At 45.8% G+C, this 56452-nt stretch carries 58 protein-coding genes and 7 tRNA genes (2 of these 65 only partly in view); 15 read left to right on the forward strand and 50 right to left on the reverse strand.

Translation table 11 applies throughout. From position 1 onward, the window contains the following. Positions 1-719, forward strand: partial view of an oxygen-dependent tRNA uridine(34) hydroxylase TrhO gene (gene trhO, locus A7sIIA15_RS05085; protein WP_095686086.1) — the 3' portion only. It extends 190 nt beyond the left edge of the window; the window shows 719 of its 909 coding nt (coding positions 191-909); its start codon lies beyond the left edge, outside the window; it ends in the stop codon at positions 717-719. A 1-nt stretch (position 720) separates the two neighbouring features. Beyond that, positions 721-1608: a BadF/BadG/BcrA/BcrD ATPase family protein gene (locus A7sIIA15_RS05090; RefSeq protein ID WP_223298239.1), complete on the forward strand. Its 888-nt coding sequence runs from the start codon at positions 721-723 to the stop codon at positions 1606-1608. A 113-nt stretch (positions 1609-1721) separates the two neighbouring features. Here A7sIIA15_RS05090 and A7sIIA15_RS05095 read toward each other — a convergent pair whose 3' ends face one another. The 30 genes from A7sIIA15_RS05095 to A7sIIA15_RS05240 all read right to left on the reverse strand — a co-directional run bounded on the left by A7sIIA15_RS05095 (position 1722) and on the right by A7sIIA15_RS05240 (position 31896). Continuing rightward, positions 1722-3326: an alkaline phosphatase PhoX gene (locus tag A7sIIA15_RS05095; protein ID WP_095686088.1), complete on the reverse strand. Its 1605-nt coding sequence runs from the start codon at positions 3324-3326 to the stop codon at positions 1722-1724. 190 nt (positions 3327-3516) lie between these two features. Continuing rightward, positions 3517-3592 (reverse strand) — tRNA-Glu (locus A7sIIA15_RS05100). 29 nt (positions 3593-3621) lie between these two features. Then, positions 3622-3693, reverse strand: a tRNA-Gln gene (locus A7sIIA15_RS05105). A 31-nt stretch (positions 3694-3724) separates the two neighbouring features. Next, entirely contained in the window at positions 3725-5182 is a 1458-nt protein-coding gene (gene gltX / locus A7sIIA15_RS05110) for a glutamate--tRNA ligase (RefSeq protein ID WP_095686089.1), read from the reverse strand. Then, positions 5179-5964 (reverse strand): fumarylacetoacetate hydrolase family protein, encoded by a 786-nt coding sequence (locus A7sIIA15_RS05115; RefSeq protein WP_095686090.1) that lies wholly within the window; start codon positions 5962-5964, stop codon positions 5179-5181. The genes gltX and A7sIIA15_RS05115 overlap by 4 nt, the downstream gene beginning before the upstream one ends. Positions 5965-5980: 16 nt before the next feature. Continuing rightward, complete coding sequence (locus A7sIIA15_RS05120; RefSeq protein ID WP_223298240.1) at positions 5981-7258, reverse strand: hemolysin family protein; 1278 nt, start codon at positions 7256-7258, stop codon at positions 5981-5983. After that, a complete protein-coding gene (ybeY, locus tag A7sIIA15_RS05125; protein ID WP_095686092.1) occupies positions 7255-7692 on the reverse strand; it encodes an rRNA maturation RNase YbeY in 438 nt (145 codons plus the stop codon). Before ybeY ends, A7sIIA15_RS05120 begins: the two co-directional genes overlap by 4 nt. Continuing rightward, entirely contained in the window at positions 7693-8673 is a 981-nt protein-coding gene (locus tag A7sIIA15_RS05130; RefSeq protein WP_095686093.1) for a PhoH family protein, read from the reverse strand. It abuts the gene before it with no gap. A 17-nt stretch (positions 8674-8690) separates the two neighbouring features. Next, on the reverse strand, positions 8691-9038 hold the full coding sequence (locus A7sIIA15_RS05135; RefSeq protein ID WP_095686094.1) for a histidine triad nucleotide-binding protein: 348 nt from the start codon (positions 9036-9038) through the stop codon (positions 8691-8693). Positions 9039-9042: 4 nt separating this feature from the next. Next, complete coding sequence (locus A7sIIA15_RS05140) at positions 9043-9753, reverse strand: 16S rRNA (uracil(1498)-N(3))-methyltransferase (RefSeq protein WP_095686095.1); 711 nt, start codon at positions 9751-9753, stop codon at positions 9043-9045. Continuing rightward, a complete protein-coding gene (gene dnaJ, locus A7sIIA15_RS05145; protein ID WP_190279115.1) occupies positions 9753-10868 on the reverse strand; it encodes a molecular chaperone DnaJ in 1116 nt (371 codons plus the stop codon). The genes A7sIIA15_RS05140 and dnaJ overlap by 1 nt, the downstream gene beginning before the upstream one ends. After that, a complete protein-coding gene (locus tag A7sIIA15_RS05150; protein WP_095658199.1) occupies positions 10855-11583 on the reverse strand; it encodes an HrcA family transcriptional regulator in 729 nt (242 codons plus the stop codon). The genes dnaJ and A7sIIA15_RS05150 overlap by 14 nt, the downstream gene beginning before the upstream one ends. Positions 11584-11598: 15 nt before the next feature. Then, positions 11599-12720: a radical SAM family heme chaperone HemW gene (gene hemW, locus A7sIIA15_RS05155; RefSeq protein ID WP_095686097.1), complete on the reverse strand. Its 1122-nt coding sequence runs from the start codon at positions 12718-12720 to the stop codon at positions 11599-11601. Beyond that, positions 12717-14597 (reverse strand): translation elongation factor 4, encoded by a 1881-nt coding sequence (gene lepA, locus A7sIIA15_RS05160; protein ID WP_095686098.1) that lies wholly within the window; start codon positions 14595-14597, stop codon positions 12717-12719. The genes hemW and lepA overlap by 4 nt, the downstream gene beginning before the upstream one ends. A 32-nt stretch (positions 14598-14629) precedes the next feature. Next, positions 14630-14899 (reverse strand): 30S ribosomal protein S20, encoded by a 270-nt coding sequence (gene rpsT, locus A7sIIA15_RS05165; protein WP_018225984.1) that lies wholly within the window; start codon positions 14897-14899, stop codon positions 14630-14632. 71 nt (positions 14900-14970) lie between these two features. After that, entirely contained in the window at positions 14971-17061 is a 2091-nt protein-coding gene (locus tag A7sIIA15_RS05170) for an Rne/Rng family ribonuclease (protein WP_095686099.1), read from the reverse strand. 163 nt (positions 17062-17224) lie between these two features. Next, complete coding sequence (gene rodA / locus A7sIIA15_RS05175) at positions 17225-18385, reverse strand: rod shape-determining protein RodA (protein ID WP_190279116.1); 1161 nt, start codon at positions 18383-18385, stop codon at positions 17225-17227. Continuing rightward, entirely contained in the window at positions 18382-20472 is a 2091-nt protein-coding gene (gene mrdA / locus A7sIIA15_RS05180) for a penicillin-binding protein 2 (RefSeq protein WP_095686100.1), read from the reverse strand. The genes rodA and mrdA overlap by 4 nt, the downstream gene beginning before the upstream one ends. Next, entirely contained in the window at positions 20469-20990 is a 522-nt protein-coding gene (mreD, locus tag A7sIIA15_RS05185) for a rod shape-determining protein MreD (protein ID WP_095686101.1), read from the reverse strand. The genes mrdA and mreD overlap by 4 nt, the downstream gene beginning before the upstream one ends. A 6-nt stretch (positions 20991-20996) precedes the next feature. After that, positions 20997-21920 (reverse strand): rod shape-determining protein MreC, encoded by a 924-nt coding sequence (mreC, locus tag A7sIIA15_RS05190; protein ID WP_095686102.1) that lies wholly within the window; start codon positions 21918-21920, stop codon positions 20997-20999. Positions 21921-21932: 12 nt separating this feature from the next. Beyond that, a complete protein-coding gene (locus tag A7sIIA15_RS05195) occupies positions 21933-22952 on the reverse strand; it encodes a rod shape-determining protein (RefSeq protein WP_095686103.1) in 1020 nt (339 codons plus the stop codon). Positions 22953-22996: 44 nt separating this feature from the next. Continuing rightward, positions 22997-23416, reverse strand: a complete 420-nt coding sequence (gene ndk / locus A7sIIA15_RS05200; protein ID WP_018225977.1) for a nucleoside-diphosphate kinase — start codon at positions 23414-23416, stop codon at positions 22997-22999. A 12-nt stretch (positions 23417-23428) separates the two neighbouring features. Further along, complete coding sequence (locus A7sIIA15_RS05205) at positions 23429-23764, reverse strand: DUF4233 domain-containing protein (protein ID WP_095686104.1); 336 nt, start codon at positions 23762-23764, stop codon at positions 23429-23431. Beyond that, positions 23761-25107 (reverse strand): bifunctional folylpolyglutamate synthase/dihydrofolate synthase, encoded by a 1347-nt coding sequence (locus tag A7sIIA15_RS05210; RefSeq protein WP_095686105.1) that lies wholly within the window; start codon positions 25105-25107, stop codon positions 23761-23763. Before A7sIIA15_RS05210 ends, A7sIIA15_RS05205 begins: the two co-directional genes overlap by 4 nt. Then, entirely contained in the window at positions 25104-27680 is a 2577-nt protein-coding gene (locus tag A7sIIA15_RS05215; RefSeq protein ID WP_095686106.1) for a valine--tRNA ligase, read from the reverse strand. Before A7sIIA15_RS05215 ends, A7sIIA15_RS05210 begins: the two co-directional genes overlap by 4 nt. Positions 27681-27695: 15 nt before the next feature. Next, positions 27696-28982 carry an ATP-dependent Clp protease ATP-binding subunit ClpX gene (gene clpX / locus A7sIIA15_RS05220; RefSeq protein ID WP_095686107.1) on the reverse strand — a complete coding sequence of 429 codons (1287 nt, stop codon included), beginning with the start codon at positions 28980-28982 and terminating at the stop codon, positions 27696-27698. A 184-nt stretch (positions 28983-29166) separates the two neighbouring features. Further along, the gene (locus A7sIIA15_RS05225) at positions 29167-29790 is read right to left on the reverse strand and encodes an ATP-dependent Clp protease proteolytic subunit (protein ID WP_095658184.1); all 624 of its coding nucleotides are present in this window, start codon (positions 29788-29790) and stop codon (positions 29167-29169) included. After that, positions 29790-30368 (reverse strand): ATP-dependent Clp protease proteolytic subunit, encoded by a 579-nt coding sequence (locus tag A7sIIA15_RS05230; RefSeq protein ID WP_095686108.1) that lies wholly within the window; start codon positions 30366-30368, stop codon positions 29790-29792. The genes A7sIIA15_RS05225 and A7sIIA15_RS05230 overlap by 1 nt, the downstream gene beginning before the upstream one ends. 120 nt (positions 30369-30488) lie before the next feature. Further along, positions 30489-31784, reverse strand: a complete 1296-nt coding sequence (gene tig / locus A7sIIA15_RS05235; protein WP_095686109.1) for a trigger factor — start codon at positions 31782-31784, stop codon at positions 30489-30491. Positions 31785-31820: 36 nt separating this feature from the next. Next, positions 31821-31896 (reverse strand) — tRNA-Pro (locus tag A7sIIA15_RS05240). A 76-nt stretch (positions 31897-31972) separates the two neighbouring features. Between A7sIIA15_RS05240 and A7sIIA15_RS05245 the strand changes: the two genes are divergently transcribed. Next, positions 31973-32046: transfer RNA gene (locus A7sIIA15_RS05245), tRNA-Gly, on the forward strand. A gap of 5 nt (positions 32047-32051) precedes the next feature. On the opposite strand, the gene A7sIIA15_RS05250 is transcribed toward A7sIIA15_RS05245, so the two are convergent. Beyond that, positions 32052-33203: a collagen-like protein gene (locus A7sIIA15_RS05250; RefSeq protein WP_095686110.1), complete on the reverse strand. Its 1152-nt coding sequence runs from the start codon at positions 33201-33203 to the stop codon at positions 32052-32054. Positions 33204-33452: 249 nt separating this feature from the next. Between A7sIIA15_RS05250 and A7sIIA15_RS05255 the strand changes: the two genes are divergently transcribed. Then, positions 33453-34094 carry a hypothetical protein gene (locus tag A7sIIA15_RS05255; protein ID WP_095686111.1) on the forward strand — a complete coding sequence of 214 codons (642 nt, stop codon included), beginning with the start codon at positions 33453-33455 and terminating at the stop codon, positions 34092-34094. Positions 34095-34194: 100 nt separating this feature from the next. After that, the gene (locus tag A7sIIA15_RS05260; RefSeq protein ID WP_095686112.1) at positions 34195-34650 is read left to right on the forward strand and encodes a ribose-5-phosphate isomerase; all 456 of its coding nucleotides are present in this window, start codon (positions 34195-34197) and stop codon (positions 34648-34650) included. On the opposite strand, the gene trmB is transcribed toward A7sIIA15_RS05260, so the two are convergent. After that, entirely contained in the window at positions 34622-35281 is a 660-nt protein-coding gene (gene trmB, locus A7sIIA15_RS05265) for a tRNA (guanosine(46)-N7)-methyltransferase TrmB (RefSeq protein WP_095686113.1), read from the reverse strand. The two genes, A7sIIA15_RS05260 and trmB, sit on opposite strands and share 29 nt — an antisense overlap. Positions 35282-35347: 66 nt before the next feature. Between trmB and pepN the strand changes: the two genes are divergently transcribed. After that, entirely contained in the window at positions 35348-37885 is a 2538-nt protein-coding gene (gene pepN, locus A7sIIA15_RS05270; RefSeq protein ID WP_095686114.1) for an aminopeptidase N, read from the forward strand. Here the strand turns inward: pepN and A7sIIA15_RS05275 are convergent. Then, entirely contained in the window at positions 37882-38067 is a 186-nt protein-coding gene (locus tag A7sIIA15_RS05275; RefSeq protein ID WP_095686115.1) for a hypothetical protein, read from the reverse strand. The genes pepN and A7sIIA15_RS05275 overlap by 4 nt on opposite strands. A gap of 18 nt (positions 38068-38085) precedes the next feature. Beyond that, entirely contained in the window at positions 38086-38601 is a 516-nt protein-coding gene (locus A7sIIA15_RS05280) for an HNH endonuclease (RefSeq protein WP_095686116.1), read from the reverse strand. Between the two features lie 112 nt (positions 38602-38713). On the opposite strand from A7sIIA15_RS05280, the gene A7sIIA15_RS05285 reads away from it, so the two are divergent. Further along, positions 38714-39262, forward strand: a complete 549-nt coding sequence (locus tag A7sIIA15_RS05285) for a mechanosensitive ion channel family protein (protein WP_095686117.1) — start codon at positions 38714-38716, stop codon at positions 39260-39262. Here A7sIIA15_RS05285 and A7sIIA15_RS05290 read toward each other — a convergent pair. From A7sIIA15_RS05290 to ettA, 5 genes are read right to left on the reverse strand one after another with little or no spacing between them, the layout of a single operon-like run. Continuing rightward, positions 39250-39624, reverse strand: coding sequence for a globin (locus A7sIIA15_RS05290; protein ID WP_095686118.1), 375 nt, complete (start codon positions 39622-39624; stop codon positions 39250-39252). The two genes, A7sIIA15_RS05285 and A7sIIA15_RS05290, sit on opposite strands and share 13 nt — an antisense overlap. A 21-nt stretch (positions 39625-39645) precedes the next feature. After that, positions 39646-40863, reverse strand: coding sequence for an MFS transporter (locus A7sIIA15_RS05295; RefSeq protein ID WP_095686459.1), 1218 nt, complete (start codon positions 40861-40863; stop codon positions 39646-39648). Continuing rightward, positions 40863-42539, reverse strand: coding sequence for a glycoside hydrolase family 13 protein (locus A7sIIA15_RS05300; protein WP_095686119.1), 1677 nt, complete (start codon positions 42537-42539; stop codon positions 40863-40865). The genes A7sIIA15_RS05295 and A7sIIA15_RS05300 overlap by 1 nt, the downstream gene beginning before the upstream one ends. 2 nt (positions 42540-42541) lie before the next feature. Further along, a complete protein-coding gene (locus tag A7sIIA15_RS05305) occupies positions 42542-42916 on the reverse strand; it encodes an acyl-CoA thioesterase (RefSeq protein WP_095686120.1) in 375 nt (124 codons plus the stop codon). Next, complete coding sequence (gene ettA, locus A7sIIA15_RS05310; RefSeq protein ID WP_095686121.1) at positions 42917-44584, reverse strand: energy-dependent translational throttle protein EttA; 1668 nt, start codon at positions 44582-44584, stop codon at positions 42917-42919. Positions 44585-44640: 56 nt separating this feature from the next. Between ettA and A7sIIA15_RS05315 the strand changes: the two genes are divergently transcribed. After that, a tRNA-Arg gene (locus tag A7sIIA15_RS05315) sits at positions 44641-44714 on the forward strand. 79 nt (positions 44715-44793) lie between these two features. Here the strand turns inward: A7sIIA15_RS05315 and A7sIIA15_RS05320 are convergent. From A7sIIA15_RS05320 to pstC, 4 genes are all read right to left on the reverse strand, one after another. After that, the gene (locus A7sIIA15_RS05320) at positions 44794-45942 is read right to left on the reverse strand and encodes a substrate-binding domain-containing protein (protein WP_095686122.1); all 1149 of its coding nucleotides are present in this window, start codon (positions 45940-45942) and stop codon (positions 44794-44796) included. A gap of 114 nt (positions 45943-46056) precedes the next feature. Further along, positions 46057-46899, reverse strand: coding sequence for a phosphate ABC transporter ATP-binding protein PstB (pstB, locus tag A7sIIA15_RS05325; protein WP_420021910.1), 843 nt, complete (start codon positions 46897-46899; stop codon positions 46057-46059). A gap of 49 nt (positions 46900-46948) precedes the next feature. Next, the gene (gene pstA, locus A7sIIA15_RS05330) at positions 46949-47998 is read right to left on the reverse strand and encodes a phosphate ABC transporter permease PstA (RefSeq protein WP_095686124.1); all 1050 of its coding nucleotides are present in this window, start codon (positions 47996-47998) and stop codon (positions 46949-46951) included. Continuing rightward, entirely contained in the window at positions 47995-48987 is a 993-nt protein-coding gene (gene pstC / locus A7sIIA15_RS05335) for a phosphate ABC transporter permease subunit PstC (protein ID WP_095686460.1), read from the reverse strand. The genes pstA and pstC overlap by 4 nt, the downstream gene beginning before the upstream one ends. A 101-nt stretch (positions 48988-49088) precedes the next feature. Here pstC and orn point away from each other — a divergent pair, with 101 nt between their 5' ends. The 3 genes from orn (at position 49089) to A7sIIA15_RS05350 (ending at position 50271) form a co-directional block, all read left to right on the forward strand. Continuing rightward, the gene (gene orn, locus A7sIIA15_RS05340; RefSeq protein ID WP_095686125.1) at positions 49089-49649 is read left to right on the forward strand and encodes an oligoribonuclease; all 561 of its coding nucleotides are present in this window, start codon (positions 49089-49091) and stop codon (positions 49647-49649) included. Positions 49650-49671: 22 nt separating this feature from the next. Next, positions 49672-49747: transfer RNA gene (locus tag A7sIIA15_RS05345), tRNA-His, on the forward strand. A 35-nt stretch (positions 49748-49782) separates the two neighbouring features. Then, on the forward strand, positions 49783-50271 hold the full coding sequence (locus A7sIIA15_RS05350; RefSeq protein ID WP_095686126.1) for an inorganic diphosphatase: 489 nt from the start codon (positions 49783-49785) through the stop codon (positions 50269-50271). Position 50272: 1 nt separating this feature from the next. Here A7sIIA15_RS05350 and A7sIIA15_RS05355 read toward each other — a convergent pair whose 3' ends face one another. Continuing rightward, positions 50273-50920, reverse strand: a complete 648-nt coding sequence (locus tag A7sIIA15_RS05355) for an HNH endonuclease family protein (protein ID WP_095686127.1) — start codon at positions 50918-50920, stop codon at positions 50273-50275. Positions 50921-51015: 95 nt separating this feature from the next. Between A7sIIA15_RS05355 and A7sIIA15_RS05360 the strand changes: the two genes are divergently transcribed. Together A7sIIA15_RS05360 and A7sIIA15_RS05365 are read left to right on the forward strand one after the other, a co-directional pair. Beyond that, positions 51016-51088: transfer RNA gene (locus A7sIIA15_RS05360), tRNA-Lys, on the forward strand. Between the two features lie 39 nt (positions 51089-51127). Continuing rightward, positions 51128-51403, forward strand: a complete 276-nt coding sequence (locus tag A7sIIA15_RS05365) for an ArsR/SmtB family transcription factor (RefSeq protein WP_095686128.1) — start codon at positions 51128-51130, stop codon at positions 51401-51403. Positions 51404-51444: 41 nt separating this feature from the next. On the opposite strand, the gene A7sIIA15_RS05370 is transcribed toward A7sIIA15_RS05365, so the two are convergent. Beyond that, a complete protein-coding gene (locus A7sIIA15_RS05370; protein WP_095686129.1) occupies positions 51445-51804 on the reverse strand; it encodes a hypothetical protein in 360 nt (119 codons plus the stop codon). 658 nt (positions 51805-52462) lie between these two features. After that, positions 52463-52837 carry a VOC family protein gene (locus A7sIIA15_RS05375; protein ID WP_095686461.1) on the reverse strand — a complete coding sequence of 125 codons (375 nt, stop codon included), beginning with the start codon at positions 52835-52837 and terminating at the stop codon, positions 52463-52465. 50 nt (positions 52838-52887) lie between these two features. Here A7sIIA15_RS05375 and A7sIIA15_RS05380 point away from each other — a divergent pair, with 50 nt between their 5' ends. Both A7sIIA15_RS05380 and A7sIIA15_RS05385 read left to right on the forward strand, forming a co-directional pair. After that, positions 52888-53814: an alpha/beta hydrolase gene (locus A7sIIA15_RS05380; protein ID WP_095686130.1), complete on the forward strand. Its 927-nt coding sequence runs from the start codon at positions 52888-52890 to the stop codon at positions 53812-53814. Beyond that, entirely contained in the window at positions 53814-54551 is a 738-nt protein-coding gene (locus tag A7sIIA15_RS05385) for a sulfite exporter TauE/SafE family protein (RefSeq protein WP_095686131.1), read from the forward strand. Before A7sIIA15_RS05380 ends, A7sIIA15_RS05385 begins: the two co-directional genes overlap by 1 nt. Here the strand turns inward: A7sIIA15_RS05385 and A7sIIA15_RS05390 are convergent. The 4 genes from A7sIIA15_RS05390 to argG form a co-directional block, all read right to left on the reverse strand. Next, a complete protein-coding gene (locus A7sIIA15_RS05390) occupies positions 54548-54949 on the reverse strand; it encodes an arsenate reductase ArsC (protein ID WP_095686132.1) in 402 nt (133 codons plus the stop codon). The genes A7sIIA15_RS05385 and A7sIIA15_RS05390 overlap by 4 nt on opposite strands. Then, positions 54939-55586 (reverse strand): aquaporin, encoded by a 648-nt coding sequence (locus A7sIIA15_RS05395; protein ID WP_236855945.1) that lies wholly within the window; start codon positions 55584-55586, stop codon positions 54939-54941. The genes A7sIIA15_RS05390 and A7sIIA15_RS05395 overlap by 11 nt, the downstream gene beginning before the upstream one ends. 92 nt (positions 55587-55678) lie before the next feature. Further along, on the reverse strand, positions 55679-56173 hold the full coding sequence (locus A7sIIA15_RS05400) for an FKBP-type peptidyl-prolyl cis-trans isomerase (RefSeq protein ID WP_190279117.1): 495 nt from the start codon (positions 56171-56173) through the stop codon (positions 55679-55681). Between the two features lie 9 nt (positions 56174-56182). Beyond that, positions 56183-56452, reverse strand: partial view of an argininosuccinate synthase gene (gene argG, locus A7sIIA15_RS05405; RefSeq protein ID WP_095686134.1) — the end only. It continues 1056 nt past the right edge of the window; the window shows 270 of its 1326 coding nt (coding positions 1057-1326); its start codon lies beyond the right edge, outside the window — the gene reads right to left on this strand; its stop codon occupies positions 56183-56185.

Genomic DNA, 56452 nt, shown 5'->3' on the forward strand with positions numbered 1-56452 from the left:
GCCAATATCCGGGCTTTAAGAAGATTGATTTCAAGTGGTCTGAGGGAACTGGCAATGATTTTCCAAAGCTAAAGATTAAGGTCAAGGATGAACTGGTTGCATTTGGTAATCCAGGTGAAATTAAAGTCGATGAAAACGGTGTAATCGGCGGCGGTATTCATTTAAGACCAGAGGAAGTCAATAAGCTAGTTGAAGAGCGCGGTGATGAAGTTGTTTTCTTTGACGGTCGTAATGCATTTGAAGCCAAGGTGGGTAAATTCAAAGATGCAGTGGTGCCAGATATAACAACATCACATGACTTTGTTAAAGAGATTGAAAGTGGAAAATACGATCACATGAAGGATAAGCCGGTTGTTACATACTGCACCGGTGGAATTCGCTGTGAAATCCTTTCGGTTGTCATGAAGAACCGTGGCTTTAAAGAGGTTTATCAGATAATGGGCGGAATCGTCCGCTACGGAAACGCTTTTGGTGATGATGGTCTGTGGGAAGGCTCTCTCTATACATTCGATGATCGTTTGACTATTGATTTCAGCGATCACACAAAGCTCATTGGCACATGCGCCCACTGCGATGGGCCAACTAAGGAGTTTAGAAACTGCCAAAAACCTGAATGCCACCAGCTAGTTCTGCTCTGTGATCCATGTTATGACAAGCATTTAGATATGCCGTGTAAGCATGATCGCGAGATTAAACGCAACCGCGATCTCGTTGGTTGACATGCTCGCAGTAGATTTGGGTCAATCTGGAAGCCGTATTATTTCTGGTCAAACATTAATTAATTCCACTCGCGGTAAATTAGCTGGAGAACCTCCGCTTTCATCATTACGTGCAGTTTTTGAAAGTATTGAAAAATTGCAAGCAGATACGGTTGCACTCTCTTGTACGGGATTTCGCGGCGTTGTCACAGATCCACAACCATTTCTAGCTATATGTAATGAGTTTTTTGGAGCAAGCAAAGTGGCAGTTATGGATGACGGTCTAGCTGGCTTCATTGGAGCTCTTGGTGGCGGCAATGGTGTTGTTCTTTCCATTGGTGGTGGGGTCGTAAGTGTTGGTAGAAATGACACACACTTTGCTCACCGTGATGGATTGGAAAGCACGTTCGGCGATGAAGGCGGCGGTTTCTGGCTCGGAAAATTAGGTCTAACAAGAGCGCTAGGTATTCGCCAAGGTCGCGGTAACGATCAAATTCTCTTGAATACTTTTAAAGATCAAGTTCTGGCATATGACGCCCTCGCCATAAAAAATGCAGTAGATGCAGCATCTCTTGCCATTGCCTCAGCTAAAACTCTACTTGCTGCAGCAGATGCTGGAAGTCCAACTGCAATTGCAATTCGCAATGAAGGTGCAGCACTTCTTGCACAGACAGTTATTGCAACATGGTTAGGTGCGGGTGGTTCACTTGGGGATGCACCTGAGATTGCGATTCAAGGCGGACCCTCTAAGAATCCTGCTTACGTGAGTGCCATACAGAGCAATATCTCTCGTTCACTTCCACACGCTAAATTTGTAACTGCTCGTGGAGACAACTTAGATGGAGCGCTTTGGATTGCAAATAATATGTTGAGTGATGCCGATCCACTGCTTCGCTGGGCAAGCAAATAAGCTTTAGAACATCTAGCAACAGATTAAAGCAGCCCGTACTCACCAGCTTTAGAGATTAGCCAAAGGCCAGGCTTATAGCCCGGCCTTTGGCTTCCTATCCCCTCGATATAAAGCTACTTCGTGTAAACAGCTGTCCAATCAGAGATTTGCATGATGTACCACTGTCCACCTTCGATTGCCTTTGGCAATGTCAAATCACCTTCGGCCACATCTGGGCGAGCCTTAGCAATTGGCCCATGAACTTGGGCAACATACATGTAGTAACGACTCTTGTCGGTTTTACCCTTTGATAAAAGATCAGTCACATCAATAATGCCGCTGGACTCTTCATCCTTAGAAATAAATGAAGCTGCACCTTCTGCGAAGTACTCATCCTTGAACTTTGCAACTATTCCAACCGCACCATCCTTAATGCGGTAAGAAACTATCCGTGCAACCAAAGCGTTATTGCCTGGATCTTCTTGGATTAATACATTTCCAGCACCGTCAACTGTGATGTTGTCAGGCTTGCTCAAAAGCGGTGCTTCGCTACCATCAAGTAGAAGCTCAAGCGTTCCACCCTTGGCTGGATTGCTAATGTCTGTAAAGCGCAAACGCCATAGCGCTCCACCATCACGTGAAACTGTAGGTGTTGCAGGATTTGGGGCTGTTGCCTTTGGGTCCTTGTTTGACTCTGTAGTCACAAAGTAGAAATCATTTGGATTCTTTGGGTCAAAAGATCCATCTTCAACTCGGGCAAGTTCAATTCCCTTTTCACGAGCCTGGTCATTTTGAAGCTTTCCATTGACTGTTGTGTCAATCTTTGTGAATTTAACTTTAAATGCCTTGTTCTTTCCGTGATTTGCACGGATTTCGTTGTCATTTGCAACTGGTGCAGATGGATCTTGCGCTAAAACATATCCAGAACCATTTGTAAGTCCAGCTTTCTCATACCAGGTGCCCGTTTTTGTCTTAGTTCCCTGGTACATCCAAAGTTGGCTGTCAGTTGCTGAACCGTCTTCCATTCCCATAACAGCAGTTGTCTTTCCTTTATTTGGTGTTGGAATCAAGTTTTCCCATGCAGCAAGTCCAAAGCCAGGAATCTGAACTAGTTGACCATTCATATCACTGACGAAACCACGAGACTCATCTCCACCTTCTTCACCTGTTAGAAAAACTGCGCCTTGGTAACCAAGACCTGAGCTCTTGTCATAGAAAGAACCTTCTGGGGCAAGAGTTGCTGAGCAAAAACGATTTAAAAGTAAGGAATGATTAGGAGTCTTATACTCATCGAGAACTGCTGCATCCGTTGGCGCACTAGGCTTATTTCCAAACTTGGCTAATGCGTAGTTATACCAAACCACATCCGTGATGAAATCTTTTGCCTTAGTGACCGACTTCGTGGTTAAGTCATAATGCATTTCGCTAATGAAGGATCCCTGAGTCAATCCACCTGCAGAGTTGCGCCCTGCTGCGATTGCATTAGTTCCACTCCACTCATGGTTAGTAATTATGCGGAGCTTATTTCCAGACTTGACCACACCTAATCCATCAGGAATTCCTGGAACTAGATAAGTACCAACAATATCTCCAGCTGAAACAACTGGAGTCAACTTCACGGTGCTTGCAACACCTTCCATGTAAACTGGCGCGGCTGAATTTGCGCCAGCTAAGCTTCCTGAGAATGCAGTTACAAATGCAGTTAAAATCACTGCAGTACGCACTGTTGATTTTTTCACTATAACTCTCCCACTTGTAAGGTTGACTAATATCAACGGCAGTAGTTAATTGAATAGAAGTTAACTGTGGGACTGCATTGGGATAATGCGAGATTAAGAGTTGGCTTCAATCTAGAAAATCTAGGTGAATACGAAGAGTCACAAATTAACAATTGCTGACAGATGGTTAACATCTGCCAGCAATGTGCTGTGGTAGCCCCGACGGGATTCGAACCCGCGTAGCTGGCTTGAGAAGCCAGAGTCCTAGGCCGCTAGACGACGGGGCCCTAGTGTTTCCATTTAAATCTTTACATCGCTGGGGTACCAGGACTCGAACCTAGACTTACTGAACCAGAATCAGCAGGGCTGCCAATTACCCCATACCCCAAAAACAGCAGGAGCAAAGAATACCAAAGGATTTAGAGCTCTAACCCCGCGCGAATACGGGCCAATGAAGCCTCTTTGCCAAGTAATTCCATAGATTCAAATAACGGTGGTGAAATCGTGCTACCTGTTGTTGCAATACGTACTGCACCAAATGCAATACGTGGTTTTAATCCCATCTCTTCAATCAAAGATGATCGCAGCGCAGCTTCGATACTGTCGTGATTCCATGCAGCCAGTGGTTCCAACTCTTTAAGTGAGCGCTGTAATACCTGCTTTGAGGCATCATCAGTAATCTTTGCAACACTATCTGCCTCAACAGCAAAGTTTTTAACAAATAAGAACTTGAGCATTGCTGGCACTTCACTGAGCATGATGATTCGCTCCTGAATGAGTGGCAGAGCTAGCTTTACTAGTGCAATCTCATCTGCGGTACCTGTAATGACTCCGGCCTTAGTCAAAAATGGCAGAGACCAATCTAGGAATTCATCGATAGTTAAGGCACGGATCTTGTCACCATTGATTGCTTCAAGCTTTTTCATATCAAAGCGCGCAGGTGAAGAGTGAACCTTTTCAACAGTGAAAAGCTCGGTGAGCTCCTTCATTGTTACGTTCTCGTGATCATCGCCAGGTGACCAACCCAGAAGGGCTAAGTAATTACAGATTGCCTCAGGCAAGAATCCCTTATCTCTATACCAAGCAATTGAAACTTCACCATTTCGCTTTGAAAGCTTTGCATTGTCTTGGCCCATAACAAATGGCAAGTGAGCAAATACTGGGTAGTCCTCTAACGCTAAGCCCATAGCCTGATACACACGGATCTGACGTGGTGTGGAAGAGAGAAGATCCTCACCGCGTAGAACGTGTGTGACCTTCATTAAAACATCATCAACTGCAACGGCTAATGTGTACAGAGGTGAGCCATCACCGCGTACTAATACAAAGTCAGGAACGAATTTATGATCAAAGGAGACATCTCCACGGATTAAGTCATTAAAGGTTGTTCCACCATCAGGCATACGCATACGCACCACAGGCAAGCGTCCTTCTGCCTTATATGCTGCGATTTGATCAGAAGTTAAGTCACGGCAGTGACCGTTATATCCCGGTGCAACATTTGCTGCACGTTGTGCTTCCCGAACTGCTTCTAACTCATCAGCTGAGCAATAGCAGTGATAGGCATCTTTTTGATCAAGAAACTTTTGTGCCCATTCGGCATATATTCCTAAACGCTGTGACTGTAGGTACGGGCCGTTATCGCCACCAACTTCAGGACCCTCATCCCAGTTCAGGCCAAGCCATTTCAACGTATCGATTGCAGCTTGAATGTATTCATCTGTAACGCGGGTGGTGTCTGTATCTTCAATTCTAAAAAGGAAAGTTCCACCTGTATGGCGGGCATAGGCCCAGTCAAAGAGTGCTGTGCGGATATTTCCCACATGCAAATCCCCAGTTGGAGATGGTGCGAAGCGAACCTTTACTTTTTTGGTCAATTTTTTCTCACTTTGTTTGTTAGTTCGCCTAAACCTTCAATAGCCATTGTCGCATCTGCCCCAGCAACCATTGGGCCAATACCTGCTGGTGTTCCAGTCAAGATAACATCACCTGGGAGCAAAGTCATGACACGAGAGACAAAGTTAATGATCTCTGGGACTTTAAACATCATGTCACTCAATTGAGCAGACTGCTTAATTTCACCATTTACTGTTGCTGTGATTTTCTGTGTGCCAGGAATAAAGTCTGTATCAATCCATGGGCCAACTGGGCAGAAAGTGTCAAAGCTTTTTGCACGAGTCCACTGACCGTCTTTTTTCTGTAAATCTCTTGCCGTTACATCATTTGCGATGGTGTAACCAAAGATCACGTCATTAACGCGCTCGATAGGAACATCCTTGCAAAGGCGACCAATAACAATTGCTAACTCAGCTTCATGGTCAACTCGCTCTGACATCTCTGGCCAAACAATGGTGTCATTTGGTCCGATAACAGAAGTGTTAGGTTTTAAAAAGATGATTGGTTCATCTGGCACAACCCCACCCATTTCAGCTGCGTGATCTGCATAGTTCTTGCCGATGCAAACAACCTTAGAGCGAGGAATAACTGGTGCTAATAGGCGCACTTTAGAAACAGGAACTGTGGCTGCAGTCTTTTGAATCCCTGAGTAGATGGGATCTCCGGTAATGACTGTGATTGTGGCATCGTCTTCTAGAACACCAAAGAGTGGGTCGGTTCCGAGTCCTGAGTCAGGGCCTGGAGAAAAACGGACGATGCGCATTGGGAGATTCTATCTCTTACTCGTGGTCTTCAATCTCTTTCTCAAGACGCTCGATTAACACGCTACTAATTCTTCGACGGCGGCCCAAAGGGCGCTCTGAAGTGATTGACCAACCATGTAATGAAACTGTTGATCCAGCAATTGGCACACGGCCCAGCTTTTGCGCCATTAATCCACCGATTGTGTCGACATCCTCGAAATCAGATTCATTGATTTCAATCTTCAATTCATCAGCAAGGTCCTCGATGTGAAGAGAAGCATTTGCGCGTGCTTTATCTGGTGACAACCAAACAAAGTCATCCTCTCCATCATCAAACTCATCTTCAATCTCGCCCACGATTTCTTCAATAATGTCTTCAATTGTGATGATTCCAGCGGTTCCGCCATATTCATCAACCACTACAGCTAAGTGAATCTGATTGCGCTGCATCTCTTTTAGGAGCTCATCGGCCATCTTGATTTCAGGAACAAAGGTGGCTGGGCGCATGTGTTGTTCAATGTTTTCTGTTTGTTCAGCCTCATGGTGATCAAGTGCGCGACGAGCTAAGTCTTTAACATAAACAATTCCGATGATGTTATCTGGGCCTGTTCCGACTACTGGAATACGTGAGAAACCAGAGCGAAGTGCAAGGGAAAGGCCTTGACGTAGAGTCTTGTCCTTTTCAATCCAGACCATGTCTGTGCGAGGAACCATCAGTTCGCGCACCAATGTATCACCCAGTTCAAATACTGAGTGAATCATTTCGTGCTCATCTGACTCCACAAGACCACGTTCATGCGCTTGATCCACTAAATCCCGAAGTTCTGCTTCTGATGTAAATGGGCCAGAGCGAAAACCTTTACCAGGAGTTAAGGCATTACCAACTGCAATAAGAATCTTTGTTACTGGACCTAGTGCAAATGCAAGGCCATAAGCCACGATAATTCCATAGCGCGCGTACTTGTGAGGCTGTTGTTTACCCAGAGTACGTGGACCAACTCCCACTACAACATAGGAAAGCACAACCATGATTGCAACCGTTATTGCCATCGCTTGTGCGGAAGAGTAATTGCGCAGCAAAATCACTGCTAATAAAACCGTGGCAGTGAACTCACAGAGCTTTCGAACCAGAAGAATCACATTGAGATACCTAGCTGGCTGGGCGCTGTATTTGCGAAGTAGTAATCCCCCACGCTTGCCCTCTAGCTCTTCAACGACGATGCGAGAGATTGATGTAAGAGCAGACTCAGATGCAGCTAAAAATCCTGCAAAAGCCAACAATAAAATGATGCTAACAATAGCTATCGGACTCATTGAGTTTGCTTCCACTTTTCTACGATTTGTTCCTGCAGGGCAAACATAATCTTTTCTTCTTCTGGTTCTGCATGGTCGTAGCCAATTATATGCAGTAAACCGTGTGTGGCCAGAATATAAATCTCATGCTCAGTTGAATGCCCAGCAGTTAGCGCCTGAGCTGCAGCAAAAGTTGGGCTAATCATGATGTCGCCAAGAGTGACAATCTCACCTTCTGATTCTGGCATGTCCATAGGAAATGAAAGAACATCTGTACTGCCGGGTTCATCCATCCATTTAATGTGAAGTTCAGTCATGTATTGATCATCAATAAAACCAAGATTGAGATCGCACTCAGGATTGAGTTTTAGCTCACCCATGGCAAATGTAAGCAGTGAAGTAACTTCCGCACTTGGGACTAACTGCCCCGAACTATTTGTGACTTCTATTGTCATCTATTTGCGAATCGGACGAAGGGCTTGCTTCGCCTCATCAAATTTGTCATAAGCCTTCACGATGTCGCCAATCAAGCGGTGGCGAACAACATCCTCAGCGGTGAGTTCAAGGAAGGCAATGTCATCAATGTCTTTCAAGATATCTCTCACAACTCGAAGTCCTGAGTGCTGACCATTAGGTAGATCAATCTGAGTAACATCGCCAGTAATAACCATCTTTGAACCAAAGCCCAGACGAGTTAAGAACATCTTCATCTGCTCTGGGGTTGTGTTTTGTGCTTCATCCAAAATGATAAATGCATCATTGAGTGTGCGACCACGCATATAAGCAAGCGGTGCTACTTCAATGATCCCGCTCTGCATCATGCGTGGAATAGTTTCAATATCAATCATGTCGTGCAGTGCATCAAAGAGCGGGCGCAAATATGGATCAATTTTCTCATTAAGCGTTCCTGGCAAGAAACCTAGATGCTCCCCTGCTTCAACTGCTGGGCGAGTAAGAATGATTCGGTTGACTTTTTTAGCTTGCAGGGCAGAGACAGCTTTAGCCATAGCTAAATAGGTCTTGCCTGTTCCAGCTGGCCCAATACCAAAAGTAATTGTGTGATCTTCAATTGCATCCACATAGCGCTTTTGATTAGCAGTCTTTGGTCGAATGGAGCGGCCCCGGTTGCTAACAATATTTAGGGAAAGAACCTCTGCTGGATGATCTACTGGCTTGCTCTCAAGCATTGCAATTGAGCGGGCAACAGCGTCAACGCTTAGAACATTTCCTGAGCGGATAACAACCATGAGTTCGCCGAAGAGATTTTCTAGGGCCATGCAATCAATGTGAGGGCCGCGTAAAGTAATTTCATTACCGCGAACAGTGATGTTTACGGAAGGAAAAGCTGCTTCAACAGCGCGAAGGTTGTCATCATGTGGTCCGATCAGTGCAACCATGGGAATAGCGGTTGGGACCGTGATGAGTGTGCGTTCCATTAATGCCAAATCTATCTTTAACCTGGGGGCCAGGCCAGTCCACGCCCACCAAGAAGATGCAAGTGAGCGTGAAAAACTGATTGTCCGGCCTCTGCGCCAGTGTTAAAGACGGTTCTGTAACCAGTTAAGCCGTTAGTTGCAGCAATCTCCCCCGCGGCGACAAAAAGGTCGGCGGTAAGTGTGGGAGACATCTTGGCTAACCCAGCAGCATTTTCAACATGCAGAGTGGGAACAATCAAAACGTGGGTAGGTGCTTGTGGGGCAATGTCATTAAATGCCACAACATTTTCATTGCGAAAAACTATTTGTGCAGGAATATCACCGTTGATGATTTTGCAGAACAAGCAATCGGGATCTAGCGCCACGTAATTACCATACCTTGAGCAGGGCTGAAATAGCCGCCACTGCCGCAATACCTGCATGTGCCGAGCGCAAGATTGGTCGACCCATCAAAGCAACCTTTGCCCCTGCTTCAACAAATTGATCTAGCTCTGTTGGTGTAATTCCACCTTCAGGTCCAATAATGACAAGAAGGCTTGCAACATTGTGTGAAGAGATTGCATCACTGAGCTTTGTTGTTGTGCTTTCATGGAAAACAATTGCCAAATCACTTAACTTAATCGCTTCACAAATCTGCTGCGTAGTTGCTATATCTGTAACTTCTGGAATTCGTAGTCTGCGTGATTGCTTACTTGCCTCACGTGCAGTAACTGAGAACTTCTCAGATACTTTTCCGATGCTGCGCGAGGCCTGCCATGGCACGATGCGATCAACGCCGGCCTCAGTTAGTAGCTCAATGGCCTCTTTGGCTCTATCACTCTTCGGTAACGCCTGAACAACTGTAATTGTTGTTGGAAGTGCCTCTTGAAAACCAGATGCCATAACCTCAACTTCAAGGGACTTCTTCTTAACTGCAAAAGCTTTAACTTGGCTCCAACTGCCTTGACCATCACTGAGCATGAACAAATCCCCTGCTTTCATGCGCAAGACCCGCACGGCATGGTTTGCATCTTCATTATCAAATTCATATATCTGCCCCACTGTTGTTGGCAGGTCATCGACGAAAAATAGAGTCAACATTATTTGGTGAACGCACCTTTGATCTTGGAAAAGATTCCACCATCAGGGTTTTTCACATGGGCATCTCCTGATTTTTCCCCACGCAGATCTGCAAACTTCTTCAGTAGCTCTTCCTCTTCACGGCTAAGTTTTGTGGGAGTTTGAACTTCAACGTGAACAACCAAATCTCCACGGCCACCATGGCGCAAGCGAGTCATACCTTTGCCCTTAATGGCAATCGGTGTTCCACTTTGTGTGCCAGATTTAACATTTACTTCAACTGGGCCATCTAAAGATTCAACTGTGACTGTTGTGCCAATAGCTGCAGCGCTCATGGAGACAGAGAGTGACATATGCAAAGTATCGCCTTCGCGAATCAAATAGTCATGATCTATCTCAACTATTTCAACATACAAATCGCCTGCTGGTCCCCCGCCATGTCCCACTTCGCCGCGGCCAGATAGTTGTATGCGATTTCCTGTTTCAACTCCAGCAGGAATCTTCACTTGAATATTCTGGCGAGATCGAACACGACCTTCACCAGCGCACTCACGGCAAGGATTTTGAATAACACTTCCATAACCACCGCAAGCATTACATGGGCGCGATGTCATTACTTGACCAATAACTGAGCGAACTACTTGTTGAGTTTCACCTCGTCCTCTACACACCGCACACGTTGATGGTTGAGCACCATCAATACAGCCACTGCCTGTGCACTTAGGGCACACAACTGCGCTTTCAACAGTTATCTCGCGCTCTGTTCCAAAGCATGCTTCATGCAAATCTACTTGCACACGAATGAGTGAATCTTGCCCTGCGCGCATACGTGGACGTGGCCCACGTGATCCACCGCCACCAAAGAATGCATCCATGATGTCGCTAAATCCACCACCAAAACCACCACCACCAAATGCGCTTCCGCCCATGTCATATGACTGACGCTTTTGAGAATCACTTAAAACTTCATAGGCAGCAGTGATTTCTTTGAACTTATCTTGCACCGCTGGATCTGGATTCACATCTGGGTGCAGTTCACGGGCTAACTTGCGATAAGCCTTCTTGATTTCATCAGCTGAAGCTTCGCGCGTAACACCAAGGGTTTGGTAATGATCGCTCAACTTATGCACCTTCATCTATGAAACGGCCAACATAACGAGCAACTGCAGAAACTGCAGCAATTGAACCTGCGTAATCCATACGAGTTGGCCCTAAGACACCCACTGCGCCATGTTGGGCCGACTCCACACCGTAACCAACCGTAACCAATGATGTTGATTGCAAATTTGTCTCGTTCTGCTCGCTACCGATTCGAACGTGCACCGTTGAACGCGCCTCATCTAGCAAACGCAAGATAACAACTTGTTCTTCAAGTGCTTCAAGAATGGGCGAAAGAGTAAGACCTAAATCTTCACCAGATCGAGCCAAGTTTGCCGTTCCAGAGATCGCCATCTTCTCTCGGCCTTCACCGATAATCGGGAATGTAACAACAGCAACTTGTTTTGTAATATCTGCCAACAACTTGGCAGATCTTTTCAATAAATCCTCTAGATCATTAGAGCCTTGAAGAAATGTTTCAATTGCACGGCGCTCAGCTGCAGATAGAGGCTTAACTGTTGCTAACTTATCTACAAAAACTCTGTATCCAAGATCAGTTGGAATACGGCCAGCACTTGTGTGAGGTTGAGTGATCAAGCCCTCTTCTTCAAGAACAGCCATTTCATTTCGAATAGTTGCAGGTGAAATTCCGAGTCCATGGTGATCGGCAATTGACTTTGAGCCGACTGGTTCCTGCGTCGAGACATACTCATCGACAATTGCACGGAGGATTTCAAGACGGCGTGATGACATAGTGGGCCTAGGTTACTAGAAAGTTATTTCTCGCACGATTCGATCTGCAATCAAGCGCCCCACTGGAGTCAACAAGACGCGATCATCACGCAGTTCGATATATCCATTTTCACGATAAGTCCCCAGAAGCTCTAGCTGATGCGGCTCCAGGACTGAAATCTGCAAACCATCTCGCATCCGAATTCCAAGCATGATTGATTCACGAGCTTTTTGTTCTGAGGTTAAATCTTCACTTTCATGAATGGGTGATTGTGAAGCAAATAGCTTTTCTTTATAAGCATTAGGGTGCTTAACATTCCAAAAACGTTTTCCATCAATGTGGGAATGCGCTCCTGGTCCGAGTCCCCACCAGTTTCTATTCTCCCAGTAAGCAATGTTGTGTCGGCATTCATGAGAAGGCTTAGACCAGTTAGAGAGTTCATACCAACTAAGTCCACGCTCTTCACACATTTGATCTACTAGTAAATACATATCTGCCATCAAATCATCATCTGGCATTGATAGATCACCACGTTTAATCTGGGCAGCTAACTTTGTGCCAGTTTCAACGATGAGGGCATATGCACTGATGTGATCGATATCTAGATCAAGGGCAGCTTGGACACTCTCACGCCAATCATCTAATGATTCCCCTGCAGTTCCATAAATTAAGTCAACGCTAATACTTTTAAATCCTGCGGCGCGTGCCATATCAACTGCGCGCTTAACGTTCTCAGGGTTGTGTGTGCGATCAAGGACTGCCAACACATGTGGTTTAGCAGATTGCATTCCAAATGAGATGCGATTAAATCCCACTTCTAGATAGCGCTCTAGCTTCTCTTTCGATACTGAATCAGGATTAGCTTCAAGGGTTATTTCACAATCTGCGCTCAAACCATTGCGAGCTTTAATCGCTGCAATTACTCGCCCTAAATCATCTGCTGGAAGCAAAGATGGTGTTCCTCCCCCAAAGAAGATTGTTGGAACTGGGTCTTTGGGCGCAGCATGTAACTCTTTTAAGACGGCATCGATGTAGTCATTGCTAACGATTTCAAGGGTTGCATCATCTTGGAGCTCTGACGGGGTGTATGTGTTGAAATCACAGTAGCCGCAGCGCTTAATGCAGTACGGGATATGTACGTAAAAAGAGAGCGTCATTGCCCTGCTTTGCGAGCAGCCTTGACCTTTTCAATATCTGCATCGGTCGCAAGTGCTGCTACGAAAGCCTCTTGTGGAACTTCAACGCGTCCCACCATCTTCATGCGCTTCTTACCTTCTTTTTGCTTCTCCAAAAGCTTTCGCTTACGAGAGATATCTCCGCCATAACACTTAGCCAAAACATCTTTACGGATAGCACGGATACTTTCGCGGGCAATAATGCGAGAGCCAATTGCTGCCTGAATAGGAACTTCAAACTGCTGGCGCGGGATTAGTTCACGTAGCTTGCCAGTCATCATCACGCCATAGGCATAAGCCTTATCGCGGTGAACGATTGCGCTGAACGCATCAACGGCTTCACCTTGAAGCAAGATATCAACCTTTACCAAATTACCTTCTGCATCACCCTTTTCTTCATAATCTAAAGATGCATAACCCTTGGTGCGAGATTTAAGTTGATCAAAGAAGTCAAAGACAATTTCAGCTAGTGGCAAGTCATAACGGATTTCGACTCGATCTTCTGAGATGTAATCCATGCCTAGTAAAATTCCGCGGCGCTCCTGGCATAGCTCCATGATTGTTCCAATGAACTCAGAAGGAGCAAGAATCGTTGATTTAACAATAGGTTCATAAACAGTTGCAACTTTGCCTTCAGGAAACTCTGAAGGATTAGTAACGCGAATCTCTTTGCCATCATCCATCACTACGTTGTAAACAACGTTAGGGGCTGTTGAAATCAAATTGAGTTTGTGTTCGCGCTCTAGACGCTCACGCACGATTTCCATATGTAGCAAGCCCAGGAAACCGCAACGGAAACCAAAGCCTAGAGCTGCAGAGCTCTCTGGTTCATAGACAAGTGCTGCATCATTGAGTTGTAACTTATCGAGTGCTTCACGAAGCACAGGAAAATCTGCACCATCTAGTGGAAAGAGCCCAGAGAAAACCATGGGCTTTGGATCTTTATATCCAGCAAGTGCTGTCTTTGTTGGGTTGTTATAGGTAGTAATCGTGTCGCCCACACGTGATTGGCGCACATCTTTTACACCAGTAATTAAGTAGCCTACTTCGCCAACACCTAAGCCTTTAGATGCAACTGGTTCTGGTGAAATAACGCCAACTTCTAGGGCTTCATGTCGAACTCCAGTTGAAAACATTTGAATTTGTTCGCGCGGAGATAAGTGGCCATCAATCACACGAACGTATGTAACAACACCGCGATAGGCATCATAAACAGAGTCGAAGATAAGTGCGCGAGCTGGTGCACTTGCATCACCAACAGGTGCTGGGATTTGGGCAATGATTTGATCAAGTAGTTCTGCAACTCCATCGCCAGTTTTACCTGAAACGCGCAAACAATCCTCTGGCTCACAACCAATGAGCTTTGCTAACTCGGCAGCAAACTTTTCAGGTTGAGCGTTAGGAAGATCGATTTTGTTGAGCACAGGAATAATCGTCAGATTATTCTCCATAGCTAAATAAAGATTTGCCAGAGTCTGAGCTTCAATTCCCTGTGCACAATCCACAAGAAGAACAGCGCCTTCACAGGCAGCCAGTGAGCGCGAAACTTCATAGGTGAAGTCAACGTGTCCTGGTGTGTCAATCATGTTCAGGATGTATTCCTGTCCATCGATTCCACTGCGCCATGGCAGACGTACTGCTTGAGATTTGATCGTGATTCCGCGTTCGCGTTCGATATCCATGCGGTCGAGATACTGCGCACGCATATTGCGAGCTTCTACTACTTCGGTAATTCCCAACATGCGATCGGCAAGAGTTGATTTACCGTGATCAATGTGGGCAATGATGCAGAAGTTACGTATCTGCGCCGGATTAGTTGCTGCTGGTTGCGGCGCCTTAGCAAGTGAAATTGCAGGCATGAACCTAGCCTCGCTTTAAGATCGAAGAAAAATTAACGTGCGCCGGCTTTGGCAGCTGCCTTAGCCATTGATGACTTCTTGTTTGCTGCAGTGTTCTTGTGAAGAACACCCTTTTGAACAGCAACATCTAGAGCCTTAGAAGCTGTGCGAAGCTCAGTTGTGATTGCAGATGAATCTCCTGCGCTAACTGCCTCACGGAATTTACGGACAGCGGTCTTGATAGATGAGCCCACAGACTTATTGCGAAGGCGTGCCTTCTCGTTGGTCTTGATGCGCTTAATCTGAGACTTGATATTTGCCACGCTGTAGTACTCCGAACTTCTAGGTGTGTGTTGAAGGGTAAAGGTTACCTGTTAGGGCCCGAAGGCTCAAATCAAGCGGTAATTATGCCTGAGGAGGCTGCTCGGCGGCGCTTTCGCCCACCAGCTGGCTTGGTCTCTACAGGTGGTTGATCATCATTTAAAGATTCATGGAATTCATGCTCAGTGGCATCTTTTTCCTCTGCATCTTCATGTTGAGATGATGGAACATCTAGTTGTGGCATTGGTGCCTTCATCTTCACAGGCTCCATATGAATATGAATTCCGCGTCCACTACATGAATCACATGTAGTTGAGAAAGCTTCAATGAGTCCCTGTCCAACACGCTTACGTGTCATTTGAACAAGACCAAGGGAAGTAACTTCTGCAACCTGGTGCTTGGTGCGATCTCGACCTAAGCATTCAACGAGGCGGCGCAAAACCATCTCGCGGTTAGATTCCAAAATCATATCGATGAAGTCAATGACAACAATTCCACCTAAGTCACGAAGACGAAGTTGACGGGCGATTTCTTCAGCTGCTTCTAAGTTGTTCTTAGTAACAGTCTCTTCAAGGTTTCCGCCCTTACCAATAAATTTACCGGTGTTAACATCGATAACAATCATTGCTTCTGTGCGATCGATAACAAGTGAGCCACCTGAAGGCAGGTAGACCTTGCGATCAAAAGCTTTAGCCAGCTGCTCTTCGACTCTAAAGTCTGCAAAGAGATCACCGGTGCCTGTGTATTTTTCAATCTTTGTTGTTAGCTCTGGAGCGATAAAGCCAAGATAACTTGTGACTTCATCCCACGCAGTTGCACCTTGCACAGTGAGCTTGCGGAAATCTTCATTGAAGATATCGCGGATAACTCGAACAGCAAGATCAGGCTCTTGGTAGAGAGCAACTGGAGGATTAAAATTTGTGTTCTGCGTCTTGGCATAGATGTCATCCCATTGAGCCTTAAGACGTGCCACATCACTGGTTAAATCTTCTTCGCTCACACCTTCAGCAGCTGTGCGAACAATAACGCCAGCTTCTTCTGGGATTAAGTTCTTCAAAATTGCTTTCAGGCGTGTGCGCTCAGTTTCAGGTAAACGCTTTGAAATACCAGACATTCCGCCACCTGGGACATAAACAACATAGCGTCCTGGCAAGGAAATTTGGCTAGTTAAACGCGCACCCTTTTGACCAATAGGATCTTTTGTAACTTGTACTAACACTGGCTGGCCAGTCTTTAATACAGTTTCAATTTTACGTGGTTCAGATTCAGAAATTCCTGCAGCATCCCAGTTGACTTCACCGGCATACAACACAGCGTTACGACCCTTACCAATATCAACGAATGCAGCTTCCATAGATGGAAGAACGTTTTGAACGCGACCTAAGTAGACGTTACCAACGTATGAAACGTTGCTATTGCGGTTCACGTAATGCTCAACCATCACGCCATCTTCAATAACGGCGATCTGTGTGCGATCTGCAATCTGACGAACAAGCATTTCGCGATCTACATTTTCACGGCGTGCTAGGAATTCTCCATCAGTGATAACTGTTGAACGCTTGCGATATGGCTCGCGGTATTCAGAGCGAGCGCCACGGTCATTGCGATCGTTGCGATCACGACGTCCTCCACGGCGATCATTGCGATCTGGGCGTTCAGTACGTGCTGGACGAGCTGGGCGTTCGCGAACTTCGCGGACCTTAACAACTGTTACAACACCATCTTCATCAATTACTTCACCTGGTGTTACACCCTCAGCATCTCCTGCTGCGCGGCGACGTCGGCGGCGACGATGTGTTGTTCCATCGCTATCAACTGCCTCTTCGCCAGTTTCCTCTGTTGAATCTTCATTAGTTGCAATATCTGCGCCAGGCTTGCGGCGACCACGGCCACCACGACGGCGACGGCGGTTGCGATCTGGACGATCAGCGCTATCTGCGGCCGGTGCATCTGCTGCTGGAGCCTCTGCGACCTCTGCCTTTTTGCGCGCAGCTTTTGCTACTGGCTTATCAGGGGCTGCTTGAAATACTGGAACCGGAATAGCTGCTTTTTTGCGCGTAGCTTTCTTAGGCTCATCTGTTGTTACTTCAGTAACGCTTGCTTCTGCTTTTGCTGAAGCTTTCTTAACCGCACGCTTGCGCGGTGTTTTAGGCTCAATAGCCATGGCACCAAATCCTCTATGCGTCTTTTAAAACGCTTATCTCGTTAAAAAATCCCTGTTTTAGGTTTTTCTTACCTGTTCGCGCTGGGCTTTTACCGCGATGGATTCGCGAGCCGCGCTGAACTATGTGCCCTAAGTATGGCAGATAGGGGGCTAATTGCCTACTTCAGCCCCTGGAGCGAGCGTGAACGTTCTGAAGCAGGCCAAAACCGATCAATGTGGCAAACATCGATGATCCACCGTATGAGATGAATGGCAGTGGCACACCCGTCATCGGCATGAGCCCTAAAGTCATTCCAATATTTTCAAATATCTGAAAAGCAAACCATGCAATTACACCCGTTGTTACCAAGCGCCCAAAGGGATCGCTCGTTCTTCGCGCAATAGCAAAAGCGCGCATGAGCATAATCAAATACAAAATCACAATTAATCCACTACCTAGAAAACCTAACTCTTCACCTGCAACGGTGAAAATAAAGTCTGTCTGTTGCTCTGGAACAAATCGGCCATTGGTTTGTGGACCATTAAATAATCCAGTTCCAATTAATCCCCCAGATCCCACAGTGATGCGAGCTTGGCGAAGTTGGTATCCGGTGCCTTGTGTGTCAACGGTTGGATCTACGAAAGTTTGTAAGCGCTTAATCTGGTAATCGCTAATTACGCCAGTGTTTGTTGCAACAACGCCTCCCAAGACTGCAACTAGTAAAAGGCCAACAACCCACCTAGTTGGCGAGCCAGAAACCGCAATGATTGTTACCACTGATGCAGAGATGATAAAAACTGTTCCCATATCAGGCTGTATTAAAATAAAGATAATTGGAATAGCTGCAACTGCCAAAGCTTGGAGAACATCTCTAGAAGTAGGTTCATCACTATCGTGGGTTCGCTCAGATAAAATCATGGACATACCAATAATGATGGAGATTTTTGCTAGCTCCGCCGGCTGAATCTGGAAACCTCCAGGCAGTGCAATCCAGGCTTTAGCGCCATTGATTTCACTACCTAAACCTGGAATCAAAACGATAATCAAACCAATAACACCTAAGCCCCAGACAATCGGTGTGTAAGCACGAAGAAGTCTATAGTCAATAACCGTTGTGCCATAAGCCAAAAGTGCACCGATGGCGATGTTAATGACATGGCGCTTAAGGTAATACTGAGGATCTAAACCATTGCGCGCATACCAATCTCGGGTTGCGGCATAGACAAGTAGCGTGCCAATAAATAAAAGCGCTGCAACTGCTGCAGTTAAAACTGGATCAAAGCCATGAAAAATTGAGCTTCTCTGGCGACGATAAAGGCGCTGGCGCGCAGCTATTTGGCTCATGGCGCCTCCTTCGGCTTTGTCGCAGGTGAAATCTTAGGTAAATCTGTTGGAGGTTTTCCATATGGATAGATTGCAGCTCCTGGCACAACTTTATTACCTTTAACTCCAAAAATAGCTTCATATATCTGTTTGACACCCACACCAGAAGTTGATGCACCGAAACCACCTTGTCCAACCATCATGACAACGGCAAAACGCGGTTTCTTGCTAGGTGCAAAGGATGCAAACCAAGAAGTGTCATCTTTAAGAGTTCCGTTTGGATTTCGACCAAAGACTTGGCCCGTTCCAGTTTTTCCACTGATTTCAACTGGGAAACCTGCAAAAACTCCTGCACCTGTTCCACTAACAACCACTTCACGTAATGCGCCTTGCAGGAATTTAACAGTTGAAGGCGCAGTAGTAAGAGTTCCTAGCTTGTTTGGCGCAAAGGACTTAACAACTGTTCCATCTGTCTTAACGATGGCTTTAGCAATCAATGCCTGCCAAATGGTTCCACCATTGCCAATTGCTGCATACATCTGAGTTAACTTCAGTGGTGTTACAACAGTGTCACCTTGACCAATAGAGAAGTTCACCGCATCTCCAGCGCGCACCTTGTCACCATCGACGCAGTTTTCGGCAGCTAGTTGAATAAGAAATGGAGTCTGCTGGGCTTTAGTGGCGCGAGTTTTGTAGTTGCAATAGAAATCTTTGTTCTGCTCAAACCAACTCTTCTTATAGTCACGATCAGCTAAACGCGAGCGTGATTCAGAGGGAAGATCAATGCCTACTTTTTCAGTTAATTGGAAACTTTGCGCAGCTTTGAAGAAGTAGTCATTTGGGTTGTTTTTTGGTCGCAATCCACCATCTCGTAGCCATTCATCAAAGGCGATTTGGTACCAGATCGTGTCACAAGAGACCGCAATGGCCTTTTTCATATTCATACGACCCTGATTTTTACTATCAAAGTTTTGAAATGCGCGTGTACCCACTTGCACCTCTGAAGGACAGTTATATGAGGCGTTGAGGTCATATCCGGCAGCTGCTGCTGCAACAACGGAAACAGATTTAAAGGTAGAAGCCGGAGCAAACAAACCTTGCAGTGCTCGGTTAAGTGCAGGGACCGCCTTCTTCTCACTAAAGAGATCTGATGCTTGTTGAACCGTTAAACCTTTTTCAAATGCATTTGGATCATAGGTTGGGTATGAAGCAAGGGCCAAAATGCGCCCAGTTCTAATATCCATAACAACTGCAGCCCCTGAATCAGAGGTGTAACCATTTGCTCGTCCGCGCTTAACAGCATCAGCTAAAGCCTTTTCAGCAGCTGCTTGTAATCTAATATCTAAACTTGTAACTAAGTGATCACCAGCAATTGGTTTAGTGTTTTGACTCTCGCGAGTAATAGCTTCTTTTCGATCAACAATCAGGGTTCTAATTCCTGGAATACCGCGCAGATAAGAATCGTATTGAATTTCAAGTCCGGCCTTACCAATCGACTCACTCCTGTAATACTGCTTACCCGTATCTTTTGTTAGATCATCCTCAGTTAAAGGACCGACATAACCAAGAACATGTGCGGCGTTGACATCAACAAGACCTGGATAGCTTCGGATTGAAATTGGTTGTGCATCCACACCAGGGAATTGGTCGGGACGTTCAACGATTTGCAAGGCAATATCTGGATCTGCCTCTTTTGTAATTGGAATTGGTTGGTATCTAGAACCTGTCCAACATCCTGCACGCTCTCCCACAGGTAACTCTCCACACAGGCGTGTATTTGTATAAACATCGTTGTAATTGAGTTTAAGTAGCTTTGCAAGACGTTGCATGACTTCTACGCCTTTATCTGGCTGCTTATCAATTTCAATGCGATCGATAGTGATTGCTAAACCCACTTTATTTAGCGCCATTGGCACGCCATAAGCATCAACGATTAAACCGCGATTTGCAGGTGCCACAACATCGCGGCTTTGAATACTTAGTGCTGCGTCACGATATTTTGGGCCTGCAGCAATCTGTAGATAGAACAGGCGTCCTAGGAGTGCTACTAGTAAAGAAACAATAAGAATCTGCACAACGAGCAAACTCAAACGTGAGCGCTGGTTCATAGAACAGATCGCGTTTCAAAGACAAAGTTGTGCATAAATGAAAACACAGGCAAGACAATGGGTGTGAGCACCAAAGTCCAGAGTGAATTACCAAGGAGTGTGAGAAGGATTTGTCCGAAGCTTCCTGTTGTAACACCCAATAAGGCGCTACTAGAAAGGAAAAGGAATGAAGTGGCTAGGTTTGCAACCACTACAAAGAAAACCACTCCAATTGGGTTTCCGTTGATATTTCCATCACCGTAACCAAGATATGAAACGCCGTAACAAATAATGATCATAATCAGTGTCCATTGGCCCACTGGACCGCCTGCACCGCCAGACATATCCATCAATATGCCTGCACCAAAACCTGTTAGCGCAGCAATCTCTGGCGTGCTAATTACTGCCCACACTAGAGCGAAGATCACAAAGAGTGAGAAACCACCACCTGGCAGTTTAAATTGATTCACTACTGCTTCTTGCAAGACAAAGATGAAAAGAAATATTGGTGCTGAAAGTGAAATCTGTCGGGTCAACATGAACAACTACTCCGTTGGAGACGGTGATGGTGTTACATAAACCGTCACCGTTGGAATGGGAGTTGGGACTGGCTTAGGCGGAACTAGTGCATCACCTGGATTAGTGGATGAGGCTGCGACAACAACTGCTAGAACTCCAAGTCCACCAAAATTTGTGTAGTAACGAACGGTGCCACTTTGAGCGATTTCCCCGGCAGAGTTATCAACGGCAGTTACATAACCAACTGGAACTCCCGGGACAAAGGGACGATTAGCCACACTTCCACGCGCTAGCAACACATCGCCAACATTTACTGTTGTTAAATTATCGAGTAATTGCAGTGAACCTGAGCGTGATCCTCGGCCTGACAAAATGCCTATTTGTTGGGTTCCAGCAATGCGAACACCGATTTTAAATGATGGATCGGTTGCAAGCATCACTAATGCAGTTGTTGGGAAAACATCTTTGACCACACCAGCGATTCCAGTTTGTGAGAGCACAGTCATGTTTTTCTTGATACCTGCATTTGAACCAATATCAATAGTCACGGTTTGAGAAAAAGACTGGCTAGAGCCTTGGCTGATCACTTTTGCATTTACTACTTTATATCCAGCAGTACCAGCTAAATCTAGAATGGATTCAAGCTGTTTGAGTTGGGCATCAGCGTTCTTACGGTTGATTAAATCTGCCTTTAGCTTGGCATTATCAGCGCGCAGCTTTTCAATTTGATTGCGCGTGCGGCCTAGGTGCGTCACATCGGTTACAAAGTTTTTAACTGGTGTGAGGATGAAATTTCCAGCCTTTTGGAAAGGCGAAAGAATTGCCTGAGTACCTTGACGCGCTCCATCTAGAACTGCAACTCCACGCAAATCTAAGGTGATGAGAAACAGCGCAGTAACAATTAAAATGATTAAGAGAAGACGGGTACGACCCTCTCCGCCGTAACGCATCTTCTAATAAACCTATCGACGAGGTTCGGAGATTAAGACCTTCTCTAAAGCCTCAAACTCTTCGATACATTTTCCAGAGCCTTCAACAACTGCATCCAATGGACGTTCAGCGATGTGAATTGGCATTCCAGTTTCTTTACGAAGACGCTCATCAAGACCCTTGAGCAAAGCACCGCCACCAGTAAGAACAATTCCACGATCCATCAAATCTGATGCAAGCTCTGGAGGAGTCTTATCGAGTGTGCTCTTTACTGCATTAACAATTGCATTGACTGGCTCGTCTAGAGCTTTGCGAATCTCTGCAGCTGAAACAACGATTGTCTTTGGTAATCCTGTTGCTAAGTCGCGACCGCGAATCTCAGCATCGTTTTCACCCGCTAGTGGATAAGCAGAACCGATTGCCATCTTGATTTCTTCTGCGGTGCGCTCTCCCAAAAGAAGTGAGAATTCACGCTTAACCCAGTTGATAATCGACTGATCGAGCTCATCTCCACCTACGCGAATTGAAAGTGAACACACAATTCCACCTAGTGAAATAACTGCAACCTCAGTAGTACCGCCACCAATATCTACAACCATGTTTCCTGTTGGTTCGTGGATTGGAAGACCAGCACCAATAGCTGCTGCCATTGGCTCTTCAATAATGTAAACCTTACGAGCACCGGCGGCATATGCCGCATCTTTTACTGCGCGCTGCTCAACGCCAGTGATACCTGATGGAACGCACACAACGATTCTTGGCTTAGCCAAGTAACGACGACGGTGCACCTTTTGAATAAAGTAACGCAGCATGCGCTCAGTGGTCTCAAAGTCTGCAATCACACCATCTTTAAGTGGGCGAATAGCAACGATGTTTCCTGGAGTACGGCCAATCATCTTCTTGGCTTCAAGACCAACGGCTAAAATTCCGCCAGAATCTTGATTGACGGCAACAACAGATGGCTCATTCAAAACAATGCCACGCCCGCGCACATAAACAAGCGTGTTTGCAGTTCCTAGGTCAACGGCCATATCACGACCGATGAAAGACATTCTGCTCTGTCTGCTTTGTGAACTCATACTTTTGTACTCCTTGATTATTTAGGGAAGAAAATTTGAATCTCGCGCGCAGCTGATTCAGGTGAATCTGAGCCATGCACAATATTCTGAACAACTTTGGTGCCTTGATCACGAGCTAAGTCACCACGGATAGTTCCGGGTGCTGCAACTGTTGGATCAGTAACTCCGGCTAACGAGCGAAATCCTTCGATGACACGATTACCCGAAGCAACCATTGCAACGATTGGTCCTGACATCATGAACTCAACTAGTGGTTCATAAAATGGCTTACCAATATGTTCTGCGTAGTGTTGTTCAAGTAATGCGCGATCAGCGTTAAGTAAACGTAACGCTTCGATGGAATAACCTTTTGTTTCAACACGAGAAATAACTTCGCCCACTAAACCACGACGGACTCCGTCTGGCTTAACCAGGATTAGGGTTTTCTCAATGCTCACCTGCCTAGTCTATTAGGCCTTTTCCCCTGCTTGTGCCATGAGAGCCGCACGCGCAGCTTCTCCCTTGCGGCCCACAATGATGGCTGCGGCCCATAGTCCTAGGAATATCACCCCAATAACAAAGAAGGATGGGACGAAGAAGCCGAAACTAATCATGAAAACCTGCAGAACTGAGCCGAAATATAAACCTGAACGTCGCTTGAGAATGCCGGCAGTGAGAAATAGAAGCAGTGAAATCACAGAGCCATATATGAGGGCGGCCGTAGGTTGATCTTTCGTTGCAAGCAAAATCGCAAAACCCAAAGTCATGCTCTCCATAACAAGAACTGTTGCTCCTAGAATTCTCATTTCGCAAACTTCTTTCTCAAATAGGTTCGGGCTTCTCCAACTGTAACAACCGAGCCGGTCACAATAATCCCGACGGTATCTTCACTTAACGGTCTAGTTGCATCCCCCACCGCTCGATCAAGGGCGGTGTGCAAATCCTTTACTTCAAATACTCGATCATTTCCAAAAACAGAAGTTGCTAGCTTTTCCAAATCTGACGATGACATGGCACGTGACGATGAACTTTGAGTCACAATGACGTGATCAACAATTGGTTCTAACTCTTGCAAGATCCCAAGGGCATCTTTATCCCCAAAAACACCCACAACTGCCACAATCTCATCAAAGTTAAATTCACTCTTCAGAGTCTGCGCTAGTGCTTTAGCGCCATGCGGATTATGCGCAGCATCTAAAATTACCGTCGGATCGCGGTGAACTACCTCGCAGCGACCAGGTGAAGTAACTGCGGCAAAGCCTGCACGCACTGCTTCAATATCTAGTGGTTGATCGCCAAAGAAAGCTTCCACTGCTACCAGGGCGCTGGCAGCGTTAGCGGCTTGGTGCTTGCCATGGAGAGGCAAGAAAATTTCATCGTATGTGTCGTGCAAACCTTGAATAGTCAGGAGCTGTCCCCCGACTGCGATTGCTCTTGAGGCAACTGAATACTCAACGCCTTCACGCACAACATCTGCGCCAACTTCTGCAGCTTTTCTAATTAACTCCTTAGCAGCCTCTGGCTCTTGTTGGGCCAGCACAACAAAGCCGCCTTCTTTTATGATTCCAGCCTTAGTAGAAGCGATTTCATGCAGAGTATTGCCTAGATATTCCATGTGATCAAAGCCAATTGGCATGATTACTGAGACATCTGCATCAACAACATTTGTTGCATCCCACTGCCCACCCATACCAACTTCAATAACTCCAACATCTACAGGGTGTTCAGCAAAGGCGACAAAGCCAAGTGCTGTGATTGCTTCAAAGAATGAGATGGGATGTTCAAACTTTTCATCCATTAAATCTAAATATGCAGCAATATCGTTATAGGCAAAGATTAAATCTTTAGGATCAATGGGCTCGCCGTTAATTGAAATGCGCTCACGATAGGTTTCAAGATGTGGGCTAGTAAAGCGCCCAGTACGCAAACCATGGGCGAATAAGAGCGAATCAATCATTCGTGTTGTGGTGGTCTTTCCATTTGTTCCACCCACATGAATTGTTGGATATGTCAGCTGCGGTGAACCCAAAATATCAACAAGGGCTGCAATGCGCTCTGTTGTTGGATCAATTCGAACTTCTGGCCAGCGCGCTAGTAGCGCTTGCTCAATTGCATCAACGCGCTCTTGATCATCAGGAGAAATAATCATGCTGAAGGTAGTGCGCCAAGTTGTGCTGTGAGGCGTTCGATATCAGAACTAGTTTTAGCTAAACGTTCACGGATTTCAACAACAACACTCTCAGGTGCTTTGGCCATGAAACCGTCGTTGTTCAACTTCACTTCTGCAGTCTGCTTATCCTTAATCGCTGCAGCTAAATCCTTTTCCAATCGAGCGCGCTCTGCGACAACATCGATTGATCCAGTCAAATCGAACTCCACCTTTACTGAACCGATTTCAACCTTTGCACTTGGTGTAATTTCGCCAAGCTCAAGGCGCAAAACAAAAGCCATTGCGCTTGAATAATCAGCAATTGCTCCCTTTGCCACAAAGCGCGCAGGAATCTTGAGTGAAGTCTTAATACCTTGATCATTTCTAAACCTGCGAACATCAGTGATGATCTCTTGCATCTGCGTAACAAGCTTCTCTGATGCTTTATCAACGTGGGCAGCATCTGCCACAGGCCACTTAGCAATAACGAGTGATTCTGCCCCAGTTAACGTTGTCCAGAGCTGCTCAGTAATAAATGGCATTACTGGGTGCAAAAGGCGCAAGAGTTGATCAAGAACATGACCCAGAACGCGCTTAGTATTTTGTGAATCAGCTCCTGCAAAAGTTTCCTTTGAAACCTCTAGATACCAGTCACATAGGTCATCCCAAGCAAAGTGATACAAAATCTCGCAGGCACGAGCAAACTCATACTTTTCAAGCAGTGAATCAACTTCAGAGACAGTCTCTGACAATCGGCTCAGGATCCACTTATCAATAGCGTTGAGTGAATCAACTGCTGGAAGTTCACCTTCAACAGTTGCACCATTCATCATTGCAAAGCGGGTTGCATTCCAGAGTTTGGTAGCAAAGTTACGTGAACCACCAATCCAGTCTTCAGCAAGTGCTTGGTCTGTGCCTGGATTAGCACCGCGTGCCAAAGTAAAGCGCAGAGCATCAGCGCCGTATTTGTCCATAAACTCAATGGGATCAATAACATTTCCGCGACTCTTAGACATCTTCTTGCCGAATTGATCGCGCACCAAACCATGCAACATGATTGTCTTAAACGGTGGCACACCATCCATAGCAAAAGTACTCATCATCATCATGCGCACTACCCAAAAGAACAAAATGTCATAGCCAGTTACTAGAACTGAAGTGGGATAGAACTTAGCTAAATCAGCGGTTTTTTCTGGCCAACCAAATGTTGAAAATGCCCATTGCCCCGATGAGAACCAAGTATCTAGAACATCTGGATCTTGTGTGTAGCCGGCAGGTGCTGATTCACCTGGACCAACAACGACAACATCACCATTTGGTCCATACCAAACTGGAATGCGATGGCCCCACCACAACTGGCGAGAAATACACCAGTCATGCATGTTATCTACCCAATCAAAATAACGAGGTTCTAACTCTTTAGGTTCAATTGTTACTGAGCCATTTCGCACAGCATCAGCTGATGCCTTTGCAAGTGGTGCAACCTTTACAAACCACTGCTTAGATAAACGTGGTTCAACTGTTGTGTCACAGCGTGAACAGTGACCCACTGCGTGAATATAAGGACGCTTTTCAGCAACGATGCGGCCCAGTGAGCGTAGTTTTTCAACCACTGCCACGCGTGCTTCAAAGCGATCCATGCCATCAAACTCAGTTCCTGTGCCATCCATAACACCGTGCTCGTTCATAATCACAACGAATGGAACATTGTGGCGAACAGCCATTTCAAAGTCATTGGGATCATGGGCTGCAGTTACTTTCACAGCACCGGTTCCAAAATCAGGATCCACTAGTTCATCGGCAATGATTGGAATCATTCGGTTAACAAGTGGCAAAAGTACAGAAGTTCCAACCATGTGCTTATAGCGTGGGTCATCAGGGTGAACTGCGACTGCGCCATCGCCCATCATTGTCTCTGGTCGTGTTGTTGCAACGGTGATGCTTTGTTCGCCTTCACCGTAGCGAACTGAAACGAACTCGCCGGAATCATCTTGGTGCTCAACTTCAATGTCAGAGAGTGCGGTTAAGCAACGAGGACACCAGTTAATGATTCGCTCTGCGCGATAAATCAAACCAGCATCATGCATCTTCTTAAACAATGTAACTACGGAGTTAGACATCGCTTCATCCATTGTGAAGCGCTCACGTGACCAATCAACTGATGAACCAAGGCGCTTCATCTGTTCAAGGATTGCACCGCCAGATTCTGCCTTCCACTCCCAAACTTTTTTAACAAACTCTTCGCGTCCTAAATCATGGCGAGATTTACCATCTGTGGCTAACTGCTTTTCAACAACGTTCTGTGTTGCAATTCCTGCATGGTCCATTCCAGGAAGCCATAGAACTTCAAAGCCCTTCATGCGCTTCATGCGTGATAAACAATCTTGCAGTGTTTGATCAAGTGCGTGACCAATGTGTAGAACACCTGTCACATTCGGTGGTGGCAAAACAATTGAGAAGGCAGGTTTGCTAGATGTTGCATCTGCCGTGAAGTAGCCAGCGCTGACCCACTTTTGATACAGGGTTGCTTCGATATCAGCTGGTGAAAAACTGGAAGCTAGGTCGCCGGACATAAGGAGCAGTCTAGATTATGCGCTCTTCTCCTCTTGACCCTTTGCTGCGCGTGAGCGCTTTGGAATATCACCAGTTCGTTTAATAAATTCAGGTTGCGCCCCATTTTCGATGCAATCTTTGTTCACAATGACTTTTGCTACATCTCCACGGCTAGGAACGTCATACATCACACTCAAAAGCGTTGATTCCATGATTGCGCGAAGGCCACGAGCACCAGTTCCACGATCCAAGGCAAGATCTGCAATGGCATCAAGTGCTGGGGCATCAAATTCTAGTTCAACGTTATCTAGGTCAAAGAGGCGTTGGTACTGCTTCACAAGAGCGTTCTTTGGCTCAGTCAAAATCTGCATGAGTGCTTCTTTGTCCAAGTTTTCAACACTTGTGAGAACTGGCAAACGGCCAATGAACTCTGGAATCATTCCAAACTTCAAAAGATCCTCAGGCATTACATCGGCAAAGATATCTTTACGGTTCTTATCGGCTGCATCCTGCAAGGTTGCATTAAAGCCAACACCAGACTTGCCAACTCGGCTTTCAATGATCTTTTCTAATCCAGCAAATGCACCGCCAACAATAAAGAGAACATTTGTTGTGTCAATTTGGATGAACTCTTGGTGTGGGTGCTTGCGACCACCTTGTGGTGGAACAGATGCAACAGTTCCTTCAAGAATCTTTAATAGCGCCTGCTGAACACCTTCACCTGAAACATCGCGTGTGATTGATGGGTTCTCAGATTTACGAGCAACCTTATCGATTTCATCGATATAGATAATTCCTGTTTCTGCCTTTTTAACATCGTAATCTGCGGCTTGTAGGAGCTTAAGCAAAATGTTTTCAACATCTTCACCCACATAGCCAGCCTCTGTCAGCGCAGTTGCATCTGCGATAGCAAAAGGAACGTTGAGCATGCGTGCAAGGGTTTGAGCCATCAGAGTTTTACCGCACCCTGTTGGGCCAAGTAGCAAGATATTTGATTTAGCTAATTCGATTTGATCTTCACGGTTGCCACTTTGCACACGCTTGTAGTGATTATAAACCGCAACAGAGAGAGACTTCTTTGCGCGGTTTTGTCCGATGACATATTGATCTAGGAATTCAAAGATTTCTTGTGGCTTAGGAAGTTCAGCAAGTCCAAGGGATGAGGCTTCAGAGAGCTCTTCAACGATGATCTCATTACAAAGTTCAATACATTCATCGCAGATATAGACGCCAGGTCCGGCAATGAGTTTTTTAACTTGCTTCTGAGTTTTTCCGCAGAAGGAACACTTGAGCAAGTCGCTTGTTTCGCCGATTCTGGTCATGGGTAAATTTTACGTTCCCCCGTGGATTTATGGTGAGGTTTTTGCGCTTACTTGTGTTCGCCGTGAGAATAATTCATAGGCAAATGCAGTTGGGTTATGAAGAAAAATCCTGGATGAAAACCAAAAGAGACGGTATCCCTTGTATGACCAAAGGGAGCCCGCCTCAAATAGTTTCATAGAAAGATTACTTAGTTGGCTTGGCCTTACGTGATGCCAATACCTGATCGATAATTCCATACTCAACAGCCTCTGCTGCTGTAAGAATCTTGTCGCGCTCTATGTCTTTGCGAATCTCTTCAGATGATTTCACAACGTGGCGTGATAAGAGATCTTCCTGCAAGCGAGTGATTCGATCGATTTCGCGAGCTTGAATTTCGATATCAGATGCCTGACCGCCACCTTCTGATGAAGGTTGGTGGATCAAAATACGTGAGTGCTCAAGTGCGTAACGCTTTCCTTTTGCACCTCCCGCAAGAATAACTGCGGCAGCAGATGCAGCTTGACCCAAGCAAATGGTGCTGATGTCTGGGCGAACAAACTGCATGGTGTCATAAATAGCAGTGAGCGCGGTGAAAGATCCACCAGGTGAGTTGATATAGATCATGATGTCGCGATCTGGATCCATAGATTCCAGAGTCAAAAGCTGAGCCATTACATCGTTTGCAACTGTGTCATCAATTGGCTGACCCATGAAAATAATGCGCTCTTCAAAGAGCTTTGTGTATGGATCTTGACGCTTGTATCCATAAGCTGTTTTTTCTTCAACAGTTGGAAGAACGTAGCGTGAGTTAATCTCTTGAAATGTCATTACGCTTTCCCTCCTGTGATTTGTCCCAATGAACTCACTACATGATCCACAAAGCCGTAATCCTTAGCATCCTTGGCATTGAACCAATTATCTCGATCTGAGTCTGCAAGAATCTTTTCTAGAGTTTGGCCAGTGTGCAAAGCGTTGAGCTCTGAAAGAGTTTGCTTTGTAATCGCCATCTGTTCTGCCTGAATACGAATATCAATTGCTGTTCCACCAATTCCACCTAGTGGTTGGTGCATCAAGATACGAGAGCTATTAGTTGCATAACGCTTTCCCTTTGTTCCTGATGTGAGAAGGAACTGACCCATTGATGCAGCCATTCCAAAGGTAACTGTTGCAACATCATTTGGAATCAACTCCATAGTGTCATAGACAGCCATACCTGCAGTTACTGATCCGCCTGGTGAGTTGATGTATAAGAAAATATCTTTCTTGGGATCCAAAGAGGAGAGAAGAAGAAGCTGAGCACAGACCATGTTGGCCATCTCATCGCGGACTTCACCTGACAAGAAAACAATGCGCTCTTCAAGCAAGCGGTTGTAAATCTGGTCTTTCATTTTGCTGTCTAAATCCACGTCAATTTCCTCCTGTATTTTTTACCTGTAGTGACCCTAACAATATTGGCGACTAAATGCTTCCCAATATCGCCAAATAGGAGCGTTAACTGGGCGATGTTCGCTCAGGGCTAAAGAGTATTAAGCCTCTTCGACTAAATCAGCAGGTGTTGGCTGTGGGCGTAATGCTTCAAGATCAATGACGGCACCTGATGCATCTTTAACCGTGATGCGCCCAAGTACTGAAGCCAACGCCTTTGCACGTGTTACTTCTGCAACCAACTGTGAAATCTGGCCTGCTTTTTGTAGTTCTTCAGCAAACTGCTGCGGAGCCATGCCATAGCGCTGTGAAGTGCGAACTAAGTACTCAGTTAGCTCAATCTCAGTGACCTGAACTTCTTCAGTTTGAACGATTGCATCGAGTAGGAAATCTGACTTAAGGGAAGCACGAACTTCACCATCAACCTCAGCACGGTGAACTGCATCTTCTAAGCGGCCTTCACCTTCAAGGTGATCATTTACTTCTAGTTCAACTAAAGCATCTGGAACTGGAATATCTAGATCTGCAAGTAGTTTTTCAACTAGGCGATCACGTGCCTGTGTTCCTTGTTCCATCTTCTTCACACGGCTTAGGCGCTCGCGGAAATCTTCACGAAGCTCGGCCAAAGTATCAAACTCTGAGGCAAGCTTTGCAAAAGCATCATCAACAGGTGGAAGCTCGCGCTCTTTGACTGCCTTAACTGTTGCCTCTACTTCACCCTTTTCGCCCTCTTGCTGACCAACAAGCTCAGTTTCAAAGCGCTTGGTGTCGCCAACATTCATACCAATCAAAATCTCATCAAGACCAGCAATCATCTTGTCTGAACCAACTTCATAGGAAAGATCATTTGCTTGTCCGCCTTCAACGCTTTCACCGTTGATAAAGGCATTCATATCTAGAGTTGCAAAGTCGCCGTTAGCAACTGCGCGCTCCACTGTTGTGAGAGTTCCAAAGCGTGTGCGAAGAGATTCAATCTGCTCATCAATGTCTGCATCGGTGACAGTAACGTCATCAACTTCAACAGTAATCTTTGAGAAATCAGGCAAAGTGACTTCTGGACGAATATCTACTTCAACAGTGAAAACAAGCTTCTCGTTATCAACGAACTCTTTGACATCAACTACAGGACGACCAATAACTGCAACTGTGTGTTCGCGAGCTGCCTGGCCATAGAAATCTGGAAGAGCTGCGTTGATTGCCTCATCGATTACAGTTCCGCGGCCCACGCGCTGATCAATCATTGATGCAGGAACTTTGCCTTTGCGAAAACCAGGAATGTTTACTTGTGTTGCTACCTTCTTATATGCATCAGCAACGTGTGTAGTCATTTCACTATAAGCAACTTCAATATCGAGGCGAACGCGTGTTGGGGAAAGTGTCTCGATAGTGCTTTTCACAATTACTCCTTGGTGAGCTAACAAGTTAAATGGAACTGGTCGGGGCGGGGAGATTCGAACTCCCGATCTCCTGCTCCCAAAGCAGGCGCGCTAGCCACTACGCTACGCCCCGAGGCGCAAAGCGAGAGTCTAGAGGAGATTTCACTCATCTCTTACCGACCCAGTACCTTTAGCCCTACGCACCACATGCGGGTGTAGCTCAATGGTAGAGCCCCAGCCTTCCAAGCTGGCCATGCCGGTTCGATCCCGGTCACCCGCTCCACGTATTTATCCGATGGAACCGACCTTAGTAATGAGGGCGGTGCCGCTGAATGAAATTGAACTCAACAAACTCGCAGTTTGTATATTTATATTGACTCCGAAAAATGGCGTTCCGCTGGCATTCGTATAAGCACCCATAATCCGTATTCCAAAATGCTTTGACTTGATGCCATTTGCATAACTTTCAGAGTTGCTAGCGATGCAATATTGATTAGTAATTGGGACACAATCTCCAGCTGTGCACACTGAAATCGTTCCACCGATAAAGAGATCTTCTGTGTTGCCCACTGGGACAAGGCCATTGACCATCACTTCAAACGTATAGCTACTGTCTGCACTCAAACTAGCTGTCGAAATTATGTCGATACTTCTGCCTCCTGAAGTTGTTACTAATGCTTTTGAACTCAATACAACCCACTGCGCACTACTAATCCCCGCAGCACCTGCACTACCAGTTGCACCTTGTGAGCCAGAACTTCCTGTTAATCCGGTGTCACCTTTAACTCCTTGAATTCCTGCATCACCCTTAGCTCCAGCTAAGCCGGTATCACCTTTACTTCCATCGACTCCATTAGTGCCTGCTGTGCCAGTGTCACCTTTAACTCCAGCAGTTCCATTTGTTCCTGCAGTACCTGCTAATCCAGTTGCTCCGGTTTCACCTTTAGCACCAGTTGCACCGATTGATCCTGTGGCACCGGTGTAACCAGTTGATCCAGTTGCACCTGTTAAGCCCGTTGCACCTTTAGCTCCATCAGCACCTTTCACGCCATCAGCACCTTTAGCTCCAGCTGCTCCATCAGTTCCATTAGCACCTGATAACCCTTGTTCTCCTGTGTTGCCTTTAGCTCCATCAATACCAGCTACAGGCACTACAACATCTTTTGTCTCAGGTACTCGTAGTGATGTTGCTAGCTTCCAAACACCTTTTGTCTTGGGCCCATAGAGATTTGCATTCTTTAAATCAATATAGAAATCACCATCTATGCCAACTGTTTTTAATGGAATTACATTGCCACTTAATATCGTGTTAGGAATTGATTTTGATGATCGCGCAGCATCTTTAACAACAAGTGAAGTCTTACCCGCAGGAAATGCTTGTGGGCTACTGATTAATGTTGTGATCAAAGCAAAAGCGATGAGAGTGGTTTTGGTTTTCATAAGAATCCTGGTTTCTGGAACGCTGGGAACGTTCTGAGAGCTAGTGTGAAACAGGTAACTCAGGGGCTAAATAGGGGGCACGGCGGCAGGAGTTGAGCGTGGAGATTGGGTAGTCCCTACAAAAGGTTAAAAACTCACAAAGTGTTCTAAGACTTACCTACTACTTTATTCAGCATAAGGGAGTTGATTACGGGTAGTCGATGACGAGGGGTCACAGACAGTTCCGCTAGATGAGAGGAAGACATGCAAATGTCATCAAATAGAAAGATTGCAGCAGTAGTTCTAACTACTTTTGCACTTTCGGTTGGCACGGTAGGTGTTGCATCAGCATCACAGACTACGTCAAAAGGAAAGTCAGTATCAGTTCGCCAAACAACCACTCGCACCACAGTTAATGCCATTGCTAATCCAATGGTCGGAGCGCTTGGTAAAAAGGGTGATCATGCTGCTGGGTTAAAGAATGTTCTAACAACTCTTGTGAGTGCAGGAACAATCACTCAAGTCCAAGCTGATGCCATCACTGCAGCCTTAACTGCAGCACAAGCGGCTCATCAGGCAAACAAGGGTGCAGATCGTTCAGCACGCGAATCACTGATTGCAACGACAATCGGTAAGAGCATATCTGAGATTCAAACCGCTCTTGCTTCTGGTCAATCTCTCGGTGCTATCGCTGGTGATAAGAGACCTGCACTGATCACCGCACTTGTTGCTGATCACACAAAGAAAATCGATGCAGCTGTTACAGCTGGAAAGATGACTGCAGCACAAGCAACAACTATGAAAGCTGATTTAACTGCGCATGTAACTGCCAAAGTTGATGCAGTCCGTCCAGCAATGGGCCCAGGAATGGGTAAGGGCGGGCATAAAGGCGGACACGGTCCTAATCACTAACTTCTGATAAAGCTAGAACCTCCTAAGGGTAAAACCCGCCACATAATGAGAATGTGGCGGGTTTTCTTTATGCCCACGTTGTTGGTGGCAAGATGGGCATATGAAGATTCACATCGGAAGTGACCATGCAGGCCTTGAGTTAAAGAGCGCTCTAGTTCAATACCTTGAGTCACAAGCTCACACAGTCACTGACCACGGCCCACATGAATATGACGCTCTAGATGACTATCCAGATTTTTGCATTCCAGCTGCCATTGCAACGGTTAAAGATGCCGGTTCATTGGGAATTGTTCTAGGTGGCTCTGGAAATGGTGAGCAGATTGCTGCCAACAAAGTTAAAGGTGTGAGAGCGGCTCTAGCCTGGAGCGTTGAAACGGCAAAGCTTGCAAGAGAGCACAACAATGCAAATGTAGTGGGTATTGGTGGACGAATGCATTCAATAGATGAGTGCAAGGCAATCATTGATGCTTTCATTGAAACGCCATTTACTAATGATGAACGTCATGTGCGACGAATCAACAAAATATCTACTTTCGAAAATACATCAAATCAGTAACTTGGTGATCTTTATCGATCCCCTGGCCTTCAAAGCGTGTAACCGGACGTGATTCTGGTTTTTCAATTACTCCCCCAGTAAATAAAGATGAGGCAGCAAAAACTTCCTGCATGCTAATTGCATAAGGAACCCAGTCAGTTGCAATATGGATGTAGCCGCCCTTTTTTAACTTTGGGTGAATGAGAGCAAGAAAGCCTTCATTAACTATTCGGCGCTTGTTGTGTTTCTTCTTTGGCCAAGGATCTGGAAAATAGAGATGGATTGCATCTAAAGATTCATCCTCAAACATATGTGGCAAAACGATATGTACATCATCTTCAATGACGCGCAGATTCTTTAAATCATTTTCCACAATACGGCCTAACAACTTGCCGATGCCTGGTGGGTGCACATCGACGGCGATGTAGCCGTTGTAAGGGTGATTTTTGGCGATGATTGCGGTTGCTTCCCCCATGCCAAAACCGATCTCCATAATGATTTTCTGGCTGGTAGGAAAGATTTCTTTGAGATTTACTTTCTTTTCCTCAACGGCAATTCCATACATAGCCTGTAGTTCATCTTTTGCTGCACGTTGGGCCTGGGTAATGCGGGAGCCTCGGATGCTATAGCTGCGTACCGATGGGCGTTCCATGTCCTAACTCTGTCATGGTTGGATTAGAACCTACAAAAGCGCCCCATCCATTAAGAGGAGTTACAAGTGCCAGGTCTGAATTTGAGCCGTACTGAAGCTAAAGATCGTGCGGAGCATCTTTACGTAAACAGCTATGCAGTCACTCTAGATGTTACAAAGGGTGAAGAGACCTTCTATTCAAAATCAGAGGTTTCTTTTACGTGCAACAAGCCTGGCTATTCAACCTTTATTGATGCTGTGGGACGCAGCGTCATCAGTGCAACACTTAATGGCGCAGCAGTTGATGTTTCTAAATTTGATGGCGAAAGCATTTTCCTTACTAACTTAGCTGCCGATAACACCTTAGTAATTGAGATGGAAGCTGAATACTCAAAGTCAGGTGAAGGTCTGCAGCGCTCAGTTGATCCAGCCGACGGTGAGATCTATTTGTACTCACAAGGTGAGACTGCGCATATTCGCAACATGTTTGCCTGCTTTGATCAGCCATCTCTAAAAGCAACATTTACTCTGACCGTAACAACACCGGGTCACTGGCAAGCAGTTTCAAATAACCCAGTTGAGTCAAAGACAACTAAGGGTGAATCAGTTGAATGGAAGTTCACAACTACCCCACGTATTGCAACCTACCTAGATGCACTCATTGCAGGACCGTATTCATCTGTCCATGATGTTTATAAAGGTGCGAAGGAGATTCCTCTTGGAATCTACTGCCGTAAATCGATGATGCAGTACTTAGATCCAGAAGATATCTTCCTGATTACTAAGCAAGGCTTTGAATACTTTGAAAAAGTCTTTGGTCTGGCATATCCATTTGAAAAATACGATCAAATCGCAGTTGTTGACTTCAACTTCGGTGCAATGGAAAACGCTGGCGCGGTCACATTCCGTGAAGATGTTCTAGTTTTCCGCTCGCACATGCCAGAAAAGGCATACCTCTCACGTGCCAACACAATCCTGCATGAAATGGCGCACATGTGGTTTGGCGACATGGTCACCATGTTCTGGTGGGATGATCTATGGCTCAATGAATCTTTTGCTGAATGGTCTTCTTATTTAGCACTCTCTGAGTCAACGCGCTTTAAGGGAGCTTGGACTGAGTTCAATAGCGCACGAAAGAACTGGGCATATCGCCAAGACCAACTCTCTTCCACTCACCCAATCATCGCTGACATGGTTGATATGGAGGCGGTAAATGCTAACTTTGATGGAATTACTTATGCCAAGGGTGCATCTGTATTACATCAACTCGTTGCCCACGTTGGTCGTCCACAATTCATCGCAGGATTGCAAAAGTACTTTGCAAAGCATGCTTGGGGTAACACAACACTTAATGATTTATTAGTAGAACTAGAAGCGGCCAGTGGTCGCAAGTTAGAGACCTGGGTCCACACCTGGCTACAAACTGCAGGCGTAAACACCCTGCGTCCACAGCTAGAAATTGATGGTGATACTTATACAAGTGTTGTCATCTCACAAGAGGTTCCTCTAGTTCCTGCTGGTTCAAAAGAGCTTCGCCCCCACCGCTTAGCTGTTGGTCTCTATGACATCAGCGGTGACTCACTTAACTTACGTAAATCTGTTGAACTAGATGTTGTTGGTGCAAGCACAGTAGTAACAGAGCTAGCTGGTGAAAAAGTTGCAGATCTTTTGCTTATCAATGACCGCGATCTTTCATATGCCAAGCTGCGCTTTGATGATCGCTCTATTGCAACGCTGAAGAAATATCTAGGCCGTTTAAATGATCCATTGGCTCGCGCTCTTAGTTGGGCAGCTATTTGGGATATGCACCGAGATGCACAAATCTCTTCTGCCGATTTCATTGAGATAGCCCTTTCTGGCTTAGCTGGGGAAAATGATGATGCAATCGTCAACATTGTTATTGGCCAACTTGGCACATCTGTAGAGGGTTATGCATCTGATGCTAATCGAGATAAGTATCGTGAGCGCTTAGCTGCTGGATTCTGGAACCTTATGCAATCAAGTGCGCCAGCAAGTGATCTCCAACTTCTCTATTCACGCGCATTTGCCGCTAACGCCCACACGCCAGAACAGATTAAAAATGTGCGCGGGATTTTAAATGGCGAAATCAAGGGTCTTAAAGTTGATACCGATCGCCGCTGGGATTTCCTCATTGCACTCACTGAGCGCGGGGCAACTACCCAAGCAGAGCTAGATGCAGAGTTGGCAAGTGATAACACCACTTCAGGAAACTTGTTGTTTGAGACTGCAAAAGCTGCAACACCAAATGCCGAGGCAAAGGCTTATGCATTCAATACCGTGATGCATCAAGATGCTCAGACTTCAGTTCGCTCTGCATTAGTTGCAGGCTTCCAACGCCCTATCCAGCGCCACCTTTTGACCCCATTTGTGGATCTCTACTTTGAGAACTTACTCTCAGAGTGGGAGTCAAAGTCTTATGAAGGCGCAGCCAAGTTTGTGACTGGAATGTATCCAAGCTGGATTATTAGTCAGAGCACACTGGATAAAACTAATGCTTGGTTAAATGGTGTGGGTAAAGATGCACCTGCGGTACTTCGCAAACTAGTTAAAGAATCACAAGACGGAGTTATCCGTGCTTTGAAGGTTCAGGGGCTAGATAATTAGTTAATTGAAGAAACTGAAGATTGTGCTTTTTCTTTTCGTGGCGCTGATGTCAACCAAGATGTAAGTGCAATAACAGTAAAGAGTCCAACAGGAATTACTACGTAAGTGAAAACTGTTTGTGCAACGCTCAAACCTGGGCCTGGGACATAGCCATCTTCAAATCTGCTCGCAAGAAATTGCATGGGTTAAGTATAAATGCTTTAAGCAGTTGCTGCTGCCACACCAAATGGCTCTAAGTACTGCAACCATCTGGCATTAGTCTGACCGGTTCCAAGAATTCTCCATGCTGCCCCTACTGGCTCACGCGGAAGTTGGCGCAATCTCCAACCAATTTCTTTGAGCTGCTTATCTGCCTTTAAGTGATTGCACTTATGGCATGCAGAGACAACGTTCTCCCAATTGTGACCGCCACCACGGCTGCGTGGAATGACGTGATCAATGGATGTGGCAGGTGCAGTGCAATACACACAACGTCCACCATCTCTAGCAAAGATTGCCCGGCGAGAAAGTGGAACTGCGTGGCGATATGGAATGCGAACAAATTTATTGAGGCGAATCACTGAAGGAAGTTCTATTTCTCCGCCAGAGAAATGTAGGACCGAACCTGACTCTTCAATCATTGTTGCGCGGTGATTGAGCACAAGGATGAGCGCACGACGTTCAGTAATGACACCTAGTGGTTCGTAGGTGGCATTGAGCACCAGCGTCCGCGACATCGCAATCCTCTCCTTGGCTATGAGCGATTGGTTTATCTTGCACCAAAACACCCGAGCGCGTGGGTATTGACTAGCGATATTTAGGTAAAGATTTGGATAAAGTCTGACTTCTATGAACGATTCACTGCAAAACGCCCTGGACTGGATAAGCGGAACCCCCCTGCGCGTAGCCATCATTCTTATCTCGGCCATGATTGCCCAGGCCTTTGGAACCCGCGCAATCGAGCGGGCCATGAATCGATTAGCAACTGCTGATCTAGTTCCAGGTCCGCGCAACATCGTTTCTCGGCAAAAAGAACGCGCTCGCACAATTGGCGGCGTCCTCTCTAGCACTTTAAAAACTGTTATCTGGGTTGTTGCAGCAGCAATGGCTCTCGGTGAATTTGGTTTTAACTTAGGACCACTCATTGCATCAGCTGGAATTTTAGGTGTTGCACTTGGTCTTGGTGCACAGACCCTGGTTCGAGATGTTCTCTCTGGAATCTTTATGTTGGTTGAAGATCAATATGGTGTGGGCGACCAAGTAGATGTTTTAGAGGTTCAAGGTGTTGTTGAGAAAGTTGGTTTGCGCGTGACATGTGTGCGCGATAAAAAGGGAACGCTTTGGTATTTGCGAAATGGCGAAATTCTAAAAGTTGGAAATCAATCTCAATCTGGTTGATTAATCATGGCAGCTGCTGCCATCTCTAAATAGCCCCACAACTGCTCTTTGTGTTCTGGTTTCATTTCTACTCCATCAACGGCTGCGCGCATCGCCTTTAGCCATGCATCATGTGCTGCAAGATTGATATGAAACTCTGAATGGCGCATGCGAAGTCGTGGATGTCCACGGTTTTCTTGATAGGTAGTTGGTCCGCCCCAGTATTGTTCTAAGAACCATTGCAAGCGCATTGCTGCAGCCTTTAAATCTGTATCTGGATACATGGGGCGCAAAATAGGATCAACGGCCACCTGAGCATAAAACTGCGCAGTTAAATCAGCAAAGAAAGCTTCTCCGCCTATTTCTTCATAAAGGCTGCTCATGTTCTAAGGATAGCCATATCGCTAATTCTCAATCTTCATAATCTTTCCCGCACTCACCGCTAATCCCAGTACTGGAATGGCTGCAAAGAAACATAGCCAGCCGTAACTCAACGTTCCGATGATTACACCAGCGAGTGCTCCCCCGCCAGCACCGGCTAAGTTCATTACTAAATCACTGGCACCTTGGGATGCAGGACGCATCTCAAGTGAGACAGATTCAGAGAGAAAAGCAGAACCTGCGATGAGTGTGCAGGACCAACCCAGACCAAGTAAGAACAGTCCAATTCCAAGTTTTACAGCATCATCTGCTGCTGCCGTGCCAGAAACAAGAGTTGAAAGCAACAAGATTGTTATACCAATTTGAATCACTCTCACTCGCCCAAGAAGATCACTTAAGGATCCAACCAGTGGCGAAAATGCATACATTCCTAAAACGTGCACGCTAATGACAAAACCGATAATTTGAAGTGAAACATCAACATGCTTCATATGAATTGGTGTCATCACCATCACTGAAACCATTGCAACGTGTCCAATTGCAATAGCGCTAATAGCAAATAACGCCTTTGGATTAGATCGAATATGTGTAAGAGCTGCCTTGGTTGAACCCTTATGTTGTTTTACCTTCGCCTGTTTTTCCGCTAAGAGATAAGGATCAGGGCGCAGGAAGAGTTGAATAACTACTGTTGCAAAAATTAATGTAAGAGCAGAGATGATGTAAGGACCAACAAGTGGCGGAAGATTGAAGCGCTCTGCCAAACGCCCTGCAGGATCCATTAAATTAGGCCCAGCAACTGCGCCAATAGTTGAACCCCAGACAACAAATGAGAGTTGTTTTGCACGGGTTTCATCAGTTGCTAAATCAATTGCTGCAAAGCGGGCTTGGTAGCCAGATGCTGATGCTGAACCAACAAGAAAAGTTCCAAGAAGCATGAGGAATATGTTCTTATGAGCACCACCCAGGATTGCACTTACTGAACCAACAACTCCTGCCACATAACCAACAGAGAGTGAAAGCCTGCGACCACCTCGGGCAGTTAAACGTGCAAGTGGCAGAGCCATTGCAGCTGCGCCTAAAACAGAGAAAGTTTGAGCAAGACCTGCCAACGTTTCTGAATCAGTAATAGATGAAACAAGTAAGGAACCAGCGGCAACAGTGCCTGCAACGCCAATGCCATTTAAGACTTGGGCAGTTGCAAGTGTTTTAACTACTTTTTGTTGCAGCGCTGTATTTGGCATTAAGAAACCAATCTGACCCACACGGCAGTATCAGTTGGCAATGTGTGACCGGTTATTGGTCCACTTGAAACTAATACCTGTGAGTTAGATGGAAGTTCAATCGGTGCACCAAAGTTGATGTAACAAGCAAAATCTCCAGGACGCTCAAATGCAACAACATCCTTGCCCGCTTCAATCCACTCCATCGGTCCATCGCCTAAGCCTTCTTCGCCTTTGCGAATAGCTAAAGCTTTTCTATACATGGACAAGGTTGATCCTTCAACACCATCTTGTGTGTCAACGGCATAAGTTCCCCACCAAGAAGATTGTGGCAACCATGCTTGTTCTGGCTTTAATGATGCGTTCGTTGAGAAACCAAAAGCGCCAGCTGGATTAGAAGTCCATGGCATTGGAACACGGCAGCCATCACGACCACGATCTGAAAAACCACTCATCTTCCAACGTGGATCAGTTAAACGATCTTCAGGAATATCGCGCACTTCAGGAACTGCAAGCTCTTCACCTTGATACAGATATGTTCCTCCAGGCAAAGCTAGTGTCATGAGCGCAGCACTTCTTGCACGCAAAGTTCCGCGCGCAATGTTGAGCTTCTTTGGATCTCCTTGGCGTGAAAGGGTTGTGTCACCGTGATTAGTGAGCCCTAGATCTAGGCGATCAACTGAGCGCACAACATCATGGTTATTAAATACCCACGAAGTAGGTGCTCCAACTTCTTCTAGTGCATCAATAGAGTTATTAATCTTTGTCTTGATCTCTTTGGCATCCCAGAGCGTTGTTAACATCTCAAAGTTAAATGAGTTCTGTAGCTCATCTGATCGAACATAACGCGCAATGCGCTCTGATGGACTAACCCAGGCTTCAGCAACTGCCATGCGATCTCCTGGATATGAATCAAGAATCTTGCGCCAAGAACGATAAATATCGTGGACGCCTTCTTGATCCCAGAAAGGCTTGTGTTCTGTGCCAAGCATGGATGCTGCTGGATCTTTTCTAATATCTGGCAAGCCCGCTTCTTTAAACATTCCATGGGCAACATCGATACGAAAACCTGCAACACCGCGATCTAGCCAGAACTTCAACACATCTTCTAAGTGGGCAACTACTTCTGGGTTCTCCCAATTAAGGTCAGGTTGTTCAACAGCAAAGAGATGTAAATACCACTGCCCTGGTTTCCCATCGGCTTCAATGACGCGCTCCCATGCGCATCCACCAAAGACTGCTTCCCAGTTATTTGGTGGCAAATCTCCGTTAGGACCCTTGCCATCGCGGAACATATAACGATCGCGTTCAGGTGAACCAGGACCTGCTTTAAGGGCAGCTTGAAACCACTTGTGATCACTTGATGTGTGGTTAGGAACAATGTCAACGATTAACTTAATTCCAAGATCATTTGCTTCTTTTATCAATGTTTCGGCCTGAGCAAGAGTTCCGTAATCAGGTTCGATATCCATGTAGTCGGCAACGTCATACCCATGATCGTGTTGAGGTGATGGATACCAAGGAGAAATCCAAATTGCATCAATACCTAGTTGCTTCAAATATGGAAGTCGTGAGCGAATACCTTCAACATCGCCAATGCCATCTCCGTTTGAATCAGCATAGGAGCGTGGATAAATCTGGTAGGTAACTGCATCACGCCACCAAGGACGCTCTTTACGAGATTTTAAAGGTGACATTCTTACTCCGTCTCAAGATATTTAGTGAGAAATGCTCGTTGTTCATCATCTATTGGATGAGACTTCTTAGTGCCCATGTCCACAGTTACTTGAACTGTTTTCACTCGGGCAACTAGCTCGCCTTTCATCTTTATCTCATAGGTCATCGTGAAAGAAGAGTTACCAATCGCGCTCACCCAAAGCTCGATATCGAGGAATGTATCGCCATCATAAATAGGTGCGATGAAATCAACTTCAGCACGGGCAACAACCATCTCTAAAATGCCTGACCAAGCAAAGCGGGCTTCTTGTGCATACGTTAAATACACAGCGTTATTAACATGACCAAAAGCATCTAGATCATCCCAGCGGACATACTGCTTACTTTGATATCTCATTTAACGGGTCAACTTTCTATATGTGACGCGGTGTGGACGTGCCGCATCAGCTCCTAATCTTTGAATCTTATTTGCTTCATAGGATTCGAAGTTTCCTTCAAACCAGAACCATTTTGAATCACCCTCATAGGCCAAGATGTGTGTTGCTACGCGGTCAAGGAACCAGCGATCGTGGGAAATAACCACAGCGCAACCAGGAAACTCTAGGAGTGCGTTTTCTAGTGAGCCCAAAGTTTCAACATCTAAATCATTTGTTGGCTCATCAAGGAGTAATAGATTGCCACCTTGCTTAAGAGTCAGCGCTAAGTTCAAACGGTTGCGCTCTCCACCAGAGAGAACTCCAGTTGGCTTTTGTTGATCTGGGCCTTTAAAACCAAAGCAGGAAACATAGGCACGTGAAGGCATTTCAACTTGGCCGACCTTAATGAAATCAAGACCGTCAGAGACAACTTCCCAAAGAGTTTTCTTTGGATCTAGTCCACCACGGGACTGGTCAACGTAGGAAATCTTTACAGTTTCACCAATCTTCACGCTTCCAGAATCTGGAGTTTCAAGACCTAGCAGCGTCTTAAACAACGTAGTTTTACCCGCACCATTTGGTCCAATGACTCCCACAATTCCATTGCGTGGCAAAGTAAATGAAAGATCATCGATAAGAACACGATCACCAAAGCCCTTAGTCAGATTTTCAACTTCAATGACAACATTTCCTAGTCGCGGTCCAGGTGGAATCTGGATTTCTTCAAAGTCGAGTTTGCGCATCTTGTCAGCTTCCGCTGCCATCTCTTCATAACGAGCAAGACGGGCTTTAGATTTAGTTTGGCGGCCCTTAGCATTTTGGCGCACCCATTCAAGTTCTTCCGTTAAACGCTTTGCACGCTTGGCATCTTTTTGGCCTTCAATCTTTAAACGCGCAGACTTTGTTTCAAGGTAGGTGGTGTAGTTACCTTCATAAGGATAAGCACGACCACGGTCGAGTTCTAGGATCCATTGCGCAACATTGTCCAAGAAGTATCTATCGTGTGTGATCGCAACAACTGCACCAGCATATTTATTTAAGTGCTGTTCTAGCCACAAAACAGATTCAGCGTCGAGGTGGTTAGTTGGCTCATCAAGAAGCAATAGATCTGGGGCTTGCAAAAGTAGCTTGCACAATGCCACACGGCGCTTTTCACCACCGGAAAGAACTGAAACATCAGCATCAGCCGGTGGGCAACGAAGTGCGTCCATAGCTTGTTCTAACTTTGAATCTAACTCCCATGCATTGCGGTGATCGAGTTGTTCTTGCAGCTCGCCCATTTCAGCTAATAACTTGTCGTAGTCAGCATCTGGGCTAGACATCTCATCGCTAATTGCATTGAATCGATCAAGCATTGCGACAGTTTCTGCCACGCCTTCTTTAACGTTATCAATAACGTTTTTGGATTCATTGAGCTGTGGCTCTTGAAGCAAGATTCCAACGGTGTAACCGGGAGTTATGTATGCCTCGCCATTTGAAGGTTGCTGTAGTCCGGCCATGATCTGTAGGACTGTGGATTTACCGGCACCGTTAGGTCCGACCACGCCGATCTTGGCGCCTGGATAAAACATAATCGTGACGTCATCAAGGATGACCTTGTCACCATGCGCTTTACGCGCTTTCTTCATCGTGTAAATGAACTCAGCCATGGAATGAAACCTTAGTGGTAGTCACGGGTAGACTATGCATTACGACCCTCCTACAAGCGCCTGTAGCTCAGTCGGATAGAGCACCCGCCTTCTAAGCGGGTTGTCGCAGGTTCGATTCCTGCCAGGCGCGCAGCAGTTTTAAAACATAAAAGAACCCAGGGCTACCCTCGTGGCCCTGGGTTCTTTTATTTTGTTATTGAGTTTTTAGATTACTTGTTTGCTCGTGCGAGTAGATCTTTCGCCTTAGCAAGGAATGTGCCCTCGATAGCAATGAAACCACTTGGGGCTGCAGCTGTTGCACACTCTGATGACAAGAAGTACTCAGCGAGTTCTTTAACGGCTGTTCCCTTTGTCTTGTCTTCATATGAAGTTTCTAGCAACATGTAGCTGATGATTCCTAGTGGGTATGCACCTGCCACCTTTGTGTTGTAGTCAAAAGTAACGATTCCGTCAGCAGCTTGCTTTGCCTCACCTAGGAAGGCTGATGTTGCAGCTGAATCTGGGTATGTGAAGTTACCTGATGCGTTACCAATATATGCAGCACGAAGACCAAATGAAGTTCCCCATTGCTTTTCTGCATATGTGATTGAGTATGGAGACTTCGCAGCAAGTGTTGCTACACCCTGTGAACCATTTGCACCAACAATGCGACCGATGTTTGCAGTGTCGTTGATGTTTCCTGGGAAGGCAGTTGTGAATGCATCGTTAGCTGGCTTTGTCCACACTGTTGGAGCCACACCATTCATGAAACGTGTGAAGTTGTTTGAAGTTCCTGAAGTATCTGAACGGAAAACAACCTTGATTGGCTTGTTAGGAAGTGTGTAGTAGATATTTTTTGAAGAGTTACGAAGAACAATTGGGTTACCGCTCTTATCTACAGCAACGTTTCCTGATGCAGTCTTCTTGTAAACAACTGACTTTACAGAGCGGTTGTTATCAGCAACGATCTCTGGATCGTTCCACTTTGTAATTTGACCAGCGAAAATCTTTGCAACTGTAGTTGAAGAAAGGTAGATGTCCTTCTTTGCAGGTAGGTTAACTAGAACTGCAATTGGAGCGGCAACGATTGGTGCGTGGAAAATTGTTGAGCGCTTCTTAGCACCTGTGTGTGCTGAATCTGAAAACCAGAAATCTCCGATTTTATTGTCGGAGTTGTTCTTGCCTGTTCCTGAACCGGTTGATGTGTAAACAAATGAGTGACCGGACTTCTTAGCAAAGCCTGCCTTGCAAGCTTCTACTAGAGGAACCACAAATGATGCACCTGAGCCCGCTAGATCAACAGCGTGTGCTGGTTGCGCAGATGAAACTGCGATTACTGCGGCAATAGCAAGGGCCTTTGCCTTAATTGAAAACTTCATTAAATACCTTTCGTAGGAGGGTAAGACGTTTACGAAAGGAAAACTACTGAGGCCAAGTTAATCTAAGGCAAGGTGTTGGTGAACAAAAGCCCTACCTTAAGTGAACAACAGGTGTCAGCCGAAACGGCCTGTTACGTAATCCTCAGTGCGCTTATCACTTGGATTAGAGAAGATCTTGCTCGTTGGGGCGGTCTCAACCATTACTCCTGGTCCGCCATCAGATAAGAAGAAAGCTGTGTAATCGGCGACGCGAGCGGCCTGTTGCATATTGTGAGTAACAATGACGATAGTCATTGACTTAGCCAACTCGGAGATTGTCTGTTCGATTCTAAATGTAGATCCTGGGTCAAGGGCAGAACATGGCTCATCCATCAAAAGTACTTGTGGTTCAACGGCTAATGCTCGTGCAATACACAAACGCTGTTGCTGCCCACCCGATAGTGCGCCTCCATGCTCGCCAAGGCGATCTTTAACCTCATTCCAGAGACCTGCGCGCGTAAGACATGACTCGAGAAGTTCATCTGTATTGCTTTTCTTTAATTGAGCAAGCTTGAGTCCAGATAAGACATTCTCACCAATGGTCATTGAAGGGAAAGGGTTTGGCTTCTGAAAAACCATTCCAACGCGAAGACGGATCTTTGTAACATCTGTTCCAGGGGCGTAAATATCTTGCCCATCCAGTAGAACTTCACCAGCAAGTGCTGCTGTTGGGATGAACTCATGCATGCGGTTGAGTGTTCTCAAATACGTTGACTTTCCGCAGCCTGAGGGTCCAATCAAAGCTGTGACAGTACCTGCAGCAAAATCCAAAGTGACATCTGAGAGAACATGCTTAGTACCAAACCACGCGTGCACTCCACGCGTCTCAAGGCCTGTGCCTAGAAGGTTTGTCCCTGGGGTTCGTTGCTCACGGTTACCTGCAACTGAGGCAAGGGATGATGGCGTTGTTGTCTGCATTTTCTTCTCCATATTGTTATCGTTATTTGAAATATCTGTTGGTGTCATCTCAAGCCACCTTCCTACCGCTGACGTAACGAGCAAGCACAAATAGAACCACAATCAGAATGAGCAGAATCAACATGCCACCCCACGCTCTTGCATATGCCTCTTCTGTTCCACCTGTGAGAAAAGCTTTCCAAATATAAAACGGTAGCGAGCCCATGGGCCCTGACATCGGATTGAAGTTAAGTGCATCTGCTCCGCCCGATACGAGAAGAATTGGCGCAGTTTCACCGATGATGCGAGCAATTCCAAGGATTACTGCAGTAACCAATCCGCTCTTAGCGGCAGGAACTACAACGCCAGAAACTGTGCGCCACTGGGTGGCTCCTAGTGCGACGCCAGCCTCTCGAAGCTCATTTGGAATTAACAGAAGCATCTCTTCAGCTGTTCGAGCAATAGTTGGAATCATCAAAATACTTAACGCCAGTGAACCCATTAAGCCGGTCAACTCCTGAGTAATTGGGATAACCAGAATTGAAAGAATGAATAGACCAGCAACAATAGATGGCACACCACTCATCGCTTGGACTAGGAATTTAATTGGTCGGGCAAATTTTCCACGAATCTCAGTTAAATACAGAGCGGTGAGAAGACCAATTGGGAAACTCACGATGAGTGCGCCACCAACCATAATTAAGGTTCCGATGAGTGCGTGCAAAAGTCCACCAGATTGAACTGGATCATTAACCGATGCCAGTGTCATGTCATTGGTAAACATTCCAAAGTGGATTCCCTTGTAGCCCTTGAGCACCACTGTTACAACAATGCTGACAATGGGAATCAAGGTCATAGTCATCGCAAGTAGTGCAAAACTGCTCAGCAGTGAATCCTTTGCAGCTGCCAAATCACGAAGTCGCAGTTGTTGCACAAAAATCAAAAGACTTGCAAAGAAAAAATATGCTGCAGCAAAACCTAGCTTGCCGCTAAGCCCTGTAAGTTCTATAGCCCCACCTGCAAGCACTCCAGCGAGAAGTAATAGAGAAGCTGTAGCCATGCGCTGAGCCATTGATGTGCCCCAAGGCGTTTGAGGTTTTGGAATTGTGGTTTGAGTCATCGTCCCTTTTTCCCAAACTTATTTATGAGCACGTCAGAAATAGCATTAACCGTCAAGGTAAGAAGGAACAAAACAAGGCCCGCTGCCATGAGTGCATTAACTTCCTCTGGACCCGCCTCGCCAAATTTTAGAAGAATAAGTGAAGCAACGTTTCCGCCGGCACCAAAAAGAACCTGCCAGTTGATCTGATAAACAACGTTAAGAACTGTGTAAACCGCAACTGTTTCACCCATGGCACGTCCAAGACCGAGCATTGCTCCACCCACTACGCCACCACGCCCATAAGGGATTACAACTGCTCTGATCATTGCAAGCTTTGATGCGCCCAAGGCATATGCAGCTTGTATACGATCCAATGGTGTTTGATCAAAGATCTCGCGCGAAATTGCTGTGACGATCGGAATGATCATGATTGCGAGTACAAGTCCTGCAATAAAAGGTGAGCGCTCAAAAATTGGCGCAGGAACATCAAAGATTGGAATAAAACCCAGATACTTATTGAGAAGTTTTGCCCAATACTCCGCGCTACCCATCAAAACGATGAAGCCCCAAAAACCAAATAGAAGTGAAGGGAAGGCTGCCATGAGATCAATTAAAGAAATTAGCAGCTTCTTAACCGGCCCACGCGCATAGAAGGTCAAATACAAAGCACTCAAGACTGCGATAGGAACTCCCACTATGACAGCAATGAAAGCGGATAAGAATGTTCCAATAAGCATCGCACCAAGACCGAAAGTACTTTCGGCGACCTTACCCTCGGCATCTTGTAACACTTCCCATTTAGATTCTGTGATGAAAGAGAATTGCTCAACACGCAAGACACTTATTCCTTTAAGTGAAAGGAACAATGCAATCAAACCGAGAATTACTAGAGAGGTCATGCCTCCAATAGTTACAACGATGCGGAAAACTTGATCTGACAGGCGCGGCTTTGTGGTGATTTCGCGTGGGGCAGGGATTGCGCCCGGCTTGTTTTCAAGCATTGTCATGAAGCGAATCTTGTCCATACACGGGATTTATTACATAGACCAAAGGTGTCTAGAAGGTTAACAAAAGGTGAAATCACCCCTTCCCCCTTAAGGTTGCTCCTATGCCCAACGAACAGCCCAACCTGATCTGGATCGACTGCGAAATGACCGGACTTTCCCTGGAAAAAGACGTCCTGGTCGAAATAGCTGTCCTAGTCACCGACTCAGAATTAAACGTCATTGGTGATGGCGTTGATGTGGTGATTAAGGCGAGCGCTGCGCAGTTGGCCGGAATGAATGAGTTCGTCACTCAAATGCACACCACCTCTGGATTAATCACTGAAATCCCCAATGGTGTTTCAGTAACAGAGGCCGAAGATTTGATTATTAAATATCTAGAGAGTGCAAACACTTTGGCAGGTAAATCTCCATTAGCTGGCAACTCAGTCTCTGTTGATCGCTCTTTCATCGCCCGCGATATGCCACGTCTTAATGACTACCTGCACTATCGCACCATCGATGTCTCATCGATAAAAGAGTTGGCAAGGCGCTGGTATCCCAAGGCCTACTTCAACGCCCCGGCAAAGACGGGCAATCACAGGGCTCTGGGCGATATTCAAGATTCAATTGCAGAACTTGCGTATTACCGCAGCGCAGTATTTGTTCCAGGTGATGAGCAGTAACCGGTAGACTTTGGCACTCATGGTGGGCGTAGCTCAGCTGGTAGAGCACTCGGTTGTGGTCCGAGATGTCGCGGGTTCGAGCCCCGTCGCTCACCCCACTATTAACTCAAACGAATAGAGAGCTGGGCAAAAAATGATTTTTGATGTCATCATTGAAATCCCAGCAGGCAGCCGCAACAAATACGAAGTCGATCACCTCACTGGTGAGATTCGTCTTGATCGCATGCTCTTCACATCCACTCGTTATCCCTATGACTACGGCTTTGTGAAAAACACTCTCTCCCTCGATGGCGATCCACTCGATGCTCTAGTAATGCTCGATGAGCCAACATTTCCAGGCTGCGTAGTTTCCTGCAGAGCTATTGGCATGTTTAACATGACTGATGAGGCTGGCGGAGATGACAAATTACTCTGTGTTGCAGCAGGTGATATTCGCAAAGCATCCTTGCAAGATATAACTGATGTGCCTGAGTATGAACTCTCTGAAATCCAACACTTCTTTGAAGTCTATAAAGCGTTAGAGCCTGGCAAGAGTGTTACTGGTGGTAACTGGGTTGATGCCATTGAAGCCCAAGCTGAGATTGAACGATCTCGCCAGCGCGTACTAAAAACAGGTCACTAAGTTAATTACTTGGCACAACCTGTTTTGGGCACGTAGCAATAATCTTCACAATGGCCGCTTTCTCAGGGGCCGTTAACCACAAACTATATTTCGCTTTTACTGCCACCTGTCTTGCAACATAGGCACAGCGATAACTCTTCTTGGGTGGCAACCACGTTGCTGCATCCCCATCACCTTTTTGAGAGTTTAAAGAACCTTTAACTGCTAAAAGATTGAGTGGATCATTTGCAAAGGCGGTGCGCTTTTCCAGAGTTAACTTGAAAGCTCCGGTCTGCCAAGCATTTGAAAGAGCCACAACGTGATCAATCTGCACGGCGTTGCTTGTGCCAACCCCGCGCACAAAATTAATGTTTTCACCTGAAAATGGATCAGGCAGAATTCCGCTTAAAATCGTGCAGCGATCTTTATAGACAATTTCTATGAGATCTCTTTTTAACATGTCATTGCGGGTGTCACAGCTATTTCCATCCACATCTTTCCAAGCAGTACCGAACTGCGCTCGTGTGTATCCAGTCTTTGGAGCACGGCCCTTTACTGCCATCGTTGCAATCACATCAGTAACCGTTGGGCTCGCAGCGCTAGAGGCTTCTGGAATCCCTGCTAGAAAGAGCGTTAGGACTAGGGCAATCCTTATTTCCCAGTGACTCATATGACCATTTTGCCGGTGTCGGGAACGTGCAGCAAGGCTGCTCTTGCTGATAGGTTTCCACCTGCATTCAAGCGTTTCCGGCGCCTGGATGCTTCGGGTGGTTAGCTCAGTTGGTAGAGCAGGTGACTCTTAATCACCGGGTCGGGGGTTCGAGTCCCTCACCACCCACTTACGTAAGTAAGCCCGAGAATACATGCGGAGATTTCAATGAAACCCAACGAGATCCAATTTGCCCACAATCTTCAGGCCTTATCTGCGCCGCAATGTCGCCGGATTGTGGAGGCATTAGTTCAGGATTCACACACAATGAAAGATCTCTCAAAGCTCTGCAAACTCACACCTGCCTCAATTGATAAACACCTAGAAATTCTCATTCAGGCAGGATTGGTGAAAGTTCGCTCTGTCGGTGGAGTGAAGAAGGCGTATTTGCAAACTTCTAAGTTCAAACCAACATTAGATTGGTTTAACAAGCTTTCCAATTAAAAGGGCTGGGGTGATTAGCCCCAGCCCTTTTAACTAAATTGTTATGCCCCTATTGCCCTTAGTTGAAAGAACCACAGAGCTATAATTCCTACTGCTGTTATAACCATAAAAATCTCAGGTGGTGCTTTACGAGCATTTCTATTCCAGGTTGAGTCTTCATTAGCGGGAATGTCTTTAACATACGCTGCAATGTCGCCAAATACTCCAAGTGCGAAAACTAAGAAAAATGCTTCGACAATGCTCACAATGACTTTCCAGTCAGTTTGAGCTCCAGAGGAAAGATCAGAAAACGCTGTTATCGCAAAAATTGCCAGGTTCGAAAAAAGCCCGACAAGCATGACTGATGAGGTTTGTGTAGCAGCGATCTCGTAACGCTTTTCATTAATTTCACGTTGATCCATAGTATTACCAATCTGGGAAGCACCGATTTGGCTAACCGGAACCTATGTAATCAGAGCACTACTTACAAGGTACGACTTGTTAATTCCAGGTTAACATAAAGAAATTGTGGGTTTACCTCATGGGTCCTTGCTAGCTTGGTAAGGGTTCGAGCCCCTCATCACCCACTTACAACAGTAAGTCCCGAAATTTACCCTCAGCTTGAAAGCATTGATCGTCCCTGTTGATTGCCTGTGAATGCTCGTTTCAAAGAGACATTGCAATTCTCATTCATTAATATCTCTTATGTGGCGCTCTGTCTAAACCCGCAATGTCAAAAAAGGGTCTCCGATACCAGCTCTAACTGTCCATTTTGTGGTGGCAATGAAATCTCAAAGTTTGACTCTTACAGTAAATCTGAATCATTAAAAGAGGAACTGAGCATGGAGAACTTTGAAAAAACCATTAAGAATTCCCCACCGTTCGTCGAGAGAACGATAATCGGCGATGGCACAAAGGTTTCTTTCAAATCAAAGTTAATAGTGCGTCTGCAGTACTTTGCTCGAAAGCTCTTCCCTAGAAGATAGTTCAAGGAAGCCGTGGCTTGTGCAGCACTTGAACCTGCTATCCCGAGGCTTAGTAAAGAAAAGCCCTTTGTGTTTCTAACTTAAACACAGCTTTTTACTGGGGATTCTTCACTAAACAAAATGGATGACCTTCTGGGTCTAGATAGACTCTAAAGTTTGTACCTGGTTGCACCTCATGCCTAGTGGCACCGATTGCCAAGATCTTGCTTTCACCAATATCTAGATCTTTTACATGGAAATCAAAGTGAAGTTGCTGTGGGACGGGGCCTTCTGGCCAAGTGGGTGGGATGTAGTTGGCAACTTTTTGAAAGGCCATCATGCGCACACCGTTATGGAATAGATCTACCCATTCATCCCCGGCATCTTCTATCTCTCCAACATCCCAACCAGTTATCTCTGCATAAAAGCCGGCTAGGGATACTGGGTTGGCGCAATCAACGGCGGTGTAAACGTGGTGGGCGATAGACATGAGTGAGAGTGTAGAGCGCACTACCTAATAGTTGGAATACCCTTGCGCCCATGACCATGACCTCTCAGACCAAGGCTTATCTTGAATACATAGCTACTAACAACGTCTTGCCTGAAAATCCCACTCTTGAAGACCTTCGAGCAGATGCTGCTGATTACTTAAAGTATGCCGGCCCACTCTCTGATGATGTTCACACTGAACACACCTACTTCACTTCTCCCACAGCAGATCTGCATGCCGTGATCTATCGTCCTAAAAACGTGAAACCTAATGCTCCTGCACTTGTTTATTTCCACGGTGGCGGTTGGGTCTTTAGTTGGACACTGCGCTATGCCCCACAGATGTCTAACATCGCAGCAGAGACTGGTTTTGTAGTAATTGGAATTAACTATCAAAAAGCACCAGAGCATCCATTCCCAACACCTTTTGATGATTGTTATGCAGGTCTGCTCTGGGTTGCAAAAAATGCAGCACGCTTTGGAATTGATCCATCAAAGATAGGCGTGGGAGGCGATAGTGCTGGAGGCAATTTAGCCGCAGCAGTTGCACTTAAAGCCGCTGATACTGGAGATGTCAAACTTGCATATCAAATGCTTATCTATCCATGTCTAGATACTGATTTTCAATCTAAGTCATACCTTGCCCATGAAACTGGCTTTGGTTTAGAAAGTGTTGGTATGCAGTGGTGTTGGGGGCTTTATGTTCCAGAGGCTCACATGAACAACAAATATGCCATTCCAGCACGGGCAACAACATTTAAAAATGTTGCACCAGCCATCATTGGCTTAGCAGAGCATGATGTTTTGCGCGATGATGGCGCTAACTACGCAGTTGCCTTAGAAAAAGCTGGTGTAGCTGTGACATTAAAGGAATATCCAGGGACTATTCATGGATTCTTTGGTCATGGATTCATGATCGATGAAGCCTATGAACTACGTAGATGGCTCAGTGAACAGATAGTTAAAGCAGTTCAGTAGTGCTTGAAGCACACACGCTGCTTATCGCAGGCTTTTTATTTCTTGGAGCAATTCTCTACACATCTGTGGGCCATGCAGGTGCCTCTGCCTATATAGCCATTATGACTCTCTTTGATCTTCCCCCAGCAGTAATTAGACCAACGGCCCTTACTCTCAACATCTTTGTCTCGACTTTTACCGCACTTCGCTATATAAAAAGTAATTTCTTCAATAAAACCCTTTTCCTATTCCTGATTATTGGATCTGTCCCAGCTGCCTTTATTGGCGGGCGCATCAATCTATCTAGTGAAATTTATAGGCCAGTAATTGGTGTGCTGCTTTTGTTATCTGGTCTGCGCTTTTTAGTTCAAGCACTACAAACCGATAAAGCTCATAGAGAAGTAAACAAACCTTTAGCAATCTTTATGGGCGCATGCGTTGGTTTGCTCTCTGGAATTACTGGCACAGGAGGCGGAATATTCCTCTCCCCCCTGATCATTTGGTTGGGTTGGGTGAGCGTGAAAGCAGCCAGTGGAACTGTTGCTGCATTTATCTTCGTTAACTCAACTGCTGGATTGCTGGGTAACCTTCAATCAACATCTTCACTTCCAAGTGAACTGCCTGTGTTTTTAGTTGCCGTGCTCCTCGGAGCATTTATTGGCACACGCTTTGGAATCAAAAGATTCTCATCAGTGGGCGTGAAGCGGGCTTTGGGCGTTGTCCTACTAATAGCTGGCGCTAAATTCGTAATTTCTTAAGCAAGTAGTTCAGCAAGCAGAGTTTCCACGCGCTTCTTGATTTCATCACGAATTACTCGCACAGATTCAATTCCTTGGCCTGCTGGATCCTCTAAGACCCAATCTTCATAGCGCTTGCCTGGATAGAACGGGCAAGCATCTCCGCACCCCATTGTTATCACTGCATCAGATGCTTGAACTGCCTCTGGTGTGAGAATCTTTGGAACATTGTTTGCAATATCAATTCCAAGTTCTGCCATAGCTTCAATTGCAACAGGATTAATTGAATCCTTTGGGGCAGAGCCAGCAGAGAGAACCTCCACACGATCTTGTCCTAAGGCCTTCATAAAACCTGCTGCCATTTGGGAACGGCCAGCGTTATGCACACAAACAAATAGCACGGTGGGTTTATTTCTCACGAGTAAGCACCTTTGTTAAACCTAATCCAATAAGAGCGCCGAGTACTTGTGCAGCAATGAATTTGGGTGCACACTCTGGCGCTATTCCAGCAAAAGAATCGCTAAAGGTTCGTCCAATGGTGACTGCAGGGTTTGCAAAGGATGTGGAGCTTGTGAAGAAGTAGGCACTTCCAATCCAGGCAGCAACGGCTGCCGGAACTACAACAAGGTTTTTCTGATTAACCAATAAATTAATGACAAGGATTAGACCGGCAGTTGCAACAATTTCGCCTATATAGAGATTGCCACCTGAACGTATTTTCGTAGAGGCTTCAAGTAATGGGTAGCTAAACATGGCGTTAGCCAACGCTGCCCCTGTTATCGCACCTAGTACTTGAGCAAGTGAGTATTGAATGAATTGAACCGTTGAGCTCTTACCTTGAATCAGATCAACCATAGTCACAACTGGGTTGAAATGGGCTCCGCTTATTGGTGCCAAAATTGTGATTAATACATACAAGCCAAAGACAGTTGAAATCGTATTAATGAGAAGTTGCACGCCAACATCTTGGGAAAGGTTTATCGCCATAATGCCTGAACCAACAACGATTGCTACTAAAAACGCAGTGCCAAGAAACTCGGCAAACACCTTCTTCATGATTGCAGGGTACATGTTCTAGGTGAATGTAGTGCAAACAAAGAGAAAACCCCACCAGCCACTGTGGCTGATGGGGTTTGCTTTAAGCCTTGTTATGAAACAGCGATGATGTCTACAACGAAAATCAGAGTTTCATTTGGACCGATTGGGCCAGAGCCATTTGGACCATAACCAAGATCTGCTGGGATAACGAGTAAGCGACGTCCGCCAACTTTTGCACCAGGTAGACCCTGCTGCCATCCAGCGATTACACCTGCAAGTGGAAACGTTGCTGGTTGTCCACCAGACCAAGATGATTCAACAATTGAACCATTTGACCATGTCATCAGTGTGTAATGAACTGTCAGAGTAGAAGAGGCTTGAATTTCTGTGCCTGTTCCAACAATGATGTCTTGTGTTTGAAGAGTTGTTGGGGCTGCACCAGTTGGCGCTGTAATAGTTGGTGCTTCACCAGCATTAGCTGTTACTGCCGGTAGGCCATTAGATGATGTTTCTAACACTTGTTCTTTTCCTCCACATGCTGAAAGGGATGTAATCGCAAGAGCAATAACTGTTGCGATAGCTAGGTTTCTAACTTTTGATTGCATTCTTATCCTTTATTCGAGTTCGCCGATTAATCTAAAATCACCATCACCTAGTTGACCCTGCGCTCTATACATCTCAAGCTTGGCGCGAGTATCTGCGATATCAAGGTTGCGCATAGTCAGCTGGCCGATACGATCAACTGGACCAAAGGCGGCGTTTTCTGTGCGCTCCATTGATAGCTTCTCTGGTGCATAGCTAAGGGCTGGGCCAGTTGTATTAATAATTGAGTAATCATCACCACGGCGCATACGCAAAGTAACTTCACCAGTAACTGCAGATGC

The organism is Candidatus Planktophila vernalis, assembly GCF_002288185.1.
Taxonomy (GTDB): domain Bacteria; phylum Actinomycetota; class Actinomycetes; order Nanopelagicales; family Nanopelagicaceae; genus Planktophila; species Planktophila vernalis.

Bases quoted from the DNA above. Each gene is read 5' to 3' on its own strand.
- A7sIIA15_RS05090 (WP_223298239.1), top strand. From the start codon at position 721: ATGCTCGCAGTAGATTTGGGTCAATCTGGAAGCCGTATTATTTCTGGT.
- A7sIIA15_RS05115 (WP_095686090.1), bottom strand. From the start codon at position 5,964: ATGCGCATCGTCCGTTTTTCTCCAGGCCCTGACTCAGGACTCGGAACC.
- A7sIIA15_RS05120 (WP_223298240.1), bottom strand. From the start codon at position 7,258: ATGAGTCCGATAGCTATTGTTAGCATCATTTTATTGTTGGCTTTTGCA.
- ybeY (WP_095686092.1), bottom strand. From the start codon at position 7,692: ATGACAATAGAAGTCACAAATAGTTCGGGGCAGTTAGTCCCAAGTGCG.
- A7sIIA15_RS05130 (WP_095686093.1), bottom strand. From the start codon at position 8,673: ATGGAACGCACACTCATCACGGTCCCAACCGCTATTCCCATGGTTGCA.
- A7sIIA15_RS05140 (WP_095686095.1), bottom strand. From the start codon at position 9,753: ATGTTGACTCTATTTTTCGTCGATGACCTGCCAACAACAGTGGGGCAG.
- dnaJ (WP_190279115.1), bottom strand. From the start codon at position 10,868: ATGAAGGTGCATAAGTTGAGCGATCATTACCAAACCCTTGGTGTTACG.
- A7sIIA15_RS05150 (WP_095658199.1), bottom strand. From the start codon at position 11,583: ATGTCATCACGCCGTCTTGAAATCCTCCGTGCAATTGTCGATGAGTAT.
- hemW (WP_095686097.1), bottom strand. From the start codon at position 12,720: ATGACGCTCTCTTTTTACGTACATATCCCGTACTGCATTAAGCGCTGC.
- lepA (WP_095686098.1), bottom strand. From the start codon at position 14,597: ATGCCTGCAATTTCACTTGCTAAGGCGCCGCAACCAGCAGCAACTAAT.
- A7sIIA15_RS05170 (WP_095686099.1), bottom strand. From the start codon at position 17,061: ATGGCTATTGAGCCTAAAACACCGCGCAAGCGTGCGGTTAAGAAAGCT.
- rodA (WP_190279116.1), bottom strand. From the start codon at position 18,385: ATGAGCCAAATAGCTGCGCGCCAGCGCCTTTATCGTCGCCAGAGAAGC.
- mrdA (WP_095686100.1), bottom strand. From the start codon at position 20,472: ATGAACCAGCGCTCACGTTTGAGTTTGCTCGTTGTGCAGATTCTTATT.
- mreD (WP_095686101.1), bottom strand. From the start codon at position 20,990: ATGTTGACCCGACAGATTTCACTTTCAGCACCAATATTTCTTTTCATC.
- mreC (WP_095686102.1), bottom strand. From the start codon at position 21,920: ATGCGTTACGGCGGAGAGGGTCGTACCCGTCTTCTCTTAATCATTTTA.
- A7sIIA15_RS05195 (WP_095686103.1), bottom strand. From the start codon at position 22,952: ATGTCTTTCATCGGTCGTGATATGGCCGTTGACCTAGGAACTGCAAAC.
- A7sIIA15_RS05205 (WP_095686104.1), bottom strand. From the start codon at position 23,764: ATGAGAATTCTAGGAGCAACAGTTCTTGTTATGGAGAGCATGACTTTG.
- A7sIIA15_RS05210 (WP_095686105.1), bottom strand. From the start codon at position 25,107: ATGATTATTTCTCCTGATGATCAAGAGCGCGTTGATGCAATTGAGCAA.
- A7sIIA15_RS05215 (WP_095686106.1), bottom strand. From the start codon at position 27,680: ATGTCCGGCGACCTAGCTTCCAGTTTTTCACCAGCTGATATCGAAGCA.
- clpX (WP_095686107.1), bottom strand. From the start codon at position 28,982: ATGACCAGAATCGGCGAAACAAGCGACTTGCTCAAGTGTTCCTTCTGC.
- A7sIIA15_RS05225 (WP_095658184.1), bottom strand. From the start codon at position 29,790: ATGACATTTCAAGAGATTAACTCACGCTACGTTCTTCCAACTGTTGAA.
- A7sIIA15_RS05250 (WP_095686110.1), bottom strand. From the start codon at position 33,203: ATGAAAACCAAAACCACTCTCATCGCTTTTGCTTTGATCACAACATTA.
- A7sIIA15_RS05255 (WP_095686111.1), top strand. From the start codon at position 33,453: ATGTCATCAAATAGAAAGATTGCAGCAGTAGTTCTAACTACTTTTGCA.
- A7sIIA15_RS05260 (WP_095686112.1), top strand. From the start codon at position 34,195: ATGAAGATTCACATCGGAAGTGACCATGCAGGCCTTGAGTTAAAGAGC.
- trmB (WP_095686113.1), bottom strand. From the start codon at position 35,281: ATGGAACGCCCATCGGTACGCAGCTATAGCATCCGAGGCTCCCGCATT.
- A7sIIA15_RS05275 (WP_095686115.1), bottom strand. From the start codon at position 38,067: ATGCAATTTCTTGCGAGCAGATTTGAAGATGGCTATGTCCCAGGCCCA.
- A7sIIA15_RS05280 (WP_095686116.1), bottom strand. From the start codon at position 38,601: ATGTCGCGGACGCTGGTGCTCAATGCCACCTACGAACCACTAGGTGTC.
- A7sIIA15_RS05285 (WP_095686117.1), top strand. From the start codon at position 38,714: ATGAACGATTCACTGCAAAACGCCCTGGACTGGATAAGCGGAACCCCC.
- A7sIIA15_RS05290 (WP_095686118.1), bottom strand. From the start codon at position 39,624: ATGAGCAGCCTTTATGAAGAAATAGGCGGAGAAGCTTTCTTTGCTGAT.
- A7sIIA15_RS05295 (WP_095686459.1), bottom strand. From the start codon at position 40,863: ATGCCAAATACAGCGCTGCAACAAAAAGTAGTTAAAACACTTGCAACT.
- A7sIIA15_RS05300 (WP_095686119.1), bottom strand. From the start codon at position 42,539: ATGTCACCTTTAAAATCTCGTAAAGAGCGTCCTTGGTGGCGTGATGCA.
- A7sIIA15_RS05305 (WP_095686120.1), bottom strand. From the start codon at position 42,916: ATGAGATATCAAAGTAAGCAGTATGTCCGCTGGGATGATCTAGATGCT.
- ettA (WP_095686121.1), bottom strand. From the start codon at position 44,584: ATGGCTGAGTTCATTTACACGATGAAGAAAGCGCGTAAAGCGCATGGT.
- A7sIIA15_RS05320 (WP_095686122.1), bottom strand. From the start codon at position 45,942: ATGAAGTTTTCAATTAAGGCAAAGGCCCTTGCTATTGCCGCAGTAATC.
- pstB (WP_420021910.1), bottom strand. From the start codon at position 46,899: ATGCAGACAACAACGCCATCATCCCTTGCCTCAGTTGCAGGTAACCGT.
- pstA (WP_095686124.1), bottom strand. From the start codon at position 47,998: ATGACTCAAACCACAATTCCAAAACCTCAAACGCCTTGGGGCACATCA.
- pstC (WP_095686460.1), bottom strand. From the start codon at position 48,987: ATGACAATGCTTGAAAACAAGCCGGGCGCAATCCCTGCCCCACGCGAA.
- orn (WP_095686125.1), top strand. From the start codon at position 49,089: ATGCCCAACGAACAGCCCAACCTGATCTGGATCGACTGCGAAATGACC.
- A7sIIA15_RS05350 (WP_095686126.1), top strand. From the start codon at position 49,783: ATGATTTTTGATGTCATCATTGAAATCCCAGCAGGCAGCCGCAACAAA.
- A7sIIA15_RS05355 (WP_095686127.1), bottom strand. From the start codon at position 50,920: ATGAGTCACTGGGAAATAAGGATTGCCCTAGTCCTAACGCTCTTTCTA.
- A7sIIA15_RS05365 (WP_095686128.1), top strand. From the start codon at position 51,128: ATGAAACCCAACGAGATCCAATTTGCCCACAATCTTCAGGCCTTATCT.
- A7sIIA15_RS05370 (WP_095686129.1), bottom strand. From the start codon at position 51,804: ATGGATCAACGTGAAATTAATGAAAAGCGTTACGAGATCGCTGCTACA.
- A7sIIA15_RS05375 (WP_095686461.1), bottom strand. From the start codon at position 52,837: ATGTCTATCGCCCACCACGTTTACACCGCCGTTGATTGCGCCAACCCA.
- A7sIIA15_RS05380 (WP_095686130.1), top strand. From the start codon at position 52,888: ATGACCATGACCTCTCAGACCAAGGCTTATCTTGAATACATAGCTACT.
- A7sIIA15_RS05395 (WP_236855945.1), bottom strand. From the start codon at position 55,586: ATGAAGAAGGTGTTTGCCGAGTTTCTTGGCACTGCGTTTTTAGTAGCA.
- A7sIIA15_RS05400 (WP_190279117.1), bottom strand. From the start codon at position 56,173: ATGCAATCAAAAGTTAGAAACCTAGCTATCGCAACAGTTATTGCTCTT.